The sequence below is a fragment of the Bartonella tamiae Th239 genome, assembly GCF_000278275.1.
Taxonomy (GTDB): domain Bacteria; phylum Pseudomonadota; class Alphaproteobacteria; order Rhizobiales; family Rhizobiaceae; genus Bartonella; species Bartonella tamiae.
Window position 1 is genome coordinate 1,251,891 of the sequence record NZ_JH725147.1, and the last position, 57,072, is coordinate 1,308,962.

Genomic DNA, 57,072 nt, shown 5'->3' on the forward strand with positions numbered 1-57,072 from the left:
GGCAATTGGAACGGGAAAAACATCGACTGTGGATGATGTGACGAAAGTTCACGCATTTATACGCAAAACATTAAACCAACGATTTGGCTCTAAAGGACAAGCGATGCAGCTTCTTTACGGTGGTTCAGTCAAACCATCAAACGCGCATGAACTATTAGCAGTTCAAAATGTTGATGGGGCGCTTGTTGGGGGTGCGAGCCTAAAAGCAACTGATTTTCTTGCAATATGTGAGGCGTATCGTAAATTATAGAGAAGAAATTTCAATTGCCTCTTGGATTATGCATTATTTGCGTGTAAATAGCCCCAAACATTGGAGTTAGAATAAAGACCATGCAGACAGTATTGATTGTCATCCATCTTTTAATTGTGATCGCTCTTATCGGCGTTGTGTTGATACAACGTTCTGAAGGAGGAGGTCTGGGTATTGGTGGCGGTTCTGGCTTTATGACAGCTAGAGGCACCAAAAATATTTTAACGCGATTAACAGCGATTTTGGCGATATGTTTTTTTATTACGTCAATCACTTTGGTTGTTTTGGGAAGTATGTCAAATTCTGCTTCAGATATTTTGAACCGTATACCGCAATCTGACGGACAAACTCAGACAGAGGGAACACAGCCTTCAATTTTAGAACAATTGGGTGGTTCATCAAGTGGTGAAGGACAAAATGGTTCTCAAGACCAAAATAATCAAGAGCAACCACAAAATCCAGTTCCACAGCAATCTGATAATCCCATACCTGGAAATTAATAGTGAAAACAATTTGAGTCATTTCAATTGAAAAGTAGTGTTTAAAAAAAGGGCTATTACGCCCTTTTACTTTTTGTATTTATAAAAGAGTCTTTTTTTTGGTTATTGTGCATTTTTTTCTGGTAGAATCATTTATAATCGCTTAAGCACATAAGCCCATGGCACGATATGTTTTTATTACTGGTGGCGTGGTTTCTTCTCTTGGAAAAGGCATTGCTGCAGCTGCATTGGCAGCATTATTGCAAGCTCGCGGATATCGCGTTCGTATCCGTAAGCTCGATCCTTATTTGAATGTTGATCCAGGAACGATGTCTCCTTATCAACATGGTGAGGTTTTTGTCACTGATGATGGCGCCGAAACAGATCTTGATTTGGGTCATTATGAACGTTTCACTGGACGCTCAGCTAATAAACAAGACAATATCACGACAGGTCGTATATATCGCAATATCATTGAAAGAGAACGGCGTGGTGATTATTTAGGAGCGACAGTTCAAGTCATTCCACATGTTACTGATGAAATTAAAAATTTTATCACAGAAGACAATGACAATTATGATTTTGTGTTATGTGAAATTGGCGGAACGGTGGGTGATATTGAAGCAATGCCGTTTTTGGAAGCAATACGTCAACTGCATAATGAATTACCAAGACAAAGCGTGGTTTATATTCATTTAACATTAATGCCATATATTGCAGCTGCTGGTGAACTTAAGACAAAACCCACGCAACATTCGGTAAAAGAATTGCAATCTATTGGTATTGCCCCCGATATTTTGCTTGTACGTGCTGATCGTCCGATACCAGAATCTGAACGTAAAAAGCTTTCGCTTTTTTGTAATGTGCGACCAACAGCCGTTATTCAGGCGCTTGATGTTGATGCCATTTACGATGTACCAATGGCCTATCATTATGAAGGATTAGATGGTGAAGTATTAGCCGCATTTGGTATTGATCCAGCACCTAAGCCTCAAATGGGGCGGTGGAAGGAAATTACTCATCGCATTCATAATCCTGAAGGGGAAGTGACCATTGCTATCGTTGGCAAATATACAGGTTTAAAAGACGCGTATAAGTCTTTGATTGAAGCAATCATGCATGGTGGTATTGCGCATAAAGTTAAAGTGAATCTTGAATGGATCGAATCAGAATTGTTTGAAAAGGAAGATCCTACACCTTATCTCGAAAAGCTTCATGGTATTTTAGTGCCTGGTGCCTTTGGTGAACGTGGCGCAGAAGGAAAAATTCTTGCAACACGGTTTGCTCGAGAGCGAAAAGTTCCTTTTTTTGGTATTTGCTTTGGTATGCAGCTTGCTTGCATTGAAGCGGCTCGTAATTTATGCGGTATTGATGCTGCTTCTTCAAGCGAATTTGGTCACACCTCTGCTCCAATCGTTGGTCTTATGACTGAATGGCTTAAAGGCAACGATCTAGAAAAGCGCGAAGCTGCGGGCAATCTTGGTGGTACAATGCGATTAGGGTCTTATCAATCAATATTAAAAGAAGGAAGCCATATTGCAAAAATATACGGTACGACCGATATTTTTGAACGGCATCGTCATCGTTATGAAGTCAATATTGATTATAAAGACCAATTAGAGCAAGCAGGTTTGATTTTTTCTGGTATGTCCCCAGATGGTGTTTTGCCAGAAACAGTGGAATATGAAGACCATCCTTGGTTTATTGGTGTTCAATATCATCCAGAGTTGAAATCACGCCCTTTTGATCCTCATCCACTTTTTGCTTCTTTTATTGCAGCTGCTATTGAACAGAGCCGTTTGGTTTAGCTAAAGCTATAGGGATATTGTTTTGATGTGTATGCATCAGACATTTAAACACGTGCTTGATTGATATTTTTGATTTTGAAACAAACAGTTATGATCTGTAATTTCTTTCAATGACCTTTTTTGTCATAAGTTTTTTTGAGAGACTTTTGAGACATATTTGAGATTATTCTTTTAAGATGTTTTTTTCTATGACATAAAGATTATTAAAATTTTTTAGGAAATAAAATGTCACATACGCATCATTCAATTTCTGTTGGAAATGTTACTTTTTGTAATACTGCTCCATTTTCTTTAATTGCAGGCCCTTGCCAAATGGAAAGTCGAGACCACGCTTTTGATGTGGCAGGTCGTGTCAAAGAAATAACAGACCAGTTGAGTATCGGTCTCGTTTATAAATCAAGTTTTGATAAAGCAAATCGTACGTCTTTGAATGGAAAACGTGGAATTGGTCTTGAAAAAGCCATGGATGTTTTTGCCGATCTTAAAAAAGAGTTTGGTTTTCCTGTTTTGACAGATATTCACACAGAAGAACAATGTGAGATTGTTTCAAATATTGTCGATGTCTTACAAATACCTGCATTTTTATGCCGCCAGACCGATTTGCTTGTGGCGGCAGCAAAAACAGGCCGTGTTATTAATATTAAAAAAGGACAATTTCTTGCCCCTTGGGATATGAAAAACGTTTTGGATAAAGTGATAGAAAGCGGAAATCCAAATGTTATGGCATGTGAACGCGGTGTTTCTTTTGGATATAATACGCTTGTTTCTGATATGCGTGCATTGCCAATTATGGCAGCATTTGGTGCGCCCGTCATTTTTGATGCGACACATTCTGTCCAACAGCCAGGAGGACAGGGCGGTTCGTCAGGCGGACAAAGAGAATTTGTCGAAACACTTGCGCGTGCCGCAGTATCTGTTGGTGTAGCAGGGGTGTTTGTTGAAACCCATCAAGATCCTGACAATGCCCCATCAGATGGGCCAAATATGATAAAGCTTGATGATTTACCAAATTTATTGGAAAATCTTAAAGCATTTGATCAATTGGCAAAGAATATGAAATAAAAAGATTAAGCCGGCTTTGTCCGGCTTAATCTTTGTTGGGATCAAGACAAATATAAAGAATAGATTATAAAATTGGAAGGAAACGTAAAATGACTGCTATTTTAGATATTGTCGGACGTGAAGTTTTAGATAGTCGGGGTAATCCGACAGTTGAAGTTGATGTTGTTTTGGAAGATGGCGCTTTTGGGCGCGCTATGGTGCCATCTGGAGCATCAACAGGCGCACATGAAGCAGTCGAATTGCGTGATGGTGGAACACGTTACCAAGGAAAAGGTGTTGAAAAAGCCGTAGCATCAGTAAATGGTGAAATTCTTGAAGAATTAGGCGGTCGCGATGCGGAAGATCAAATGGCTATTGATCAGGCAATGATTGCTCTTGATGGAACACCGAACAAGGCGCGTCTGGGAGCCAATGCCATTCTAGGTGTTTCATTAGCGGTTGCTCGGGCTGCTTCTGAATCTGCAGGTTTGCCTCTTTATCGATATGTTGGCGGTACGCAAGCACATCTTCTTCCATCGCCGATGATGAATATTATCAACGGTGGTGTTCATGCTGATAATCCGATTGATTTTCAGGAATTCATGATTTTACCTGTTGGTGCGCCAACATTAAAAGAAGCTGTTCGTTACGGTGCAGAAATTTTTCATACTTTAAAAAGTCGATTAAAAAAAGCAGGTCTTAATACCAATGTAGGCGATGAAGGTGGCTTTGCACCAAATTTAAAAAGCGCAGAAAATGCGCTCGATTTTATTATGGAATCTGTCACTGAAGCTGGTTTTAAGCCGGGGCAAGATATTGCTCTTGGTTTAGATTGTGCAGCAAGTGAATTTTATAAAAATGGCGCCTACGTTTATGATGGCGAAGGAAAAACGCGTAATGCCGAGCAACAAGCAGATTATTTGGCGCAATTGTCAAAAAACTATCCAATTTTGAGTATTGAAGATGGTATGGCTGAAGATGATTGGGATGGTTGGAAAATTTTGACAGATAAAATCGGAAAAACATGCCAATTGGTTGGTGATGATTTGTTTGTGACTAATTCATCGCGGTTGCGTGATGGTATTAAAATGGGTGTTGCCAATTCTATATTAATTAAAGTCAACCAAATTGGTACGTTAAGTGAAACGCTCGATGCTGTAGAAACCGCGCATAAGGCAGGTTATACGGCAATTATGTCGCACCGTTCAGGAGAAACGGAAGATTCAACAATTGCAGATTTGGCGGTCGCAACCAATTGTGGTCAGATCAAAACGGGTTCGCTTGCACGCTCTGATCGCTTGGCAAAATATAATCAACTGATTCGTATTGAAGAAGAATTGGGACCTCAAGCACGATATGCTGGTTTATCTGCCTTTCGCATTCAAGGTTAAATTGTTTTTTCATTAAGATTACTTTAGAAGGTTAATTTTATAATTATTAGGAGTATCGTATGAGGGGTATTATCATCAGCTATAATGGAGATAATGGAATTATCTCTGGACAGGATGGAAATCGTTATATTTTCAATCAAAGTGATTGGATTGGAAAACAAAGACCAACTGAGGGTATGAATATTGACTTTGTTGGAAATGATGGAAAGGCAGGTAGTATTCTACCGCTGGAAACTAGCAAAAAACGTTCTAAATTAATTTTAGCAATTGTTTGTTGGTTTTTTGGTTTGTTCGGTGTTCACCGTTTTATGGTTGGTAAAATTGGAACGGGTATATTAATGCTTGTGTTAACTTGCACAGTGATAGGTATGATAATTACTGGTATATGGGTCTTGATTGATTTTATTGTTATTTTGATGGGTAACTTTACGGATAAGCAAGGTAATAGAATCGACGGTGAATCACTTTAATTCAAATATATTGAATATTATTAAAATTATTTTGCATGAAAAAAAACTGGTGAGTTGAAATGCTCGCCAGTTTTTTTAGTTAAGCCTTTATTTAAGATGACTTCCCAATTTAATAAATTAAAAAACGTAATTTTCATATCCGTTCTAATTAATGTCATTCTTATGTTTTGTTAGACTCTTAGTCGATGAATTTTAACCAATTAAGATTTAAAGTAATAAGCTATTAATGAAATTGGTGCATTGTCCAAGTGATTCGGTGAAAGAAAATCATGTGGACCAAACATAAACGTAGATCAATTAAAGGACGTTTTATACTGCCTCTTATGGCGGTTGGCGTATTTTCTTATTTTGGTTACCATATTTATCATGGTGAATATGGGCTTTATTCGCGGGTTAAACTGGAAAGCCATATTGATGATTTGAATGGTGAATTGAAAACCCTTGTTACTGCACGTGAAGCTTTTGAAAAAAAAATATCCTTACTCAGAGATGGGCACATTGAGCGTGATATGTTGGATGAATATGTACGCAAAAATTTGAATCTTTCTACCCCAAATGAGTTGGTTATCATCACAAAACCAAGTGATCAATAAATTAACCAAAATCAAGTTAATTAAATTTAATCCAAAAAAAACAATAAGATAGTAATTTAAAAGCTGCCAATATAAGGCTTGTATCTTTGTTGTGAAAAGATTATTTTAAGGTCATCTTTGATTTAGGGAGTTTGATATGGCAGCACGGGCTAAAAAAACTTCTGCGAAAAATACGCAGATAGCATTATCCAATATCGCCAAGCCACCGAAACCTGCAGATTTTACCAAACAAGAAGAGTTGGAAGTCTATCGTGAGATGCTGTTAATTCGGCGTTTTGAAGAAAAGGCAGGTCAACTTTATGGTATGGGTTTTATTGGTGGCTTTTGTCATCTTTATATTGGTCAAGAAGCTGTTGTAAGTGGTACACTTATGGCTTCAAAAGAAGGTGATCAAATTATTACATCGTATCGTGACCATGGACACATGCTGGCCGCTGGTATGAGTCCAAAAGGTGTGATGGCAGAGTTGACGGGACGCCGTGGTGGCTTTTCAAAAGGTAAAGGCGGTTCAATGCATATGTTCTCCAAAGAGAAAAATTTCTATGGTGGTCATGGCATTGTTGGCGCACAGGTGCCCATTGGTACAGGTTTGGCTTTTTCAAACCAATATTTAGGCAAAGATAATGTCACTCTTGTTTATTTTGGTGACGGTGCGGCCAATCAAGGACAGGTGTATGAAAGCTTTAATATGGCTTCACTTTGGAAATTACCTGTTATTTATATTATTGAAAATAATCAATATGCCATGGGAACATCAGTCTCACGCGCATCAGCAGAAACTGATTTTTCTCGTCGTGGATTATCATTTGAAATTCCCGGTATTATTGTTGATGGCATGGATGTGCGCGCAGTGAAGGCGGCCTCTGATGAGGCGATTGCTTGGGCGCGTGCTGGAAAAGGCCCCATCATTCTTGATATGCAAACGTATCGTTATCGTGGTCATTCCATGTCTGATCCCGCAAAATACAGAAGCAAGGAAGAAGTTCAAAAGATACGTGCGGACCATGATCCGATTGATCAGGTCAAAACGCGCCTTATTGATAAAGCTTGGGCAAGTGAAGATGAGTTGAAAGCAATCGATAAAGATGTTCGGGCAATTGTCGCGGATGCAGCAGAATTTGCGCAGACGGATCCAGAGCCAGATGTTTCTGAGCTTTATACCGATATTTTAGTATAAGAGAGGAAAGCGACTATGTCCGTAGATATTTTAATGCCTGCGCTTTCGCCGACAATGGAAGAAGGCAAACTGTCCAAATGGGTTAAAAAAGAAGGCGATAAAGTTGCCTCAGGCGATGTTTTGGCGGAAATCGAAACCGATAAGGCCACGATGGAAGTTGAAGCTGTAGACCAGGGAACTTTAGGTAAAATATTAATCCCTGAAGGCAGTGAAGCCGTTAAAGTCAATACACCGATTGCGATTTTATTGGAAGAAGGTGAAACGCTTGATGATCTTAATAAAGCGGTCAATCCTTCAAAAACCGCAGCTGAAAAAGAGTCAGAAAAAAAGCCAGCGCCTGAATCGGCAGCGCCAACTGTTGCGGCTCCTCCACCAGCAATTGTTGCTTCTGATCCTGATATACCGGAAGGTACAGAAATGGTGATGACCACTGTGCGTGATGCACTTAATCAAGCACTCGCAGAAGAAATGCGCCGTGATGAAAATGTTTTCTTGATGGGAGAAGAAGTCGCTGAGTATCAAGGTGCGTATAAAATTAGTCAGGGGCTTTTAGAAGAGTTTGGCGCTCGACGTGTTGTTGATACACCAATAACAGAGCATGGCTTTACAGGACTTGGTGTGGGTGCAGCATTTGGTGGACTGCGACCAATTGTTGAATTTATGACATTTAATTTTGCTATGCAGGCAATTGACCAAATTATTAATTCGGCTGCAAAAACGCGTTATATGTCAGGTGGTCAGATGTCTGCACCAATGGTCTTTAGAGGACCAAACGGAGCCGCTGCACGTGTTGGTGCGCAACACTCTCAATGTTATGCAGCATGGTACAGCCATGTTCCTGGTTTGAAAGTTGTTATGCCTTATACTGCAGCCGATGCGAAAGGACTTTTAAAAGCGGCAATTCGTGATGATAATCCCGTTATCTTTCTAGAAAATGAATTGCTTTATGGGCATCAGTTTGAAGTACCAAAATTGGATGATTTCGTATTGCCTATCGGTAAAGCGCGTATTCATAAAGTGGGAAATGATGTCACGCTTGTTGCCTTTGGTATGGGAATGAATTATGCTGTCCAAGCTCTTCCTGAGCTTGAAAAGCTCGGTATTGATGCTGAACTTATTGATTTAAGAACAATTCGTCCAATGGATTTGCCAACAGTCCTTGAATCCGTCAAAAAAACAGGTCGCTTGGTGACAGTTGAAGAAGGGTTTCCTCAATCTTCTGTTGGAACCGAAATTGCAACACGAGTTATGCAACAAGCGTTTGATTATTTAGATGCTCCAATATTAACGATTGCTGGTAAAGACGTTCCAATGCCTTATGCAGCCAATCTTGAAAAATTAGCATTGCCAAATGTTACTGAAGTTGTCGATGCAGTAAAATCAGTTACCTATAAGGCCTAAAGGAGAGGGCATCATGCCGATTAAAATTACCATGCCCGCGCTTTCACCTACAATGGAAGAGGGTAATCTTGCGAAATGGAATGTGAAAGAAGGCGATAAGGTTTCTTCAGGTGATGTGATTGCAGAAATCGAAACCGATAAGGCGACGATGGAAGTTGAATCAATTGATGAGGGGACAGTGGCTAAAATCATTGTTCCTGAAGGAACACAAGGCGTAAAAGTCAATGCTTTGATTGCTATTCTTGCTGAAGAGGGTGAAGACACACAAGAAGCGGTAAAAAAGGCTGAGTCCTCTTCATCTGCTCAACCAACCGAACAACACATAAACGCAGAAACAGAAAATAATGAGCAAAAAACTGTAGAAAGTGTTATGGATAAAAAAGCGGAGACTGCTTCAACGAATGAACGTGCTTTTTCACTGAATCAATTCGAAACCCCCAAAAAATCTGGAGATGGAACAAAACGGGTTTTTGCTTCGCCTTTAGCGCGTCGTTTAGCAAGTCAAAACAGTCTTGATTTAAATACACTTTCTGGTACGGGGCCCCATGGCCGTATTATTAAGCGCGATGTTGATAAAGCGCTCGCAAATGGTTCAACGCAAAAATCGGTTTCCACAGCCGATCAAAACATATCTAATGTTTCAAGTTCAAATGATGAGCAAATTTTAAAACTCTTTCATCAAGATGAATATGAAATTGTGCCACATGATGGTATGCGAAAAACGATTGCCAAACGTTTGGTAGAATCCAAACAAACTGTTCCGCATTTTTACGTAACGATTGATTGTGAACTTGATTCTTTGCTGAAAATGCGTTCGGAACTCAATAACGCGGCACCAATGCAAACGAATGAGCATGGCGAAAAGCCATCTTACCGTTTATCGGTCAACGATTTCATCATAAAAGCGACGGCAATGGCGTTAAAAGCTATTCCTGATGCAAATGTTTCTTGGATGGATAGCGGTATGATAAGGCACAAATATGCTGATGTTGGCGTTGCTGTTTCCATACCAAATGGTCTTATTACACCAATTGTACGACATGCAGATGAAAAGTCACTATCAACCATATCAAATGAAATGAAAGATTTAGCTAAACGTGCTCGCGATCGTAAGTTGAAACCTGATGAATACCAAGGCGGAACGACAGCGGTCTCGAATATGGGCATGTTTGGTGTTAAAGATTTTGCAGCGATTATCAATCCACCACATGCAACAATTTTTGCAATTGGTGCTGGCGAAGAACGCGCCATAGTCAAAAATGGTGCTGTGACAATTGCAACAATGATGTCGGTTACAATTTCAACTGATCATCGAGCTGTTGACGGTGCTTTAGCCGCAGAACTTGCACAAGCGTTCAAAAAATTGATCGAAAATCCGCTGAGTATGTTGGTGTGATATGACCAAAACAATTCTGGCTTATGGAGATTCACTTACATGGGGCGTTAATCCGCTAGGACCTTCGCGTCATGAAAGTGTGAACCGTTGGCCAGTCGTGTTACAAACGCATCTGTCTGAAAAAGTGACTATTATTGCTGAAGGATTACGCGGTCGCACAACAGTCTTTAATGACTATAGTGTTGGCGAAGATCGTCAAGGTGCGCGTATTTTGCCAACACTATTAGCAACACATCAGCCAGTTGACCTTGTTATTATTTTGTTGGGTACCAATGATTTGAAATCATATTTGGGTGGCTCTGCAGCTTCTGCGGCTCAAGGAATGAGACGATTAATTGAAATTGTTCGCACATATCCTTATCTTAATCCAACGCCGCTACCAGAAATTATCATTGTTTCACCACCTCATCTGGTTGAAACGGCTGATCAAAATACAAATCAGCGTTTTATCAATGGGATAAGTGAATCAAAAAAATTAGCTATGTTTTATTCTGATCTATGTGATGAATTGGAGTGTAGTTTTTTTGATGCCGCATCTGTGGCTTATGCCTCGTCAGTTGATGGCATTCATCTTGATGAAACAAATTCTAAAGCTATTGGTAAAGGTCTTGCGCCTATCGTGCGCATGGTTTTGGGTCTTTAGCAATATTATTTCCTAATGGAGGAAAAATTGGTAAACTCTTACGACATTATTGTTATCGGTTCTGGTCCTGGTGGTTATGTAACAGCGATCCGAGCCGCACAACTTGGATTTAAAACAGCAATTGTTGAACGTGAACATCTTGGTGGAATATGCCTTAATTGGGGCTGTATACCAACAAAAGCACTTTTGCGTTCAGCTGAGATCAAACATTTTACTGAACACGCTAAAGATTATGGTTTGAAGTTGAATGGTCGTATTGAAGCCGATGTCAAAGATGTTGTTCAGCGCTCTCGTAGTGTTTCAGCGCGTTTGAATGCAGGTGTCGGCTTTTTGATGAAGAAAAATAAAATTGATATTATTTGGGGTGAAGCAAAATTAACAAAAGCGGCTCAAAATGGTCAAGCTGCTGAATTAAGTGTTTCAAAAACATCAAAACCAGCAAAGCAGCCACAAAATCCAGTTCCGAAAGGTGTGTTAGGTGAGGGACAATATAAAGCCAAGCATATTATCGTTGCAACGGGTGCGCGTCCACGCATTCTTCCTGGAATTGAGCCTGATGGTCAAAAAATTTGGACATATTTTGAAGCTATGGTCCCTCAAACAATGCCGAAATCACTCGTGGTTATGGGATCAGGAGCAATTGGTATAGAATTTGCCTCATTTTATAGGGATATGGGGGCTGAGGTTACAGTTGTTGAAATGATGCCACATATCATGCCAGTGGAGGATATTGAAATTTCAACATTTGCACGCAAACAATTGGAAAAAAAAGGTATTCGCATTTTAACAAATGCTAAAGTTGCGAAAGTTGAAAAAGCAACGGATAGTGTAAGCGTTCATGTTGATATTGATGGAAAAAATGAAAAAATTACAGCACAAAAGTTAATTTCTGCAGTTGGCGTTCAAGGTAATATTGAAAATCTAGGACTTGAAGCATTGGGAGTTCAAACGGTTAAAGGTTGTATCACGATCGATGAATGGAGCCGTACTAATGTTGAAGGAATTTATGCTATTGGTGATGTTGCCGGTCCTCCTATGTTGGCACATAAAGCGGAAGAAGAAGGGGTCATTTGCGTTGAACATATTGCAGGGCTTAAAACTGTGCATCCTCTTGATAAAGGCAAAATTCCAGGCTGCACTTATTGCACACCACAAGTTGCTTCAGTAGGCTTAACAGAAGAAAAAGCAAAAGCTGGGGGGTATGATATTCGTGTTGGTCGTTATTCTTTTGCAGCCAATGGTAAAGCTATTGCTCTTGGGGAAGATCAAGGAATAGTGAAAACTATTTTTGATAAAAAAACAGGGCAATTGCTTGGCGCACATATGGTTGGAGCCGAGGTAACAGAGCTTATTCAAGGTTTTGTTATTGCGATGAATTTAGAAACAACAGAAGAAGATTTGATGCATACAGTTTTCCCACATCCAACGCTTTCAGAAATGATGAAGGAAAGTGTCCTTGATGCTTATGATCAAGTGCTCAATGCATAAGCTTTTTTACAAAGCATGATTTAAATTTTGGCAGTTTAAGCTCCATATAAAGTGGCATAGCGTTTTTGAGGTCTGAAATGGTTACCGTTGTCGATACACTTACAAATAGGCGTCCAAGGCATCCAGAAAAGGCACATCGCCCTGACTCTGTGGTTTTAAAAAAACCCGACTGGATTAGGGTTAAAGCGCCGAATTCACGAACTTATGCCGAAACGCGGGATATTGTTCGCACAAATAAATTGGTGACTGTTTGTGAAGAAGCCGGTTGCCCAAATGTAGGTGAATGTTGGGATCAGCGTCATGCAAGTTTTATGATTTTAGGTGAAATTTGCACACGTGCTTGTGCATTTTGTAATGTTACAACAGGTATTCCATTGCCAATTGATAAAGATGAACCTGAACGTGTAGCTGACGCAGTTGCTCAGATGGGTTTAAAACATGTTGTAATAACCTCTGTTGATCGTGATGATATGCCTGATGGTGGCGCACAACATTTTGCTGATGTCATCCATGCCATTCGTCGTAAATCCCCATTAACCACGGTTGAAATTTTGACACCTGATTTTCGTCATAAGGAAGGAGCGATTGAAACGGTCGTTGCTGCGAAACCTGATGTTTTTAATCACAATCTGGAAACAGTTCCTTCAAAATATTTGAAAGTCCGCCCGGGTGCACGGTATTTTCACTCAATACGCCTGCTGCAACAAGTTAAAGAATTGGATCCAACAATTTTTACCAAGTCAGGAATTATGGTGGGGCTTGGTGAAGAAAGAAATGAAATTTTGCAATTGATGGATGATTTGCGTAGTGCCGACGTTGATTTTATGACGATTGGTCAATATTTACAGCCGACGCGTAAACATCATCCAGTTATTCGTTTTGTGCCGCCAGATGAGTTTGAGTCACTTGCAACTATTGGTAAAACAAAAGGTTTTTTACATATGGCCTCTAGTCCTTTGACACGCTCTTCGCACCATGCGGGGGATGATTTTGCTGCATTGCAAAAGGCTCGTGCAGAAAAAGTCGCAAAAAAAGGTCGCTGATGCCAACATTTACAACGCATCGTTTGGTGCATCATAGCCCTAAGCAAATGTTTGATCTTGTGGCGGATGTAGAAAGTTATCCTGAATTTTTGCCTATGTGTGATGCGTTGATTGTACGTTCACGTAAAGAAGATGGTCAAAAAACACTTTTGATTGCTGATATGACAGTCGGCTATAAAATGATACGAGAAAGTTTCACAACGCAAGTTTTTTTAAATTCTGAAGATTTATCTATTCATGTCAAATATATTGATGGACCATTTCGTTATTTAGAAAATCGTTGGCTTTTCCATGCTAAGGATAACGATCATTCGTCTAACATAGAATTTTTTATCGATTATGAATTTAAAAATCGTATGCTTGGATTAGTTATGGGATCAATGTTTGATATTGCTTTTAGAAAGTTTTCAGAAGCTTTTGAAAAGCGCGCTGATAACATTTATGGAACGATTAGGGAATAAAAAATAATCTTCACAAATATTTAAATATGCATTTATTCTTTAAAATTGATATTCGTCATCTTAAAGTGTAATTTTAATAATATGAAATTAAAAATATTTTACAATCTATTGATAATTTATTTTCTTAAAAAAATAGAGCATATATAAGTTTTATTCGCAAATAAAATCGAGGGCTCGCTCAACTGTCTTTTGACGAATTTTTGCTCGTTCAAGCGTTCCAAAATTTTCTTCTTTATGTCGTGTTCTATGGTTTTTACGCGCCACAGCAAAATGAACAAGTCCAACAGGTTTTCGTGTTTTATCACTTTTAGGCCCAGCAATGCCGGTGACTGCTATTGTAATATCAGCTGTTGAGTGACGAAGCCCCCCTTCTGCCATTGCGATTGCAACTTCGCGAGAAACAGCACCATGTGTTTCAATTAAAATAGGCGAAACTGCAACCAAACGGCTTTTTGCTTCATTAGAATAAGTTATAAAGCCACAGTCGACAACATCAGAAGATCCACTAATATCAGTGAGACTTGCAATAATAAGCCCTGCTGTGCAAGATTCTACAGTCACAAGTCGCATATTTTCATTTCGACAAAAGGCCAGAACTTTCATTGCTTTTTCTTCTGCAATCATAGACATGAAGGTACTTCCCCCGGATAAATAACATTGGCCGTCGCAATAGCTGCGATACCTTCTTTACGACCAATAAATCCTATTTTTTCATTGGTTGTTGCTTTGATTGAAATGCGATCAGCAGATATTCCCAACATCGCCATTAGTGCATTTGTCATCGCTTCACGATGCGGACCGATTTTTGGTTCTTCTGCTATGAGCGTAATATCTATATTAATAATGCGACCATGTGCATGTTTTATCAGATTGACTGCATGTCGAACGAAAACATTAGATGCGACATTTTTCCATTTTTGCTCTGATGGTGGAAAATGGGTTCCAATATCACCGGCGCCTCGAGTTGCCAAAAGAGCATCGGTTAAGGCATGTAGACCGACATCAGCATCGGAATGCCCTTTTAATTGTCGATCATAAGGAATTTTCACGCCACATAATGTGACAGATTCCCCTGACTCAAATGCATGAACATCGTAACCATTTCCTGTTCGAATATCTGGAAAATTTGATGATGTTTCATATGGCAGCACTTTTTCATTCCTTACGCGTTGTTTGGCTCGTATCAAATCTTCTGGCCATGTGATTTTAAAATTATCGCTGTCACCTTGCATGATTTTCACACTAAGACCAGCCCATTCTGCAATTGCTGAGTCATCAGTAAAAGTTAAAAGATTTTCAGTAAAGGCTTTTTCATGTGCTTGTAAAATTGCTTGATAAGGAAACGCTTGTGGTGTTTGTGCGTAAAAAAGATGGTGACGAGAAATCGTTTCGCAAACATAGTTATTTTTGTCACTACGCTTTAATGTATCAGAAACAGGAAGAGCAGGTAAAACACCTCTATCAAAGCTTAATTGATCAATAATATCGTGTAATAAATGATCGTTAATAAAAGGGCGTACGCCATCATGAATAAAAACATAATTTGGATTATGGTCTTTTAAAGCACGCAAGCCATTTAAAGTGGAAACTTGCCGGGTTGCATCTCCATAAACAATTTTTATACGATCAGAAAAATCTTCAAGTTTTTCGTAACATATCTGTTTATCATCGCGATGAATGACAAGAATAATCGTTGAAAAAAGCTTAGATTTTACAAAAGAGCGTAGTGTATGAAAAATTATAGCATGCTTATCAAGCATACGATATTGCTTTGGACCGTCATGGGGCGTGCCGATACGTTCCCCACGTCCTGCCGCTAATATGATGGCTGCAACAGATATAATCGATCCTCGTTTTAATTAACTCGCCAATTGACGAGTGTCTTCATCAACATCTATGCCTAATTGGCGACGTAAATTAGGGCGTTGTAAATCAGCAATTGATGTTGCTGATAAAACATTAAAAAACGCTTTTAGTGCTTTACTTAGTGTGGCATTAAGCCCGCAGGCATCTACCAATGGGCATTCTATCGCATCATTTTCAAAACATTCTGCCATGGCAAAATTATCTTCCGTAATTTTGACGACATCTGCCACAGAAATATCTTCAGCTGGTTTAGCTAGTTTTACACCGCCGTTACGACCACGAACAGTATGCATTAAACCCGCTTCAACAAGTGGATGAAGAATTTTAAACAAAAATAACTCTGATACAGAATAGGCTTTAGCAATTTCAGGTACACGACTAAGTTCACCCGAATTGGCTGCACAGTACATTAACATACGAATAGCGTAATTTGTCTGTTTTGTTAGCCGCATGATTGCCTCTCTTCAATTACTTCGATATTAGAGTTAGTTTAGAACTATTCTGAAATTTGTGGAAGTCTTTTTTTATTTTTTTTGCAGTCATTTAAAAATGACACTGACACAGCATTATGACTTTTTCATGTGATACTCTTCATATACAGATTTCCTTTGTATCATATGCAGTAAAAAAGTAGAAAGTATTATAAATTGCGTCTTATTTGTTCTCTTTTTCTCACATCAATTGTAACATAATTCATAGTGCTTATCATCTTTTGATGAAACGATTTTCATGGGATGTGATAAAAAATTTCAAAGACTTGTTTATAATAGAACTATATCGACAATTCACAGATTTTGTGTTGTATTTTCGCCACAATGTGTTGCCAGTTTACAACGAAATGGACATTGTGGGTTTTATGAAGAATCAACAAAAATACATTCAAGATGAGACTGCGAAGAAAAAAACGGGTGTTTTAACGCTTCGGACATTTCTGGGTGCATTAATTATTGCAATGGCATTACTCACTGCAATTGTAACATTTATTATTTTGCTTGGGTATACATCGGTTGTTCCTAGCACTTATGTGACAATTGTTTTAACGTGTATTAATAGCGTTTGGGTTATTGGCCTTATAGCTGTTACTTTTTATGAAATGAGGCCAATTGTTCGCGCGTGGCGTACGGGACGAGCTGCTTCTCGTTTGCATGTGCGTATTGTTTCTCTTTTTGCTATTGTCGCTACTTTACCAGCTGTTGTGGTGGCGATTATTGCTGGTGTTACCCTTAATCAAGGGCTGGATCGTTGGTTTGATACAACGACAAGGCAAATAGTCAATTCATCGATTGATTTGGCAAATGGATATGCTGATGAAACATTGCAAAATTTAAAAAATTCATCTTATGCAATGGCTTTTGCTTTGGATAATCGACAGTTGTTAACGCTTAATCCAACAGAATATCGACTGCAATTAACACGACATGCCGCTGGTAGAGATTTAAGAGGGGCTTTTTTACTTAGCCCAAATGGAACGATTTATTTGTCAAGTTATCTCGGCGGTGAAGATAAACTCCCAATACCACCTGCAGAATTGATCGCGCAAGCCACGAGCGGCAGTCCATTTACATTTCAGCCCGGTCAACATGATTATTTTGGCGTTATTTTAAAGCTGAATGATATTCCAAATACCTTTCTTTATCTCGTGCGTGATGTTGATGAGCGTGTTTTATCTGCTTTACGTCTCACAGAAGCCAATACAGAACGTTATCGTGATCTTAATGAAAATCGTGTTCCTACTCAAATCGCGTTTTCAGTCTTGTATTTATGTTTGTTTTTAAGTCTTTTACTATCAGCAATTTGGACAGGGATCGCTGTAGCAGATCGTTTGGTGCGTCCGATCAGGCTTCTGATTGGTGCGGCTGATGATGTCGCATCAGGCAATATGGATGTTGTGGTGCCTGTACGTGCTCGCGACGGGGATGTTGGGCAGCTTGGCAAAACGTTTAATTATATGGTCAGCGAATTAAAAAATCAGCGAAATGAATTGATCTCAGCCCGCGATCAGATTGATGAAAGACGTCGCTTTTCAGAAGCCGTTCTTGCTGGTGTAACAGCAGGTGTAGCTGGCATTGACCAAAATGGTGATATTACGGTTATTAATCGCTCTTTTGAAACAATGATAAATATGAGTGTTCAAGATGTTTTGGGAAAAAGTATTTCATCGCTGAGTGTTGATATTGGCCAGGTGTTTGAAGTGGCACGTTCGACAGGTCGACGCAATTATAGTGAACAAGTAACATTTTCTGATCAAGGACGATCGCGTGTTTATAATGTACAAGTCACAATGGAGGGTGATGATGGACAAGGTCAATCATGGGTTATGACGATTGATGATATTACTGATCTCGTTGAAGCGCAAAGGTCATCAGCTTGGGCTGATGTGGCCAGACGCATTGCTCATGAAATTAAAAACCCTTTGACCCCTATACAATTATCGGCAGAAAGAATACGCCGCCGTTACGGTAAAGTTATTACGCAAGATAAAGAAATTTTTGATCAATGTACGGATACAATCATTCGCCAAGTTGGTGATATTGGTCGCATGGTTGATGAATTTTCTTCCTTCGCACGTATGCCCAAGCCTGAAATGCTAAAATTAGATATTCGTGAACCGTTGCGAGAAGCATGTTTTCTTGTTGAAGTTTCACGTCATGACATTAAATTTGAACGTGATCTTGGCGAACATCCGCTTATAGGGGAGTTTGATAGCCGACTTATCGGTCAGGCCTTTGGTAATGTTATTAAAAATGCCAGTGAAGCCATTGATGCTGTCAGTAATGATCGAAAAGAAAAAGGCTATATCTGTGTGCGTTCTTATGATGAATACCAACACTTGATTGTGGAAGTGATGGATAATGGTAAAGGCTTACCTAAGGAACAACGTGAAAAATTATTAGAACCTTATATGACGACGCGTGAAAAGGGGACAGGACTGGGGTTAGCAATTGTGAGAAAAATAGTTGAAGAACATGGTGGTTATATGGAGCTGCATGATGCACCCGTGTCTTTTTATGGTGGTTGTGGCGCAATGATCCGTATGGTTTTTCCTGCAATAAAGTCGTCAAATATTATGAATGACGAATGAAACGACAACAATAGGATAGGTGAATGATATGTCTTCCGATATTTTAATTGTCGATGATGAAGCCGATATTCGTGAATTGGTTGGTGGAATTTTGGAGGACGAAGGTCATGAAACTCGACTTGCCGCGAGCTCTGATGAAGCGCTGTTGCAAATTGAAAATCGTGTCCCGCGTCTTGTTTTTTTGGATATATGGTTGCAAGGCAGTCGGTTAGATGGTTTAGCTTTGCTTGATGAAATAAAAAGTCGTTATCCGCAGCTGCCAATCGTGATGATTTCTGGACATGGTAATATTGAAACTGCTGTGTCTGCGATTAAACGAGGCGCATATGATTTTATTGAAAAACCTTTTAAAGCTGACCGTTTGGTATTGGTAGCAGAAAGAGCACTTGAAAATTCTAAACTTAAGCGGGAAGTTTCTGAATTGCGTAAGCAATCTGTGCAAACACCAGAATTATTGGGATCATCTATCGTGATGAATCAATTGCGCCAAACGATAGAAAGGGTTGCCCCGACCAATAGTCGTATCATGATTACCGGTCCATCAGGTGCTGGAAAAGAGATGACAGCGCGTGCCATTCACATAGCATCAACTCGTTCTAAAGGACCTTTTATTGTGATCAATGCTGCTGCAATCACACCAGAACGTATGGAAATTGAACTTTTTGGCACGGAAATGGATGGCAAAGAGAGAAAAGTTGGAGCGTTGGAAGAAGCGCATGGTGGTATTTTATATATTGATGAAGTGGCAGATATGCCGCGTGAAACTCAAAATAAAATTTTGCGCGTTTTAACAGATCAAACTTTTGAACGTGTGGGAGGAAGTAAAAGAGTAAAAGTTGATGTACGTGTAATTTCTTCAACAGCGCAAAATTTGGAAGGTTTGATTGCAGAAGGTCGTTTTCGCGAAGATCTGTTTCACCGCTTGTCTGTTGTACCTCTTTCAGTGCCTCCTTTGTCACGTCATCGTGAAGATATTCCTGAACTTGTACGCTATTTTATTCAACAAATATCTCAGCAAGCAGGTATTAAGCCGCGTGAGATTGCTGATGATGCTATGGCTGTTTTACAAGCGCATAATTGGCCAGGTAATGTTCGCCAATTAAGAAATAATATTGAACGTTTGCTGATTTTAGCCCGTGGTTCTGAGAGTGACGGTCCAATTACAACAGAATTATTACCTGCCGAAGTTGGTGATACATTGCCACGTGCGCCCACAGATTCCGATCAACATATTATGGCGCTACCTTTACGCGAAGCGCGAGAATTATTTGAAAAAGAATATCTTATTGCTCAAATAGATCGCTTTGGCGGCAATGTATCACGTACCGCAGAATTTGTTGGTATGGAACGATCGGCTCTTCATCGTAAACTTAAATCTTTAGGAGTTTCGTGATTTATGAAGGTCATTATCAGCGGTGCAGGTCAAGTAGGGTATGGAATAGCTGAACGTTTGGCACGTGAAAAGCATGACGTCACAGTCATAGATCTTGAACAAAAACTGATAGAAAATATACAAAACACACTCGATGTGCGTGGACTTGTAGGACATGGCGCACAACCAGAAATTTTGCGTGCGGCTGGAGCCGATGAAGCGGATATGCTTGTGGCTGTAACACTTTATGATGAAGTCAATATGGTCGCATGTCAGGTTGCGCACTCTCTTTTCAATATTCCAGTAAAAATGGCACGTATTCGTGATCAATCTTATCTTGACCCAAAATATCAAAACCTTTTTGCGCGTGAAAATATACCAATTGACGTGATCATCTCTCCAGAAATTGAAGTCGCTAAGATGATTTTACGGCGCATTGCCTTGCCAGGAGCTATTGATGTTCTTTATTTAGGAAATGATGATATTGTAGCATTGGCAGTAGAATGTATGGAAAATTGCCCTGTTATCAATACACCTCTTAGACAATTGTCAGAACTTTTTCCCGATTTGCAAACAACAGTTGTGGGGATTAAAAGAGGCGAAGATCTTTTGATTGCACATGGTGATACGACATTAGACGTGGGTGATGTCACATATCTCATTGCAGGACGCGGTCAGGTTCGTCGTGCATTAGGACTTTTTGGACATGATGAGCAAGAAGCCAATAGAATTATTATTGCAGGCGGAGGCCATATTGGGCTTTATGTTGCAAAAGCTATGGAAAAGCGTTCTTATAAAACGCGGCTACGTCTTATCGAAAGTGATAAAGAACGCGCTTCAATAATTAGTGATCAACTTATAAAAACCCCCGTTTTAAACGGCAGTGCGTTAGATGCATCTATTTTGCATGAAGCAGGCATTGAGCGTGCTGATTTAATGGTAAGTGTTACCAATCAAGACCAAGTTAATATATTAAGCGCAATCATGGCAAAGCGTTTAGGGTGTTTTTCCAATATGGCTTTGATTAATAATCCTGCTTATCAAGAGTTTAATCGTGCTGTTGGGGTTGATACTCATATAAATCCACGTAATGTTACGATTTCGAAAGTTTTACAACAAATGCGTCGTGGTCGTATTCGCTCAGTTTATTCTGTTTTAAATGGCGAAGCTGAGATTATTGAGGCAGAAGCTATGCAAACATCGTCATTGGTTGGAAAACCTTTGTCACAGCTTAATCTTCCTGATGGATTACGTATTGGTGCGATATATCGCAATGGGGCGATTGTGCAACCATTGTCAAATACGCGTATTTTGTCAGGTGATCGCGTTGTAATTTTTGCGCTTGCAGATACAGTAAAAGATGTGGAACAGTTATTTCGAGTAAGTTTGGATTATTTTTGAGGGGTTGAATGGATATTTGTACTTTCTGGTATGGAGATCGGTTGCGTTCGGTTGATTGGTATTGTCTTTCCTCGATGGTTAAAACAGGGCAAAAAGTGAAACTTTATAGCCATGGATCTATTGAAAATGTGCCTAAAGGTGTTGAACTTATAGATGCTGAACCTATATTACCCTTAGAAATTTTATATAGGCTTGATCCTGAATTTCCAAATTTTAAGCCCAATCGAACAATTGTTCAATTTTCTGATTTTTTTCGTGTCATGTTGATGAAACATCAGGCTGGTGTGTGGTTGGATACGGATGTCTATTTGGTGAAACAATTTCATCCTCAAGAAGACGAGGTTTGGCTTGCACGAGAAAATCGTCAGCGTGTTGGCGTATCAGCGCTTTATTTTCCAAAAGATAATCCAATTATAAAAGAATTTGAAGATTATTTAAAAAGTGATGAGATGGTGCCCAACTGGCTTGGTTTTCGTCGGCGTGTGTGGCTGCCTTTTTTACTCAGATGGAAAAAACTTCCCGTTGTGCCGGGGCGTTTGGGAATAACTGTATTTGGAAATGATGGCATATCACGATTAGCAAAGCGGCATGGTTTTTTCCAGAAAGCAAAGGAAAAAAAGACGTTTTATTATTGGACAGGACGTGATGCTGAGCGCATATTTGATCCATCTTACGGTTTGGAACCATTGAATGATTCTCAATTTATCGGATTTCATGTTCATAAAAAAGCCAAAACAGAACAGGTTGCTCAAGAGGGGAGTTTTTACTTCTGGGCGAAAAAGCAAATTGACCATATGAGTGAATAATTAATAATATTTGCATAAAAATTTCGTGTTGAGCAAAACAAAATAAGTTTCGTGCCTTAAAATAATACAAACCATTTATAAAAATGAATTATTTTCATAAATTTGAAAGGTGTTTATTGGCATAAAATGTTTGAGACTTGCGAAAGATAGGATTGATATCCTATTTATTAGATTGCCATTTGGCTAAGATTATCGATTCGAACAATTATGGAAGTGAAAAATGAGTGATCCAATGAAAACGGCCTTAAGTCTTGTGCCCATGGTTGTCGAACAGACCAATCGCGGGGAACGCGCATATGATATTTTTTCGCGTCTTCTAAAAGAACGTATTATTTTTATCAACGGTCCTGTTGAAGACAATATGGCGATGCTTGTTTGTGCGCAGCTTTTATTTTTGGAAGCTGAAAATCCAACAAAGGAAATTAGTCTTTATATTAATTCACCAGGTGGCGTTGTGACGTCTGGTATGGCAATTTATGACACAATGCAATTCATTCGCCCTGCGGTTTCTACGCTTTGCATGGGGCAGGCAGCATCTATGGGGTCTTTGCTATTGACTGCTGGTGCAAAAGGTCATCGTTTTGCTTTACCTAATGCACGTATTATGGTGCATCAACCTTCAGGTGGTTTTCAAGGTCAGGCATCAGATATTGAGCGCCATGCACAAGACATTATTAAAATGAAACGCCGTCTGAATGAAATTTATGTTCAACATACAGGTCAAAAATATGAAACGATTGAAGCAACGCTGGATCGTGATCATTTTATGACTGCTGAAGAATCAAAAGCTTTTGGTCTTATTGATGATGTTGTGCAATATCGTACTGAAGCTGAAGGTGATAAAAAGGACTAGTTTTTAAAAAACAAAAGGGCTTATTTAAAATTGCTTTTGTTCTGTGAAAGAATACTTATTGGATCGTTTGGTCATCGACTTTAAAAATGTCACGCAAAACAAGAAAAATGAACAAATTTATTGATGTGTAGATGCTTTTGTGTATGTTTTTAAGATTGGGTAAAGTTGGAAATAACTTCTAGGAAAGTTATACGTCGCGTATATGCGGATGAAAGGAAGTGGAAATGAGCAAGATTGGGAGTAATGGTGGCGATTCAAAAAACACGCTTTATTGCTCATTTTGCGGCAAAAGCCAACATGAGGTGCGTAAACTTATTGCAGGGCCAACGGTTTTTATCTGTGATGAATGCGTTGAGCTTTGCATGGATATCATTCGGGAAGAAAATAAATCATCAAATGTAAAAGCGCGTGATGGCGTTCCCACTCCGCAAGAAATTATAACAGTCTTGGATGATTATGTGGTTGGACAAACACATGCAAAGCGGGTGCTTTCAGTGGCAGTTCATAATCACTATAAACGTTTGGCGCATCAGTCGAGCAGTGATGATATTGAATTATCAAAGTCGAATATTTTGCTAGTTGGTCCAACGGGTTGCGGTAAAACATATTTGGCACAAACTTTGGCACGAATTATTGATGTTCCTTTCACTATGGCCGATGCAACAACTTTGACTGAAGCTGGTTATGTCGGTGAAGATGTCGAAAATATCATTTTGAAACTTCTTCAATCTGCAGATTATAATGTTGAGCGTGCTCAACGCGGCATCGTTTATATTGATGAGGTTGATAAAATTTCTCGTAAATCTGACAATCCTTCTATTACACGCGATGTATCGGGTGAAGGTGTTCAACAAGCTTTGTTGAAAATTATGGAAGGAACGGTTGCATCGGTGCCACCTCAAGGGGGGCGTAAACATCCGCAGCAGGAATTTTTGCAAGTCGATACGACAAATATATTGTTTATATGTGGTGGTGCCTTTGCTGGACTTGAGCGGATTATTTCAGCTCGAGGTGAAAAAACATCTATCGGTTTTGGTGCGACTGTTAAAGCTGTTGATGAGCGCCGTATTGGTGAAATTTTTCATGATTTGGAACCAGAGGATCTTTTAAAATTTGGTCTTATCCCTGAATTTGTTGGACGTTTACCTGTTATAGCAACTCTAGAAGATCTGGATATTGATGCTTTAGTGCGTATTTTGTCGCAACCTAAAAATGCTTTAGTGAAACAATATCAACGTTTGTTTGAAATGGAAAATGTCACATTAACGTTTCACGATGATGCGTTGCGCGCTATTGCCAATAAGGCCATTGAACGTAAAACAGGTGCGCGGGGTTTACGTTCGATAATGGAGAAAATTCTGCTTGATACAATGTTTGAACTTCCTACTTTAGAAGGGGTGCAAGAAGTCGTTATTTCTAGCGATGTTGTCAATGAAAAAGCTCGCCCTTTATATATTTATTCCGAAAGGTCGGAAGAAAAAGAAAATGCTTCTGCATAAAACTATTGTTTAAAGAGTAAATAAAAATTTGCTCTTTAAATAATGATAAATAGCATTCTCTTGATTTATTCATTTACAATAACCACTTAATCCTTTTGTACGCGATCACTTGCTAAATCATGGGGGTGTTCGTGTGGCAATTGAGCCATAGGCTCCAGAAAGGAAATATAATGCAACATGATAATGAGAAGACAATAGGCGGGAATAATGGGCTTTATGCTGTCTTGCCGCTTCGTGATATTGTTGTCTTTCCGCATATAATTGTACCACTTTTTGTTGGTCGTGAAAAATCCATACGTGCACTTGAAGAGGCAATGGTACAAGATAAGCAAATTTTACTTGCTACTCAAAAAAATGCTTCAGATGATGATCCTAAAGCTCATGACATTTATGAGATTGGAACATTGGCAAATGTTTTACAATTGCTAAAATTGCCTGATGGTACTGTGAAAGTATTGGTTGAGGGAGCGAAACGCGCCAAAATAACTGCCTTTACTGAGAATGAAAATTATCATCAAGCAAATATAGAAATACTTGATGAACCAGAAGATGATGCTGTTGAAGTAGAAGCTTTGTCACGTGCTGTTGCATCTGGATTTGAAAATTATGTTAAATTAAATAAAAAAATTGCTCCAGAAATTGCCGCTACAGTGAAGCAAATTGATGAACCGTCAAGGCTTGCTGATACAGTGGCCTATCATTTGTCGATCAAACTTTCTGAAAAGCAAGAAATATTAAGTTTGTTGTCTATTCGTGAGCGTTTTGAAAAAGCTCTTTCCTTCATGGAAGGTGAAATTTCTGTTTTGCAAGTGGAAAAACGCATTCGTTCGCGGGTTAAACGGCAAATGGAAAAAACACAAAGAGAATATTATTTGAATGAGCAAATGAAAGCTATTCAAAAAGAACTTGGAGAAGGTGAAGATGGCAAGAATGAGCTTTCGGAGCTAGAAGAGCGCGTAAAAAAGACAAAGCTTTCAAAAGAGGCAACAGAAAAAGCCGAAGCGGAGTTGAAAAAACTTCGTAATATGCCTCCTATGTCTGCTGAAGCAACAGTTGTTCGTAATTACCTTGATTGGTTGTTGACCATACCATGGGGAAAGAAATCGAAAATCAAAAATGATCTTCATTATGCTGAAACTGTTATGGATGATGATCATTTTGGACTCGATAAAGTTAAAGAACGTATTATTGAATATTTGGCAGTTCAAAGTCGTGCATCAAAAATCAAAGGTCCAATCATTTGTCTTGTTGGTCCTCCCGGCGTAGGTAAAACGTCTCTTGCACGTTCAATTGCAAAAGCAACAGGTCGTGAATATGTTCGTATGTCACTTGGTGGTGTTCGTGATGAAGCTGAAATTCGGGGACATCGTCGGACATATATTGGATCGATGCCAGGTAAAATTATTCAATCTATGAAGAAAGCGAAAAAAAGTAATCCACTTTTTCTTCTTGATGAGATTGACAAAATGGGACAAGATTTTAGAGGAGATCCAGCTTCTGCTTTGCTTGAAGTGTTGGATCCTGAACAAAATAATAGTTTTGTCGATCATTATCTTGAAGTTGGTTATGATTTGTCGGATGTCATGTTCGTGACGACTGCAAATACATTGAATATTCCAGGTCCTTTGATGGATCGTATGGAAATTATTCGCATTGCTGGCTATACAGCTGATGAAAAAATGGAAATTGTAAAACGTCATTTATTGCCTAAAGCAGTGAAAGAGCATTCTCTGTCAAAAAGTGAATTTAGTGTCAGTGATGGTGCTATAATGTCAATCATTCAACATTATACACGTGAAGCTGGTGTGCGTAGTCTTGAGCGCGAATTGATGAAATTAGCGCGTAAAGCTGTAACGCATATTTTGAAAACAGGTGAAAAAACTGTTTCTGTCGATGAAAATAATATTGAAGATTTTCTTGGTGTGAAACGTTTCCGCTATGGTGAAATTGAAGGTGAGGATCAGGTCGGGGTTGTTACTGGACTTGCTTGGACTGAAGTGGGTGGTGAACTCTTGACTATTGAAGGTGTCATGATGCCAGGAAAAGGTAAAATGACGGTAACAGGAAATCTGCGTGATGTCATGAAAGAGTCCATTTCAGCAGCAGCCTCTTATGTGCGTTCACGTGCGGTAGATTTTGGCATTGAGCCGCCTCTTTTTGAAAAGCGTGATATTCACGTGCACGTTCCCGAAGGTGCAACACCAAAAGATGGTCCTTCAGCAGGAACAGCAATGGTTACGGCTATTGTTTCTGTTTTGACCGGTATACCCGTTCATAAAGACATTGCCATGACAGGTGAGATCACATTACGTGGTCGCGTCCTACCAATTGGTGGTTTGAAGGAAAAACTTTTGGCTGCATTGAGAGGAGGCATTAAAAAAGTGCTGATCCCTGAGGAAAATGCGAAGGATTTAGTTGATATTCCAGATAATGTGAAAAATAATTTGGAAATTGTGCCTGTGCGTTATGCAAGTGAAGTTTTAGAACATGCTTTGTTGAGCCATCCAGAAGCTATCGAATGGGTTGAACCGTCTTCTTCTGTGGCAACAACAAATGTTGGAGAAGATGAAAATTTGGGTTCAATAGCACATTGAATCACTTTCATAATTTAATTTAATCAGCTAAAAAAGGCGGCAAAAGCCGCCTTTTTTTATAAGGTTTGTTTTTTTATAGAAAAAAAAGGGCAATTTGTGGTGAATAACTCTGTTTTTCGCTAGAAAATCGACGTTTCCAAGCATTTTAAGACTTCTGTTTGCCATAGTTTTCAATAAACTCACGCTCAACCGGTTAAGTTGTGTTGTCCGGTAACACAGAGAAAGGAAATATCCAATGAATAAAAACGAATTGGTCGGCTCCGTAGCTGAAAAAGCTGGAATCTCTAAAACACAAGCTGCAGCTGCAGTTGACGCCTTTATTGCTTCTGTATCTGAGGCTTTGAAAAGCGGTGGAGATGTTCGTCTTCCTGGTTTTGGTTCTTTTGAAGTTTCACATCGTGCTGCAACAAAAGGTCGTAACCCTTCTACAGGTGCTGAAATTAACATTCCAGCACGTAATGTACCAAAATTTTCAGCCGGTAAAGGTCTGAAAGAAGCTGTAAACAATAAATAATAACTTATGAAAGTCTGGTTATATAACCAGACTTTCATTTAAATTTTATTGATTTTCTTTTTAAAAATATGTGCTTTTAAAATGAATATGTTTTTTAAAAGTCTCTATATCAAGTTTTGCACATTACATGTACTTCTTGTTTCATCATTATCTTTGAAGATGAAACAATATATATTTAAAATATTTTAATAAACAATATTGGCTTTAATTCAAACATTCTGTAATTAAGTTTACAGTTAACTCATCAAAATGACTGATAACTTTGGTCGGGTGAAATGTTTGCACAGGTTGATCTGTATAACCAAAATCAACCGCTATAACAGGTATATCTGCACCTTGAGCTGCCAAAATATCTGCACGGCTATCTCCAATCATAATTGCGCTGTTTAAGTCACCTTGTGCGAATTCAATTGTTTTAAGAATGTGTCGTGGATCAGGTTTTCGAAAAGAAAAGCTGTCACCTCCCGTAATGATGGAAAAGCGACCTATTTGTTCCATGCCATTGAGAAGATGACGCGCTAGTTTTTCATGTTTATTTGTACAGACAGCTAGCTCAAAGCCCGCGTCTTTTAAACGATCAAGGCATGCATCAACACCATCGAAAAACTTAGTTTTTCCTGGCATCGTGTTCTCATAATGTTGTAGAAAATTCTGCAAAAGCTTATCTATGCGATCTTCAGTGATCGCAATGTTTTGAAAGGTGAGGGCGCGTTCTATCATAATGCGTCCGCCCATACCGACAAGACGCCTTATATCTTGAGGATCATATTGTGTTAAACCTTCCTTTTGTAGACAAAAATTTAAACTGTCGAGAAGATCTGGCGCTGAATCAACGAGTGTCCCGTCAAGATCGAAGACAATAATAGGGGAAAGGTTCATTTTATATTCCCGTCGCTTAACCATTGGTGACAATCATTTAAAGCGCGTTCTGCAAGAGCTTTCTTTTTGGCTATTGTTTTTTCTTTTCCACGGAGTCGTTGACCTGGAATTTTTTTTATTTCAACAGGCGGGAAAAGACCAAAATTAATGTTCATGGGTTGAAAAGATCGTTTTCCTGTTTCTTCAGCGCTCAGATGCCCGCCTGTAATATAATTTAAAAGGGCGCCAAACGCGGTTGTTTGAGGAGGTAATCGTGTGTCTATATTTTTATATTGATCTGCAGTAAAACGCCCAGCAAGAAGTCCGATAGCAGCGGATTCAACATATCCTTCACATCCGGTAATTTGGCCTGCAAAACGAAAACGAGGTATATTTTTTAATTGTAATGTTTCATTTAATAATTGGGGAGAATTCAAATAAGTGTTTCTATGCAACCCACCTAGTCGTGCAAATTCAGCATTTTCTAATCCAGGGATTGTTCTAAAAACGTTTACTTGTTCACTATATTTTAATTTTGTTTGAAAACCGACCATATTATAAAGTGTGCCAAGTGCATTATCCTGACGCAATTGTACGACCGCATAAGGTTTCACATCGCGGTTATGCGAATTTGTTAAGCCCATTGGCTTCATCGGGCCATGCCGCAATGTTTCCATGCCGCGTTCTGCCATCACCTCAATAGGAAGACAACCGTCGAAATAAGGTGTTTTTTCAAACTCTTTAAACTCAGTCTTATCGCCATCGATTAAAGCTTGAACAAAACGATCATATTGATCTTTATCAAGTGGACAATTTATATAGTCTTTACCTGTGCCACCAGGCCCAATTTTGTCATAACGAGATTGAAACCAACATATATCCATATTAATACTATCTGTATGAATGATGGGGGCAATCGCATCAAAAAAAGCCAATGAATCGCGTCCGCTAATTGTTGTAATTGCTTGCGCTAATGTGGGTGATGTTAAGGGGCCAGTTGCGATAATGATCTGTCCCCAATCTTCAGGTGGTAGATCAAAAATTTCATCTCTTTTTATTGTTATGAGAGGATGGTTTTCAAGCGCTTGCGTTACCGCATGTGCGAATCCATCACGATCAACGGCAAGAGCGCCGCCAGCAGGAACTTGATGAGCATCAGCTGAGGCCATAATAATTGAATTTGCAAGACGCATTTCAGCATGCAAAACACCAACCGCATTGCTTGAAGCATCATCAGACCGAAACGAGTTGGAGCAAACAAGCTCACCAAGATATTGGGTTTTGTGCGCATCAGTTGCGGTCATTGGGCGCATTTCATGCACAATAACGGGTATATGGGCTTGTGCCAATTGCCATGCAGCTTCACTGCCTGCAAGTCCTCCGCCAATTATATGGATGGGATGTGAAGTAAGTGATGTCATTTTTTATCTTTATGCTTAATTATAGTGGAATAAACAGACCTTCACCTTACGGTGAAAATTTGGTTTAGACAAACTGTTGATAAAAAGGTTTGATTCGTTAAAAAAGAACAATTTATCACAATTGTATGTGATGGCGTTAAGCATATCAATTTGTTTTACGTTCTCTATGATTGGTTTAATTAAAAAAATTGCAAAGAACAAGGCGAATGACAATACAAAAAAAGAATCACTTATTCTTTAAAAATGGCATTGGACGAGCTATACATTTTTATATTTTTATTTTGCTTTGACGATTTATAAGCAAAAAATAGGCTTTTTAAATTTTAACTTATCTTTAAAATCTTCACTGTAGTTTAAAAAAAGCATATATTAAGGGTGTTTTTGTGCCAAAAGAAAAAAATTATACAAATCGTATATTGAAATGTTTTTTTCCTTTGATTGATGGAAATTGAATGGTATAGAAACGCCGCTTGTATAGGTTTGCTCTTACACTTTATAAAAGTTTTAGGCGGATGTGGCGAAATTGGTAGACGCACCAGATTTAGGTTCTGGCGGGAGACCGTGGGGGTTCGAGTCCCTCCATCCGCACCACAGCAAAAGTATTCTATGCAATGTGTTTTTTGCGGGATTTTGCATTGAGCGAAGTTCCGCTTCATCTGTATGTGCATTAGGTTATAATGCATTAAATACAGGGATTGTTATTCGGTAAAGTACGTCCTTTGCCCCAAAGAAAATGAAGGTTGTTCGATGCAGGTTACAGAGACGCTGAATGAAGGTTTGAAGCGCGAAATTAAAGTCGTTGTTCCAGCAAAGGATCTGGAAGCCAAATTGGTTGAACGTCTTGATGATGCGAAAGATAAAGTCAAACTGAATGGTTTTCGTCCAGGTAAAGTTCCTGCAGGCCATTTGCGTAAAATGTATGGTAAGTCTTTCATGGCTGAAATTATTAATGAAATCATTAATGATTCGCCTCGTTCCGTTTTGGCTGAACGTAATGAGCGTTCAGCCACTCAACCGCAAATTGATATGAGCGAAGATGAAGCATTAGCTGAGCAGGTGCTTGGTGGTAAAGCTGATTTTGAATTTACTTTAAAATATGAAGTTCTTCCTAAATTTGATATTAAAGATGTATCTGGAATTTCTGTGACACGTGAAGTTGTTGATGTAGAAGAATCGGAAATTGATCAGCAAATTGAACGTATTCTTGAATCAAGTCGTAGCTATTCAACAAAACAGGGAAAAGCTGATAATGGTGATCGCGTAACGATTGATTATCTTGGAAAAGTTGATGGAATCGCATTTGATGGTGGTGCGGCAAATGATGCACAATTGGTTCTAGGTTCTAATCAGTTTATTCCAGGTTTTGAAGAGCAGTTGGTCGGTGTCGAAGCAGGCGATAAAACAACTATCAATGTCAAATTTCCTGATAATTACGGGGCTGAACATTTGGCAGGAAAAGATGCGACCTTCGATATTGAGGTGAAAGATGTAGCGAAAGCTGATGCTATAACAATCGATGATGAGGCTGCAAAAAAGCTTGGACTTGAATCGCTTGAAAAATTGCGTGAAGTTGTTCGTCAACAAGTCGAAAGCCAGTATGGTTCATTGACGCGTCAAAAAGTAAAACGTCAAATCTTAGATGCTTTGGATGGTGACTATACTTTTGAAACACCTGAAAGATTGGTTGACGTTGAATTTAATAATATTTGGGCGCAAATTGGTAGTGAGCTTGAACAGGCAGGACGCACTTTTGAAGATGAAGATACAACAGAAGAAGAAGCGCGTGATGAATATCGTAAACTTGCTGAACGCCGCGTACGTTTAGGGCTTGTGCTTTCACAAATTGGTGAAAAAGCAGGTATTGAAGTGACAGAAGATGAATTGCAACGTGCAGTTTTTGATCAAGTGCGCCAATATCCAGGTCAGGAAAAAGAAATTATGGAATTTTTCCGTAAAACGCCAGATGCGGTCGCTAATTTACGTGCACCTATTTTTGAAGAAAAGGTCGTTGATCATTTGCTTGGCCAAGTAAATGTTACTGATAAAAAAGTAACGGCTGAAGAGTTGGCAAAAGAAAGCGAAGAGGATAGTTCTTCCTTAAAATCAAGCTCTAAAAAGAAAAAAACGGCAAGCAAATCTTCAACTAAAAAAAAGACGATTGAAAAATCAGACAGTGAAGAAAAATCATAATAAGTACACTAAAATTTAATGCTTTTATGTTTACATTTAAATTGTTTCTTAAAAAAAGCCCGGTTTTTTCCGGGCTTTTTTGTTTGTTTTTTCACTCTTTGCTTGCACTTGTCTTTTGTTTAGATTAGCCAAGAGTCAACGTTAATAGTGATAATGGATGAGCAATGACGATCATCGATAACCGTATAGCTGAATCGAAACGTTTTATACCGGGGGCAACAGGCGACTGGGAAGTCATTATTGGTTTAGAGGTGCATGCACAAGTAACATCTCAGTCGAAATTATTTTCGGGTGCATCAACACAATTTGGAGCAGAACCGAATAATAATGTCTCTCTCATTGATGCAGCAATGCCAGGCATGTTACCCGTTATCAATATGGAATGTGTTAGACAAGCTGTTAAAACAGGTCTCGGATTAAATGCGCAAATAAATTTAACATCGGTTTTTGATCGTAAAAATTATTTTTATCCAGATCTACCGCAGGGATATCAAATATCCCAATTTAAATATCCAATCGTTGGTGAAGGTAAGATTACCATTTCCGTTGGCCCAGATAAAAAAGGTCAGTTTGAAGATGTAGAGATAGGGATTGAGCGTTTGCATCTTGAGCAAGATGCTGGAAAATCAATGCACGATCAACATCCATCAATGTCATTTGTTGATCTTAATCGATCAGGTGTGGCGCTTATGGAAATTGTGTCTAAACCCGATCTTCGATCTTCAGATGAAGCAAAAGCTTATCTTAATAAACTTAGAACAATTATGCGCTATTTGGGAACATGCGACGGCAATATGGATGAAGGCTCCATGCGTGCAGATGTTAATGTTTCTGTGCGTCGTCCTGGGGAGACCTTTGGAACACGCTGCGAAATAAAAAATGTCAATTCTATTCGTTTCGTTGGTCAAGCAATTGAGTATGAGGCACGTCGTCAGATCGCCGTTTTAGAAGATGGTGGACAGATTGATCAAGAAACGCGTTTGTTTGATGCGGCAAAAGGTGAAACGCGATCGATGCGTTCTAAAGAAGAAGCACATGATTATCGTTATTTTCCAGATCCAGATTTATTGCCTTTAGAGTTTGACCAAGCTTTTGTTGATACTTTGATTGCAGATCTACCAGAATTGCCTGATCAAATTAAAAATCGCTTCATTAAGGATATGGGCCTTACAACTTATGACGCGTCTATCCTCATTACAGAAAAAGCTATCGCTGATTATTTTGAAAAGGTTGCCCATAATCGAGATGGAAAGCTTGCATCGAATTGGGTGATCAATGATCTTTTAGGAGCGTTAAATAAAGCAGGTTTAGATATTCGCCAATCACCAATATCTGCAGATCAACTTGGCAGCATTATTGATCTTATTAAAGAGGGAACTATTTCAGGTAAGATCGCTAAAGATTTATTTGAGATTGTCTGGAATGAAGGAGGCGATCCTGCAAAACTGGTTGAAGAACGCGGAATGAAACAGGTGACGGATACTGCAGCAATAGAAAGAGCTGTCGATGAAGTTATTCAGTTAAACCCTGATAAGGTGACTTTGGCAAAGGAAAAACCATCTTTAGCAGGATGGTTTGTTGGGCAAGTCATGAAAACAACTGGCGGAAAAGCAAATCCGCAAACAGTAAATGAACTGGTAAAATCGAAACTTGGGATTGAATAAACGATGTGGATACGCACGGCATCTAAAGACGATATTGATGCAATTTGTAATCTAATACGCGAAACTTTACACGCTTCATATGATGCTCTTATTGGAAAAGATATGGTTGAACAAAGATTGCGTGAAAATTATACAACTGAACTTATAAACAAATGTCTTACGCGTCCATTTTGTGAATATGTCGTTGCAGATGATGGTGAGGAAATCCATGGTGTAGCTTATGCTGTGCAAGGTGCAATTAAGGGGGATTCAGATATTGCAATGCTATTTCAGCTTTGTGTAAAACCTGAAAGTCAAAAACAAGGTCTTGGACAGCGTTTATTAATAGAGATCGAAGAAGCATTTCCATCAGCACGAAAATTACGTGTTCATCTCCATCAAAATAATAATAATGCAAAAGATTTTTTTATCGCACAAGGATATAAAGAGCTTAACAAACTCGCTCAAAACAAACCTGAAAATGATCTCGTTATGGAAAAGACTTTGTTTTGATGAATATAAGAAGTGTTTTTATAATAAGATTTATTGCTTGCCTTTGCCTTTTGGTAACGGCATAACTAAAAAGCATTTATCACTTAGTTCTTATGAACTAAGAAGAGGAGCAAAAAAATGGCTGGCTTTTTCAAGCAAACATTTACCTGGTGGAATGGTAACACGATAAACACAAGGTTTTTTACGTGGCGCAAGGGAAAACGCGTGGGTGAAGACCAATTTGGCAATATTTATTATGAGGGTAAACTTCATAAAGATGGATATCCTCGCCGTTGGGTTATTTATAAAAATTATTCTGAAGCATCGATGATTCCACCGGGTTGGCATGGATGGATTCACCATAGAACGGATACACCACCACCTGAAGACTTTTATGCAAAACGTGAATGGGAAAAACCACATCTTCCAAATTTAACAGGAACTGATGAAGCGTATAAGCCTAAAGGGGCAATCGCTAATCATGGTGAAAGACCTCGTGTTAGTGGCGATTATGACGCTTGGACACCTGAATAATAATAAGTTAATGCCAACTATAAAATGATGATGAGTGAGATCTCTATCTTGCCACATTTCATCTTTAGGTTTTTTTTGTTTAACGCACTCTATTACTTTATAAAGTTCAAAATCAGTATGATAACTTTTACAAAACCGCTTAATATTACTAAATTCTTATTTTTGTCAGCGGTTTCATTTTATGCTTTATATGCTCCCTATTCTTATGGGCAGACTGTCAGTCGGATCAGTAATCCTATCGCTGTTTTTTCGGGATTGGATAAAATCACGGGCCGTATTACAAGTTTTGATGTTTATATTGGTGAAACTTATCAATTTGGTGCATTACAAGTAACACCGCGTGTTTGCTATTCAAGTTCGGAAGATGAAGCCACTCGTACAGATGGTTTTGTTGAAGTCAATGAAATCACTTTGGATAAAAAAATTCAACGGATTTTTACAGGCTGGATGTTTGCAGACAGTCCAGGATTAAATGCTGTTGAACATCCGATTTATGATGTGTGGTTGAAAAATTGCAAACAAACTTCTGATATTCCAGCTCCTCAATAAAATTTTTATTTTTAAAAAAATTTAACAGGACTTTTCGGATTAGAAAAAAGTGAGAGAGATCTGTTCGACAATTTTTATAAATCGTCGAACAGCAAAGCCTTTTATGCAGTCATTAAGCGATGCAAATCAGGTGGTGTTGCTTCGTCTTTTAAGAGTTCTATAGCTGCATCTAATGAAAGAGATGTTTGATCTTGGCTGCCGAGACGTCGCATATTAACTGAGTTTTCTTCAGCTTCTCTTTTTCCGCAGACCAATATAATAGGTATTTTTTGAAGTGAATGTTCACGAACCTTATAGTTGATTTTTTCGTTACGCGCATCAATAGTGGCGACTAATCCTACAGCTTTAAGACGTTTTGCAACTGTTTTGGCGTAATCTTCAGCTTCTGCTGTGATTGTTGCAATAACAACTTGTTGTGGGGCAAACCACAGCGGCATATGACCAGAAAAGTTTTCAATCAAAATTCCTAGAAAACGTTCCATCGAACCGCAGATGGCGCGATGAATCATAACTGGTTGCTGTTTTTCAGAGTCTTTATCAATGTAAAAAGCGCCAAAACGTTCGGGAAGATTAAAATCAACTTGTGTCGTTCCGCATTGCCATTCACGACCAATGGCATCTTTCAGTGTATATTCAAATTTTGGACCATAAAATGCACCTTCACCTGGAAGTATGTCGGTTTTAATACGCCCATTTGATTGTGATTCAATTGTTTTTAAAACGTCAGCCATAACAGTTTCTGCTCGATCCCATAATGCATCTGACCCTACGCGTTTTTCAGGACGTGTCGATAATTTAACTGTAATATGATCAAAGCCAAAATCGGCATAAGTGCTTAAAATAAGATCATTAATGCGTAAACATTCATCTGCTAATTGTTCATCAGTACAAAAAATATGCGCATCATCTTGCGTAAATCCGCGCACACGCATTAAACCATGCAAAGAACCTGAAGGCTCATAGCGATGGACAGCACCAAATTCAGCCATTTTAATGGGAAGATCACGATAAGATTTGAGTCCATGTTTAAAAATTTGAACATGCCCTGGGCAATTCATCGGTTTTAAAGCATAAACCCGTTCATCATTCGTTTCATCACCAGCTGGTGTGACTTTAAACATATTGTCTTTATACCAACCCCAGTGACCTGAAATTTCCCAAAGCGATTTATCCAAAACTTGCGGTGCATTCACTTCAGAATAACCATGATCATCAAGACGGCGACGCATATAGCTGACCAAGTTTTGAAACATTTTCCAGCCTTTTGCGTGCCAAAACACCACGCCTGGTCCTTCTTCTTGAAAATGAAAAAGATCCATTTCCCTTCCAAGACGTCTATGGTCACGTTTTTCTGCTTCTTCAAGCATATGCAAATAAGCTTTTAAATCACTTTCATGAGCAAATGCAGTGCCATAAATACGTGTCAGCATTGGATTGTTAGAATCACCACGCCAATAGGCTCCAGCAACTTTCATAAGTTTAAATGCAGTTCCAATTTGTCCTGTGGATTGCATGTGGGGTCCACGACATAAATCAAACCAGTCACCTTGATAATAAATTTTGACATCTTGATCTTCAGGAATAGCATCAACCAATTCAACTTTATAAAGCTCTCCTTTTTCAGCAAATATTTTTTTTGCTTCTTCGCGCGACCATATCTCTTTTGTAAAAGGTTTATTGCGTTGAATAATTTCACTCATTTTTTTTTCAATTACAGCAAGATCATCAAGTGTAAAGGGTTGGTTTCGCGCAAAATCATAGTAAAATCCGTTTTCAATGACGGGACCAATCGTGACTTGTGTTCCAGGAAAAAGCTCTTGTACAGCTTCTGCAAGAACATGTGCGCAATCATGACGAATAAGTTCAACAGCACGTGGATCATCGCGTGTGATTATTTCAACATGACCAGATTGGCTTATCGGATCCGATAAATCTTGGACCACTCCATCAATATTTAAAGCAAGAGCTTTTTTAGCAAGCGATTTTGAGATTGATTCGGCCAGTTCTAAACCTGTGATATGCGCAGGGTAATCACGCTTTGAACCATCGGGAAAAGAAAGAGAGAGAGTTGAAGGCATGAAAAGCTCCTTTTATCCAGTCCCGCCAACTAATGCGGGTGGGTGTTTCATTTGCCTTTATGTTTTAAAAAAAAGGCGACATTTTGCGTTCTTTTAAATTCATTTTAAATAAAATAAAAGTATTAATCTCTTTTTTTTATTGCTATTTTCCAATATCGCCATGGAGTGTACCAATGCATGGTTTTGGCAAGTTTTTCGGGTAATGGATCATAACCATGCGTACCAAACGGACCACAGCGTAATATACGAAATAAACCAATCCAAAATCCACTCCAAAGGCCAAAGCGCGCTATGGCCTCGTAAGTATATTCAGAACAGGTTGGTAAATGACGACAATGATTGCCAATAAAGCTTGAAAGAGTGAGTTGATAAAACCTGACTAAACTTGTACCAATAATGCGCCCCGGTGTTTTTTTCCAAGGTCCCAAATAATTTCTATTTGGTTTTAGACGTTTTGCGATCATTTATGCGACATTTCAATTTGTGAGAGACAATCAACCACTGCGTCAAAGGTCAGCATTGTTGAAGCATGACGTGCTTTATAATCTTTAATGGGTTGTAAGCACGCAAATTCAGAAAATGTACCACTAGGTGGCGTTCCATTCTCAGTCAACATAAGCCAAATGGTATCGCGTAAATTCTTAAGCTCATTTGTTGATAATCCAATAATATGCTTAGCCATAAGGGCTGATGAGGCTTGACCTAAAGCACATGCACGCACTTCATGAGAAAAATCACTCACTTTACCCTGTGAGATATTCAAATCAACTGTAACTGTAGAGCCGCATAAACGTGAAGATTTCGTTGAGGTTGCATCAGGGTTAACTAGGCGTCCGACTTTTTCAATACACGCCGCATATTCAAGAATTTTTTTGTTATAAATCTCATCAATCATAAATTCAGTCCGAAACGTGAATAGTTTTTTGAAACATGTTTGATTCTCAACTACTATGTTTATATAAGTAAGGTGAATTCAAGCACCAAGAGTGTTTGATATAAAATTGGAGTTTTCAATGCAGCCTGTTGTGACAAATGCAGCAATTTTATCAGATGATAGTGATAGGAACAAACCAACACGCGAAGAAGCTGAAGAAGCTGTCCGTGTTTTATTACGTTGGGCAGGTGAAAATCCTGATCGAGAAGGTTTGAAAGATACGCCCAAACGTGTGACAAAAGCTTATGACGAACTTTTTGCAGGATATCGGCAATCAGCAAAAGATATTTTGGGCACTGTTTTTGAAGAGGTTTCTGGCTATAATGATCCAGTACTGATCCGCGATATTCCATTTTATTCACATTGTGAGCATCATATGGTGCCAATCATTGGTAAAGCACATGTTGCATACCTTCCAAATGGACAAGTTGTTGGACTATCAAAAATTCCACGTGTCGTCGATGTTTTTGCTAGACGTTTGCAGACCCAAGAAACAATTACTGCACAAATTGCTGATGCTTTAATGAATTATCTTAAACCACGTGGGGTTGCTGTTTTGATTGAAGCGGAACACATGTGTATGGCAATGCGAGGGGTTCAAAAACAAGGTTCAACAACTTTAACGGCAACTTTTCGTGGTGTTTATGAAACTGAGTTCCATTTACAAGCGGACTTCATGACAATGTTGCGCGGTTTTAAGTAATATTTTTTCTGAAATTGAGTGAGAGAGTGATGAAGGTGCATTATGAATAATAATATCAAGTGCGAAGAGGGGGCAGTTTTTTCCCCTCGCTTTGATGCAAATGGTCTTATTGTTGCTGTTGTAAGTGATGCAGATACTCTTGAAGTTCTTATGGTTGCCTATATGAATGAACAGGCTTTGAACCAAACACTTAAAACGGGTATTGCACATTATTGGTCACGTTCACGAAATACCCTTTGGAAAAAAGGTGAAACATCTGGAAATTTTCAAGATATTGAAGAGATACGTGTTGATTGTGATCAAGATGCACTTTGGCTAAAAGTTAAAGTTCGAGGATCAGGTCCTACTTGCCATACAGGACGTAAAAGTTGTTTTTATCGGCGTATGGATCAACAAAAAAAACTTTTTTTTAAAAGCTGAAGGATGCACAAAATATTTTAAAAGTACAATTATAGCGTTTTTGAATGTATTATGCTTATCCATAAAATTGAAATAGCGTCTTGAATAAAAAAACGTAAAAAAAGGCGAAAAAGACTTGTTTCGTCAGCATTGATTTGTTACATGCCGCAAGCTGATTATTTCAGCTTCTACCACGTGCGGTCGTGGCGGAATTGGTAGACGCGCAGCGTTGAGGTCGCTGTGGGGCAACCCGTGGAAGTTCGAGTCTTCTCGACCGCACCATTTATTTTGTAATTCTTTGTTTTATATTTGCCTTGTTTTTTATTTATATAGATCAAAACAAAAATCTTCCTATAATATGTTCGAGGTGATCAGTACATATTGTAATCATATCAAAAAATTATTTACGGATAGAGTTTAGTGCAAGGCACTTTCACATATATAGGATTTTGACGAATTTTAAAAATGAGTCGAATTCACTATAATCGCTTATATTTAATAGTTGCGTTAGTTTTTAAATGGATTGGTTCCTTGCATTTTGAACAATCATCTTCCTTGCTGGATTTTATAGATCATCATCAAATTTCCATTTATATCTTAACCATGATTATAGGAGGAGTAAGCGCTTTCGTGTTGCCTCGTGAGCTTTTGGGGGCTTATTCTGTTAGCGGGGCGCTTGCTTTGTTACTTTTGGTCACTTTTATACAAGTGCCAATAAAATTAGTAGTTGAAGGACTTAAAAGCGGAAAGTTTATTGGCGCATTGCTTTTTGGAAATTTTTTTCTTGTTCCACTTTTACTTTTTGTTGCCGTTATAATTATTTTTCATTACAATTTACTAACAACAAGTCATGATGAAACAAATTTTCCAAATGAGGTTTTATTATTTCCTGTGGTTTGCATTTTGCTTGCGCCTTGTGTTGACTATGTCGTGATTTTTTGCCGTATGGCAAAAGGGGATGCTGCGCGATTAACCTCTACATTACCGATTTTACTCATTATTCAATTAATTATTTTATTGTTTTTTTTCGCTTTTAATCGCTCTCATTTAAAATTTGTGCAGCTTACAGGAACATCGTTTTCCTCTATATTTATTGAATTCTTTTCAATTGTTTGTGTGCCTCTATTAATAGCATGGGATTTGCAAGCGCTTTCTTACAGAAATGCATCATATAAAAAATCGGTTATTTTTCTTAAAAATGCAGCTGTTCCAGTGACTGCTTTGACGCTTTTGATAGTTTCTTTTTTTGCTGTTGGGACTATTGCGCATGAATTTTCTCTCATAAATCTATCTCATCAAAGCATTATGAAAGATACTGATTTAATAATAGGTTCTTTAAATGTTGAAAGTAATTTCTTTCATTATCCGCTTATGACTTTTTTTTCACAACTCATATGTCTTGTTATTTTATATAGTATTTATGCAAGTGTTGCGCCATTTCTTGGCGTATTAAGTGCTAAATTATTTAAACTTAACCATGCGCAAACAATTGCCGTTATATTTAGTGTATCCACTCGTAATTCTTTGGTTTTATTACCAATATTGCTTCTTTTACATATACCTTCGCAGGCTGGAATGTTGACAGCTTTTATTTTGACACAAACATGTGTCGAATTGGTCGCACAAATGGTTTATGTTAAATATTTACCAAAATTGATTAAAAGTTAATGACATAATAGGAAATGGCGTCATAATGAACGATGATGACTATAATGATTTGCTTGAGAGAAAAGCACCGCTTTTTAATATTCCAGTCATTGTTATAGCGATAACATTGTGCTGTTTTTTTGTTTATTTTATCCCCGAATATTTTCTCTTTGTAGAAAATTATAAAGAATTTTTATATAGCTATGCCTTTATTCCATATCGTTTTATTCATGACGTATGGGGGTCGTGGTATAGTTTGTTGAGTTATTCTGTCATGCATGGCAGCCTTACTCATTTAGTGGTGAATATGTTGTGGTTGATTGTTTTTGGATCACCTTTAGCAAATCGCCTAGGAACACTCCGTTTTCTTCTTTTTTGGTGTATTTCTAGTGCGTTTTCAGTAGGATTTTACGTCATTTTCTATATTCATAGCATGATACCTTTGGTTGGAGCCTCAGGTGTTGTTTCTGCTATGACAGGAGCTGCAGGACGTTACGGTTTTCGCCGTGTTGAAAAACCCGGCTATGAAAATCGTCCTGAATTTGCAGGGCCAATATTAACAATTAAAAACGCATTATCATCTCGTACTGTTTTAACTTTTATTGGCGTTTGGCTTTTAATAAATGTCGTTATAGGTCTTGGCGGTCTTTCATTTCAAAAAGATGCAAATAATATTGCTTGGGAAGCACATATTGGTGGATTGATTTTTGGTTTCTTTTTTATTGGTGTGTTTGATCAACGAAAAGACGAAAAATATTGAGAGTGTGTTAGCGTTTTAAATGACGATCAGCGAGATAAAAGGATATTGCTGCAGCATTTGAAACATTGAGTGACTTGATTTGTCCTGGCATATCAAGTCTTGCAAGGGCATTGACAGTTTCACGTGTTTTTTGCCTCAAACCTTTACCCTCAGCACCTAAAACAAGGGCTATTTTGTCTCCATTTAGTGTTTTTTCGAGATCGTATTCTCCTTGCGAATCGAGTCCAATGGTTAAAAAACCTAAATCATGAAGCTCAATTAATGTTTCTGAAAGATTTCTAACACTTATATGATCAATGAGTTCTAATGCTCCAGAGGCTGATTTTGCCAATACACCACTTTCTTTGGCAGAATGATGATGTGTCGTAATAAGAGCGCTTGCATTAAAAGCCACGGCTGAGCGCATAACGGCACCAACATTATGCGGATCTGTGACTTGGTCAAGAAGAATTAGTAAGGGCGCATTAGCTAATTGGGAAAGACGTCGTGTTTTTAAAGGCAAAGTTTCAAGAACGATTCCTTGATGCACGGCTTCATTACCAACCAATATATCAAGCTCTTTAGGTGAAGTAAGAACAAAAGGACAAGGGAGAGATGATTCGGCAATGTCTAAACGACTCAAAGCGTTTTGCGTGGCAAAAAGACGAATAAGATTTCTTTTAGGGTTTGAGAGTGCAGCACGCACTGTATGGAGTCCATAAAGACGCAACTCGCTATTATCGTAAGGTTTTGGTTCGATTCTTTTGGTTGGTTTTTTTGCAGGGTTTTTGCCAAGGCTTGCGCGATGCTGTCGCCTTAGACGTGCATAATGAGAATCTTTTGGTGTTTTTGTATTCATTATTTAACCCAGTCAAAAATTAGAGTGAAAAGTTCTCTATCACAGCTAATTATTTTTACGAAATTTAAAAGATGAGAATTTAATCTGTTGACAGCGGCGACGCTAATCGTCATAACGCGCATCGCAAGCAAATTAAGTGTTCATTATTTATTTTGATTGCATATGCCTTATCGCGTAACTCCGCAAGGTCTAATGGAGGGATGCCCGAGTGGTTAAAGGGGACGGACTGTAAATCCGTTGCGTATGCTACGTTGGTTCAAATCCAACTCCCTCCACCATTATTGGATACGGAGACGATGGGCGGGTATAGCTCAATGGTAGAGCAGCAGCCTTCCAAGCTGAATATGCGGGTTCGATTCCCGCTACCCGCTCCAAAATGTCGTGTTAAGGAAACCAGAAATGGTGTTGGTTAAGACAAGAATGGTGAAAATTATTTTCGTCATAAAGTAAGCGAATTTTTCGTTTATAGATATATGTCAGTCTTTCTTATAAAGACTGGTTATTTCGGTTTAAAGCCTTTTGTAGGCGTAAAGATAAGAGATCAACAGCGATGGCAAAGAGCAAATTTGAACGTAATAAGCCGCATGTTAATATCGGCACGATTGGTCACGTTGACCATGGCAAGACGTCGTTGACGGCAGCGATTACGAAATACTTTGGAGAATTCAAGGCTTATGATCAGATTGATGCTGCGCCTGAAGAGCGTTCACGCGGCATAACGATTTCGACGGCTCATGTTGAATATGAGACGGAAAATCGTCACTATGCGCACGTTGATTGCCCGGGTCATGCTGATTACGTTAAGAACATGATCACAGGTGCGGCACAAATGGATGGTGCGATATTGGTTGTGTCGGCGGCTGATGGTCCGATGCCTCAGACACGTGAGCATATTCTTTTGGCGCGTCAGGTTGGTGTTCCAGCGATTGTTGTTTTTTTAAACAAGGTTGATCAGGTTGATGATGAAGAGCTTTTAGAGCTTGTTGAGTTGGAAGTTCGTGAACTTTTATCAAAATATGATTTTCCTGGTGATGAGATACCGATTGTTAAAGGATCAGCGTTGGCAGCGCTTGATGATAGCAATAAAACGATTGGCGAGGATGCTGTACGTTTATTGATGAGCGAAGTTGATTCTTATATACCAACGCCATCACGTCCGGTTGATCAGCCATTTTTGATGCCGATTGAAGATGTATTTTCTATTTCGGGTCGTGGTACTGTTGTTACAGGTCGTGTTGAGCGCGGAATTGTTAAAGTTGGTGAAGAAATTGAGATTGTAGGTATACGTCCAACTTCAAAAACGACAGTAACGGGCGTTGAAATGTTCCGTAAGCTTCTAGATCAAGGTGAAGCTGGTGATAATATTGGTGCTCTTTTGCGTGGTATTGATCGTGAAGGGATTGAGCGTGGTCAAGTTTTAGCGAAGCCTGGAACAGTGACGCCGCATACAAAGTTTAAGGCAGAAGCTTACATTCTTACAAAAGATGAAGGTGGACGTCATACACCTTTTTTCACCAATTATCGTCCACAGTTTTACTTTCGTACAACAGATGTGACAGGAATTGTTACATTGTTGGATGGAACAGAAATGGTAATGCCTGGTGACAATGTTACTGTTGATGTTGCTTTGATTGTTCCAATTGCGATGGAAGAAAAATTACGTTTTGCTATTCGTGAAGGTGGCCGTACAGTCGGTGCTGGTATCGTATCGCAAATCATCGAATAAAATGTTTTTGAAAAGCGCTATTTTTTAAAAATCGTAGTGCTTTTTGGAGGGGTATAGCTCAGTTGGTAGAGCGGCGGTCTCCAAAACCGCAGGTCGCGGGTTCGAAGCCTGCTGCCCCTGCCATTTTTCTTGTCAAACAAAAGATAGTATTAAATTTTATTGTTTGGAAAAAGTGTTTATTTTTTTTATGGGGTCTTGTTTTTTTTGTTGTAAAGCTTTATTAAGACCTATTATAATGAACGCGACGAGGTGATGGTTGCCTTTCGCGTTTTTATTGTGTTTGACGTTTGTGTGTTTTGCACATTTTTTGAAATTCTAAATTTAGGGCAATTCTGGTGGCTAAAACCAATCCTATTACTTTTTTAAAGCAGGTTCGAGCAGAAACAGCTAAAGTGACGTGGCCAACGCGTCGTGAAACGACTGTGTCAACAATTATGGTTGTTTTGATGGCATCTTTAGCTGCGGCTTTCTTCTTTGTGGCAGATCAGATTTTAAGTTTTGGTGTTTGGGAGATGATTGATCTTCTGAAGGGTCTTTTTAGTTAATTACAAGGAAAGAATCGTAGTGGCAGCGCGTTGGTATATTGTTCAGGCTTACTCGAACTTCGAAAAAAAGGTTGCTGAAGCGATCGAAAAAGAAGCGCAACAAAAGGGCTTGAGTCATCTTTTTGAAAAAATCCTTGTGCCTACTGAAAAAGTTGTGGAGGTTCGTCGTGGTCGAAAAGTTGACTCTGAACGTAAGTTTTTTCCTGGTTATGTTTTGGTTCGTGCAGATTTAACGGATGATGTTTATCATTTGATTAAAAATACACCAAAGGTTACTGGTTTTCTTGGTTCTGATTCTAAGCCTGTTGCAATATCAGATAGTGAAGCCCAGCAAATTTTGATGCAGGTTCAGGAGGGTGTTGATCGTCCTAAATCTTCAATTTCATTTGAAGTGGGTGAGCAGGTTCGTGTTGCTGATGGTCCATTTGCGTCGTTTAATGGTGTTGTTCAAGAGGTCGAAGAAGAGCGTTCGAGATTAAAGGTGGAGGTTTCTATTTTTGGTCGCGCAACGCCTGTTGATTTGGAATTTGGTCAAGTTGAAAAACTTTGACCTTTTTGAGGTTTTTCCTCATTTATTGGTGGAAGAAATTGTGTGGCTTAGCCGGTTGCACCATTTTGTACCACCATACTGCGGTCGATTTTCGACTTATTCAAGCGCTCTTTGTGGGCATAGTTTAAAGGCAGAATATTATGGCTAAAAAAATTGCAGGCCAATTAAAGTTGCAGGTACCAGCAGGTGCGGCTAATCCGTCGCCTCCTATTGGTCCAGCTCTTGGTCAACGTGGTATTAATATTATGGAATTTTGTAAAGCATTTAATGCTGCTTCTCAAGAGATGGAGAAGAATGCACCAATTCCTGTTGTTATTACGTACTATCAGGATAAGTCTTTTACTTTTACAATGAAGACACCTCCAGTCACTTTCTTTTTGAAGAAAGAGGCAAATTTAAAGTCAGGTTCAAAAGAGCCTGGTAAAGTTTTGGCTGGAACGATTTCTCGCGACAAGGTGCGTGCGATTGCAGAGGCTAAAATGAAAGACTTTAATGCGAATGATATAGAAGCCGCAATGCGTATGGTTGAGGGTTCTGCTCGTTCTATGGGTTTGGAAGTGGTAGGCTGATATCATGGCGAAAATTACAAAAAGATTAAAAAAAATTCGTGAAGGCTTTGATGTTGATAAGCTTTACGCGCTTGGTGAAGCGGTTGATCTTGTGAAAACTCGTGCGGTAGCTAAATTTGATGAAACAATTGAAGTTTCAATGAATTTGGGTGTTGATCCACGTCATGCTGATCAAATGGTTCGTGGTGTTGTTAATCTTCCAAATGGTACGGGTCGCACGGTTCGTGTTGCTGTGTTTGCACGTGGTGATAAGGCTGAAGAAGCTAAGGCTGCTGGTGCAGATATAGTTGGTGCAGAAGATTTATTTGAAACTGTCAATAATGGTACGATTGAGTTTGATCGTTGTATTGCAACACCTGATATGATGCCTTTGGTCGGACGTCTTGGTAAGGTTTTAGGGCCACGCTCATTAATGCCTAATCCAAAAGTTGGAACGGTTACTCCAGATGTTGCCAGTGCTGTCAAAGCATCAAAAGGCGGCGCAGTCGAGTTCCGTGTTGAAAAAGCTGGTATTGTGCATGCTGGTATTGGTAAAGCTTCATTCGGTTCTCAACAAATTGCTGAAAATATAAAAGCTTTTGCTGATGCTGTTATTAAAGCTAAACCGCAAGGAGCAAAAGGTGAATATTTAAAACGCGTGGCTGTCTCATCAACAATGGGAGTCGGCGTTAAAGTTGATCCTGCAACGGTTCGTCCTGAGCAGTAATGTAATGACCGGTTTTAACCGGTTGAGTCATCCAGATGTTTCGGCATCTGGGTCATACCAGAAGAAATTCTGGAATGTCCTGTCCGAGATTGTGGGCGATACGAAAGTGTCTTAATTCATGTGGGCCTGCATGAGACTGGGGTAATGACCCTAATATCGTAAAGATAAAGGGTTTGAACCAGCGTTGCCTTTGATCGTTTTGCGAAAAAAGGGGACAGGATCCTCGTGGATGATAATTTTATCATTGAAGGCAACTCGACAGTAAATACTTTTTGAGTTTTACTGTTAAATGGAGAGAGATAGTGGATAGAGCGGAAAAACGCGAATTTGTCACTTGGCTTAACGGGACTTTTAAGGAGTCTGGTTCGGTTGTTGTGGCTCATTATTCTGGTCTGTCAGTTTCACAGATGAACGATCTTCGTTCAAAAATGGGTGAAGCTGGTGGTACCATTAAAGTCGCAAAAAACCGTCTTGCCAAAATCGCTCTTAAGGGCACAGAGTCAGAGGGAATGTCAGATTTGTTTGTTGGTCAAACATTGATTGCTTATTCTCCTGATCCTATGACGGCGCCAAAAGTCGCTGTTGAATTTTCCAAGGCTCATGACAAACTTGTTATTCTTGGTGGTGCAATGGGTGCAACCAGTCTCAGTGTTGATGCTGTGAAGTCACTTGCTTCTCTGCCATCACTTGATGAGTTGCGTGCTAAATTGGTTGGCATGATTTCTACGCCAGCTACTCGTATCGCACAAGTTGTCAATGCACCTGCTGGTCAGGTGGCACGAGTTTTTGGTGCTTATGCCCAGAAGGGCGAAGCGGCGTAAGGCTGTTTCGTAGTTCGATTTTCAAGATTAGTTTTAGTTTTGTTGATCGATAAACTGTTAAACAAATGTTCAAACCTTTTATTTTGAAGGAATATTAAAATGGCTGATCTCGCAAAGATCGTAGAAGACCTTTCAAATCTTACAGTTTTAGAAGCTGCTGAGCTTTCAAAGCTTTTGGAAGAAAAATGGGGTGTTTCGGCTGCAGCACCTGTGGTTGTCGATGCTGCTGGAGGTGCTGCTGCGCCTGCTGCTGAAGAAAAAACTGAATTTGATGTTGTGCTTGTTGATGGTGGTGCTCAAAAAATTAACGTCATTAAAGAAGTGCGCGGCATTACAGGTCTTGGTCTTAAAGAAGCAAAAGACTTGGTTGAAAGTGCACCAAAACCAGTTAAAGAAGGTGTTGCCAAAGACGAAGCCGAAAAGCTTAAAACTCAGCTTGAAGCAGCTGGTGCTAAAGTTGAGCTTAAATAACAGTGTTTCGGTGGGTTAATCCAACCCACCGAATACATCCATTTCGGATGTAATGCTTAGATTGAACCCTTTTTCTGACAGTTGGGTGGCTGTCAGAAAACGGGTTTAAACCGTTCAAAGACTTAATCATAAAATTAACGACTGGATGGTTGGTTTTTAAGTTTTTGAGAAAATAAGATGCTCCGGATGCATAGGAGTATCACTATGATCAGATATTAAGTAAAAATCTTAATTTCTGGTGATGTAAAAAACTAAAAATGGATTATATATAGTCCATATGAACTGGTCTGCATAGGCAGGCTGATGATGTAAGGCGATTAGGGTTTAGTCCGCCCTAATGTGCAAAGATCGAGGAGCGACGATGGCTCAGACCCTTTCATTCAATGGTCGCAAGCGCGTACGCAAGTTTTTCGGAAAGATCCCTGAAGTGGCACAGATGCCGAACCTTATTGAGGTTCAAAAAGCGTCTTATGACCAATTTCTTATGGTTGAAGAACCAAAAGGCGGGCGTGGTGATGAAGGCTTGCAAGCTGTATTTAAATCGGTATTTCCGATTACAGATTTTTCGGGCGCTTCGATGCTCGAATTTGTTCGTTATGAATTCGATTCCCCTAAATTTGATGTTGAAGAATGTCGTCAACGTGATTTAACTTATGCAGCACCACTTAAGGTGACGTTGCGTCTTATCGTATTTGATATTGATGAAGATACGGGCTCAAAAGACATTAAAGATATAAAAGAACAAGATGTCTATATGGGTGATATGCCTTTAATGACAGATAATGGTACTTTTATTGTTAATGGTACTGAGCGTGTTATTGTTTCGCAAATGCATCGCTCTCCTGGTGTCTTTTTTGATCATGATAAAGGAAAATCACATTCTTCAGGTAAATTATTATTTGCAGCGCGTGTTATACCTTATCGTGGTTCATGGCTTGATATTGAGTTTGATGCTAAAGATATTGTTTATGCACGTATAGATAGACGTCGTAAAATTCCTGTTACGAGCTTGTTAATGGCTTTGGGGATGGATGGGCAGGATATTTTATCAACTTTTTATCAAACAGTCACGTTTGAGCGCGCAGGAGATGGGTGGCGTATACCGTATTCTGTTGATCGTTTCAAAGGTATGAAACTTATTTCTGATCTTATTGATGCAGATAGTGGTGAAGTTGTCGCTGAAGCTGGTAAAAAATTAACGGCTCGTGCAGCAAAGGTTTTGGCTGAAAAAGGATTGAAAGCCATTAAAGCTAATGAAGATGATTTGTTTGGTTCATATTTAGCAGAAGATATTGTTAATTATGAAACAGGTGAAATTTATCTTGAAGCTGGTGACGAAATTGATGAAAAAACATTAAACATCCTTCTTGATACAGGTGTTGATCACATCAATGTTTTGGATATTGATCACGTCAATATTGGTGGATACATTCGCAACACTTTAGCTGCAGATAAAAATCAAAGTCGTCAAGATGCTTTGTTTGATATTTATCGCGTTATGCGACCAGGGGAACCTCCCACAATCGATACTGCAGAAGCGATGTTCAATTCTTTATTTTTTGATCCAGAGCGCTACGATCTTTCTGCTGTTGGTCGTGTAAAGATGAATATGCGTATGGATCTTGATTGCCCTGATACTGTTCGTATTTTACGCAAAGAAGACATTTTGGCCGTTGTTAAAATGTTGGTTGAATTGCGTGACGGACGCGGCGAAATTGATGATATTGACAATCTAGGCAATAGACGTGTTCGTTCCGTTGGCGAGTTGATGGAAAATCAGTATCGTGTCGGTTTGTTGCGTATGGAACGCGCCATTAAGGAGCGTATGTCTTCCATTGAGATTGATACGGTTATGCCGCAGGATCTGATAAATGCAAAACCTGCAGCCGCAGCTGTGCGCGAATTTTTCGGTTCATCACAGCTTTCACAATTTATGGATCAAACCAATCCTTTGTCTGAAATTACGCATAAACGTCGTCTTTCTGCACTTGGGCCTGGTGGTTTAACTCGTGAGCGTGCAGGTTTTGAAGTGCGTGACGTGCATCCAACCCATTATGGACGGATTTGCCCGATTGAAACCCCAGAAGGTCCGAATATTGGTCTTATCAATTCTTTGGCCACATTCGCTCGTGTGAATAAATACGGCTTTATCGAAAGTCCTTATCGGAAGATAGTGGATGGTAAAGTTACGACTGATGTTGTTTATTTATCGGCTATGGAAGAATCAAAGCATTATGTTGCACAAGCCAATTCATCTTTAGATGCTGAAGCGCGTTTTACTGAGGAATTTGTTGTTTGTCGTCATGCGGGTGAAGTTTTGATGGCGCCACGTGATCATGTTGATCTTATGGATGTTTCACCTAAACAGCTTGTATCTGTAGCTGCGGCTCTGATTCCATTTTTGGAAAATGACGATGCGAACCGCGCTTTGATGGGGTCGAATATGCAACGTCAGGCGGTTCCTTTAGTGCGTGCTGAAGCACCATTTGTCGGGACAGGAATGGAATCTGTTGTTGCGCGTGATTCAGGTGCTGCTATCGGTGCTAGACGTGCTGGTATTGTTGATCAAGTGGATGCAACACGTATCGTTATTCACGCTACAGAAGATCTGGATCCAACAAAATCAGGTGTTGATATTTATCGTTTGCAGAAATTCCAACGATCAAATCAATCAACATGCATCAATCAGCGTCCTTTGGTGCGTGTTGGTGATCGTATTGAAAAAGGCGATATTATTGCTGACGGTCCTTCAACTGATTTAGGTGATTTGGCACTTGGTCGTAACGTTCTTGTCGCGTTTATGCCGTGGAATGGTTACAATTACGAAGATTCTATTTTGCTATCAGAGCGTATTGTTGCTGATGACGTATTTACGTCAATTCATATTGAAGAATTTGAAGTAGCAGCACGTGATACAAAATTGGGACCTGAAGAAATTACACGAGATATCCCTAATGTTTCAGAAGAGGCTTTAAAAAATCTCGACGAAGCAGGAATTGTCTATATTGGTGCAGAAGTTCAACCAGGAGATATTTTGGTTGGTAAAATTACACCAAAGGGTGAAAGCCCTATGACACCTGAGGAAAAACTTTTGCGTGCAATTTTTGGCGAAAAAGCTTCAGATGTGCGCGATACTTCTATGCGTATGCCGCCAGGAACATTCGGAACAATTGTTGAAGTTCGTGTTTTTAATCGTCACGGTATTGAAAAAGACGAACGTGCTATGGCGATTGAACGTGAAGAGATTGAACGTCTTGCAAAAGATCGTGATGATGAACAGTCTATTCTCGATCGCAATGTATATTCGCGTTTGACTGATATTCTTAAAGGGAAAACAGCTTCTGAAGGTCCAAAAGGATTCAAAAAAGGCACTACTCTTGATGAAAATGTGTTTGCTGAGTATCCACGTTCACAATGGTGGCTGTTTGCTGTTGGTGATGAAAAACTTCAAGGTGAGATTGAAGCATTACGCAAACAATACGACGAATCCAAAGACGCATTACAACGCCGCTTTATGGACAAGGTTGAAAAAGTCCAACGTGGTGACGAGATGCCTCCTGGTGTCATGAAAATGGTCAAGGTCTTTGTCGCTGTTAAACGTAAAATTCAGCCAGGTGATAAAATGGCTGGACGTCATGGTAACAAAGGTGTTGTATCGCGCATTCTTCCTGTCGAGGATATGCCATTCTTAGAAGATGGAACACATGCTGATATTGTTTTGAATCCACTCGGTGTTCCAAGTCGTATGAATGTTGGACAAATTTTAGAAACACATCTTGGTTGGGCGTGTTCTGGAATGGGAAAACAGATTGGCGAATTGCTTGATGCCTATAAACGTTCAGGTGATATTAACCCATTGCGTCAGCGTATTGAGGATGTCATTCCTGATAATGATCGTAATGAAGCAGTGCGTCATTACGATGATGAAAGTGTTGTTCGTTTGGCGACACAAATGGAACGTGGTGTGTCTATTGCAACTCCCGTTTTTGATGGTGCTCATGAAGCTGATATTGACGATATGTTGAAAGAAGCGGGTATGGCAACTTCAGGTCAGGTTACGCTTTATGATGGACGTACAGGTGAGCCTTTTGATCGGCAGGTGACTGTGGGCTATATTTATATGCTTAAGCTCCATCACTTGGTTGACGATAAGATTCATGCGCGTTCCATTGGACCTTATTCACTTGTGACACAACAGCCATTGGGCGGTAAAGCTCAATTTGGTGGTCAACGTTTCGGTGAAATGGAGGTTTGGGCTTTAGAAGCTTATGGTGCTGCTTATACATTGCAAGAAATGCTTACCGTTAAATCGGATGATGTGGCAGGTCGTACCAAAGTTTATGAAGCCATTGTGCGTGGTGATGATACATTTGAAGCAGGTATTCCAGAAAGCTTTAATGTTCTTGTTAAAGAAATGCGTTCACTTGGACTAAATGTTGAATTGGACGACACACGGGAATTGCTTGCTCAGCAACCATTGCCTGATGCGGCCGAGTAAATATTTGTGATGCGCCTTAATTGGCGCATCATTAACTGCTTTAATAGCTCTCAAATAAGTTTCTATTCAGATGATTTTACCAAAAGGGTAAAATATCGCAACGAATTCAAAATGAATTCCTTGAAGGAGAACAGCATGAACCAAGAGGTCATGAATCTTTTCAATCCTCAGTCGCCTGCGCAAACATTCGATTCAATTCGTATTTCAATTGCGAGCCCAGAAAAAATATTATCATGGTCTTATGGCGAAATTAAAAAGCCAGAAACAATTAACTATCGTACGTTTAAGCCCGAACGTGATGGTCTTTTTTGTGCCCGTATTTTTGGGCCTATTAAAGATTATGAATGTCTTTGTGGCAAATATAAACGCATGAAATATAAAGGCATTATTTGTGAAAAATGCGGCGTTGAAGTGACGCTTTCACGTGTTCGTCGTGAACGTATGGGACATATAGAATTGGCTGCGCCAGTTGCCCATATTTGGTTTTTAAAGTCACTTCCAAGCCGAATTGCAACACTTTTAGATATGACGCTTAAAGATATTGAGCGTGTATTATATTTTGAAAATTATATTGTTACAGAACCAGGTCTTACCTCTTTAAAAATCAATCAACTTCTTTCTGAAGAAGACTATATGATTGCTGTTGATGAATTTGGTGAAGACCAGTTTACGGCGTTGATTGGTGCTGAAGCAATTTATGAACTTTTGGCTGCAATGGATCTGGAAAAAATTGCTGGTGATTTGCGCGCTGAATTGGCTGAGACAACATCGGAATTAAAAACGAAAAAGCTCATGAAACGGCTTAAAATTGTTGAAAATTTCATGGAGTCTGGAAATCGTCCTGAATGGATGATTATGAAAGTCATTCCAGTTATACCGCCAGATTTACGTCCTTTGGTGCCACTTGATGGTGGTCGATTTGCGACATCTGATCTGAACGATCTTTATCGTCGTGTGATTAATCGTAATAACCGTTTGAAGAGGCTGATTGAACTTCGTGCTCCTGGAATTATTGTTCGCAACGAAAAGCGTATGTTGCAAGAAGCAGTTGACGCTTTATTTGATAATGGCCGTCGCGGTCGTGTGATTACAGGTGCCAATAAGCGTCCGCTCAAATCATTATCGGATATGCTTAAGGGTAAACAAGGGCGTTTTCGTCAAAACCTTTTGGGAAAACGTGTTGACTATTCAGGCCGTTCAGTCATTGTTACGGGACCAGAATTAAAATTGCATCAATGTGGATTACCCAAAAAAATGGCTTTGGAACTTTTTAAGCCATTTATTTATGCGCGTTTGGATGCAAAGGGATATTCATCAACGGTTAAACAAGCTAAAAAACTGGTTGAAAAAGAACGTCCAGAGGTTTGGGATATTCTTGATGAAGTTATTCGTGAACATCCTGTCCTATTGAACCGTGCACCAACATTGCATCGTTTGGGTATTCAAGCGTTTGAACCTATTTTGATTGAAGGTAAAGCCATTCAACTCCATCCATTGGTTTGTACAGCGTTCAATGCGGATTTTGATGGCGATCAAATGGCTGTGCATGTTCCGCTTTCTTTGGAAGCGCAATTGGAAACACGCGTGTTAATGATGTCCACTAATAATATTCTTCATCCTGCAAATGGTGCTCCGATTATTGTACCTTCTCAGGATATGGTCTTGGGGCTTTATTATTTATCGATTGTTTCCGATAAAGAGCCAGGTGAGGGAATGGTTTTTGCTGATCTTGGTGAGTTACATCATGCATTAGACAATAAAGTTGTGACCTTACACAGTAAAATTAAAGGACGTTTTAAAACCATTGATGCAGAAGGCAACGAAGTTTCAAAAATTTATGATACAACGCCAGGTCGTTTGATTATTGGTGAGCTTCTGCCTAAAAATCCAAATGTATCTTTTGATATTATTAATCAGGAAATGACGAAAAAGAATATTTCCAAAATGATTGATCATGTTTATCGTCATTGCGGTCAAAAGGATACAGTGATTTTTTGCGATCGTATCATGCAACTTGGATTTGCTCATGCTTGCCGTGCGGGTATTTCCTTTGGTAAAGATGATATGGTTATTCCAGATAGTAAGGCACGTCTTGTTCAGGAAACTGAAGCTTTAGCTAAAGAGTATGAACAACAATATAACGATGGATTGATCACGCAAGGTGAGAAATACAATAAGGTTGTTGATGCATGGGGCAAATGCACGGATCGTGTTGCAGATGAAATGATGAAACGCATTCAAGCTGTTGAGTTTGATCCTGAAACGGGTCGTCAAAAACAGATGAATTCGATTTATATGATGTCGCATTCAGGTGCGCGTGGTTCTGCAAACCAGATGAAACAATTGGCTGGTATGCGTGGACTTATGGCTAAACCATCAGGCGAAATTATTGAAACACCAATTATTTCGAACTTTAAAGAAGGGTTGACTGTTAACGAATACTTCAACTCAACGCACGGTGCACGTAAAGGTCTTGCAGATACAGCATTGAAAACTGCAAATTCGGGCTATTTGACACGTCGCTTGGTGGATGTTGCACAAGATGCAATCATTTCATCTGTTGATTGCGGTACTGAAAAAGGTCTTACAATGCAGCCCATCGTCGATGCGGGGCAGGTTGTTGCTTCTATTGGGCAGCGTATTCTTGGTAGAACAGCTCTTCTTGATATTCTTCATCCAATTTCAGGCGACGTGATCGTTGAAGGTGGCAGAATGATTGAAGAAGCAGATGTTGCGATTATTGAAGAGGCTGGCATACAGTCTGTTCAAATTCGTTCTGCATTGACATGCGAAACACGTGTCGGTGTGTGTGCAAAATGTTACGGACGCGATCTTGCACGCGGTACACCAGTTAATCAAGGTGAAGCTGTTGGCGTTATTGCGGCTCAATCAATTGGTGAACCAGGTACACAATTGACAATGCGTACGTTCCACTTAGGTGGTACAGCTCAGGTTGTAGATTCTTCTTATCTTGAAGCTTCTTATGAGGGAACTGTTGAATTGCGTAATCGTAATGTCGTTCGTAATTCTGAAGGTTATCTTGTTGTCATGGGACGCAATATGGCTGTTCTTATCAAAGATGAAAATGGTAAAGAACGTGCCTCACACCGTGTGACGTATGGTGCGCGTATCTTTGTTGATGATAAAGATGTTGTCAAACGTGGACAACGTATTGCTGAATGGGATCCATATACACGTCCAATTGTCACAGAAGTTGATGGATATGTTGGGTTTGAGGATATGATTGATGGTTTGTCTGTTACGGAAACAGCAGATGAATCTACCGGTATCACAAAGCGTCAAGTTATCGATTGGCGTGCCAATCCACGTGGGGCTGATCTTAAGCCTGCTATGATTATCTATTCAGACAAGAAAAATAGCAAAATTGCTAAATTGGCAAAAGGTGGTGAAGCGCGTTATATGATGTCGGTTGAGACCATTTTATCGGTTGAGCCGGGCGCCCATGTTAAAGCAGGTGATGTTATTGCACGTCTACCTATGGAAAGTGCAAAAACAAAAGACATCACAGGTGGTTTGCCACGTGTTGCGGAATTATTTGAAGCAAGACGTCCGAAAGATCATGCCGTTATCGCTGAGATTGATGGAACTGTTCGTTTTGGAAGAGATTATAAAAACAAACGTCGTATTATGATTGAGCCAAATGATGAAACAATGGAACCTGTTGAATATCTCATTCCAAAAGGAAAACCTTTCCATCTACAAGATGGGGATCAAATCGAAAAAGGTGACTATATTCTTGATGGAAATCCTGCACCTCATGATATTTTGGCAATTAAAGGTGTGGAAGCTTTAGCCTCTTATCTGGTGAATGAAATTCAAGAAGTTTATCGTCTACAAGGCGTTTTGATCAATGATAAGCATATCGAGGTTATTGTTCGCCAAATGCTTCAAAAGGTTGAAATCACTGAATCAGGTGATTCAGGTTATATTCCTGGTGATAATGTGGATCGTATTGAATTGGATGAAATCAACGATCGTTTGGTCGAAGAAGGCAAAAAACCAGCAACTGGAACACCTATACTTTTGGGTATTACCAAAGCGTCACTTCAAACGCCATCCTTTATTTCGGCAGCATCATTCCAAGAAACAACACGTGTTCTTACGGAAGCTGCAGTCGCTGGTAAGATGGATACCTTGCAAGGCTTGAAAGAAAACGTGATTGTTGGACGTCTTATTCCTGCAGGTACAGGTGGCACAATTGCTCAAATCCGTCGTATTGCAACCGCTCGTGATGATCTTATTGTCGATGAGCGCCGTAAGGCAAGTGGAGGTGATACTGCGAATGCAATGCTAGAAGATATGACAAATTCTGCGGCTGAGTAAATTGCATTTAAAATTGAAAAAAAAAGCCCCGATTTTCGGGGCTTTTTTATTGACATATTGACTGTTAGATTTAAGCTATCCGAGCTATCCGAGCTATCCGAGCTATCCGAGCTATCCGAGCTATCCGAGCTATCCGAGCTATCCGAGCTATCCGAGCTATCCGAGCTA

General features: G+C 39.3%; 49 protein-coding genes and 5 tRNA genes (1 of these 54 cut by a window edge). 45 read left to right on the forward strand and 9 right to left on the reverse strand.

The window, feature by feature from the left end:
• The 14 genes from tpiA to ME5_RS05685 all read left to right on the forward strand — a co-directional run.
• A protein-coding gene (gene tpiA, locus ME5_RS05620; protein ID WP_008039212.1) for a triose-phosphate isomerase crosses the window boundary here: on the forward strand, positions 1 to 250 show its end. The gene continues 515 nt to the left of window position 1, outside the view; only the last 250 of its 765 coding nucleotides appear in the window; its start codon lies off the left edge, out of view; the stop codon is at positions 248 to 250.
• Positions 251 to 330: 80 nt separating this feature from the next.
• The gene (gene secG, locus ME5_RS05625) at positions 331 to 750 is read left to right on the forward strand and encodes a preprotein translocase subunit SecG (RefSeq protein ID WP_008039213.1); all 420 of its coding nucleotides are present in this window, start codon (positions 331 to 333) and stop codon (positions 748 to 750) included.
• 158 nt (positions 751 to 908) lie between these two features.
• Positions 909 to 2,537, forward strand: a complete 1,629-nt coding sequence (locus ME5_RS05630) for a CTP synthase (protein ID WP_008039226.1) — start codon at positions 909 to 911, stop codon at positions 2,535 to 2,537.
• Positions 2,538 to 2,762: 225 nt separating this feature from the next.
• Entirely contained in the window at positions 2,763 to 3,599 is an 837-nt protein-coding gene (kdsA, locus tag ME5_RS05635) for a 3-deoxy-8-phosphooctulonate synthase (protein WP_008039227.1), read from the forward strand.
• Between the two features lie 89 nt (positions 3,600 to 3,688).
• A complete protein-coding gene (gene eno, locus ME5_RS05640; protein ID WP_008039228.1) occupies positions 3,689 to 4,969 on the forward strand; it encodes a phosphopyruvate hydratase in 1,281 nt (426 codons plus the stop codon).
• 59 nt (positions 4,970 to 5,028) lie between these two features.
• Positions 5,029 to 5,439 (forward strand): TM2 domain-containing protein, encoded by a 411-nt coding sequence (locus ME5_RS05645; protein ID WP_008039229.1) that lies wholly within the window; start codon positions 5,029 to 5,031, stop codon positions 5,437 to 5,439.
• Between the two features lie 269 nt (positions 5,440 to 5,708).
• Positions 5,709 to 6,032, forward strand: coding sequence for an FtsB family cell division protein (locus ME5_RS05650; protein ID WP_008039230.1), 324 nt, complete (start codon positions 5,709 to 5,711; stop codon positions 6,030 to 6,032).
• Between the two features lie 136 nt (positions 6,033 to 6,168).
• Positions 6,169 to 7,209, forward strand: coding sequence for a pyruvate dehydrogenase (acetyl-transferring) E1 component subunit alpha (gene pdhA, locus ME5_RS05655; RefSeq protein WP_008039231.1), 1,041 nt, complete (start codon positions 6,169 to 6,171; stop codon positions 7,207 to 7,209).
• A 15-nt stretch (positions 7,210 to 7,224) separates the two neighbouring features.
• Positions 7,225 to 8,610: a pyruvate dehydrogenase complex E1 component subunit beta gene (locus ME5_RS05660; RefSeq protein WP_008039232.1), complete on the forward strand. Its 1,386-nt coding sequence runs from the start codon at positions 7,225 to 7,227 to the stop codon at positions 8,608 to 8,610.
• Between the two features lie 13 nt (positions 8,611 to 8,623).
• A complete protein-coding gene (locus ME5_RS05665; protein WP_008039233.1) occupies positions 8,624 to 10,006 on the forward strand; it encodes a pyruvate dehydrogenase complex dihydrolipoamide acetyltransferase in 1,383 nt (460 codons plus the stop codon).
• Position 10,007: 1 nt separating this feature from the next.
• Positions 10,008 to 10,649, forward strand: coding sequence for an SGNH/GDSL hydrolase family protein (locus ME5_RS05670; protein WP_008039234.1), 642 nt, complete (start codon positions 10,008 to 10,010; stop codon positions 10,647 to 10,649).
• Between the two features lie 15 nt (positions 10,650 to 10,664).
• Positions 10,665 to 12,137, forward strand: a complete 1,473-nt coding sequence (lpdA, locus tag ME5_RS05675) for a dihydrolipoyl dehydrogenase (RefSeq protein WP_425338863.1) — start codon at positions 10,665 to 10,667, stop codon at positions 12,135 to 12,137.
• Positions 12,138 to 12,214: 77 nt separating this feature from the next.
• Positions 12,215 to 13,180, forward strand: coding sequence for a lipoyl synthase (gene lipA / locus ME5_RS05680; RefSeq protein ID WP_008039240.1), 966 nt, complete (start codon positions 12,215 to 12,217; stop codon positions 13,178 to 13,180).
• Complete coding sequence (locus tag ME5_RS05685; protein ID WP_008039241.1) at positions 13,180 to 13,641, forward strand: type II toxin-antitoxin system RatA family toxin; 462 nt, start codon at positions 13,180 to 13,182, stop codon at positions 13,639 to 13,641. The genes lipA and ME5_RS05685 overlap by 1 nt, the downstream gene beginning before the upstream one ends.
• 150 nt (positions 13,642 to 13,791) lie before the next feature.
• Here the strand turns inward: ME5_RS05685 and ME5_RS05690 are convergent, their stop codons facing one another.
• The 3 genes from ME5_RS05690 to rirA are packed head-to-tail and all read right to left on the reverse strand — an operon-like array spanning position 13,792 to position 15,959.
• Positions 13,792 to 14,271 (reverse strand): CinA family protein, encoded by a 480-nt coding sequence (locus tag ME5_RS05690; RefSeq protein WP_008039242.1) that lies wholly within the window; start codon positions 14,269 to 14,271, stop codon positions 13,792 to 13,794.
• Positions 14,262 to 15,485, reverse strand: a complete 1,224-nt coding sequence (locus ME5_RS05695) for a bifunctional 2-C-methyl-D-erythritol 4-phosphate cytidylyltransferase/2-C-methyl-D-erythritol 2,4-cyclodiphosphate synthase (RefSeq protein ID WP_245256549.1) — start codon at positions 15,483 to 15,485, stop codon at positions 14,262 to 14,264. Before ME5_RS05695 ends, ME5_RS05690 begins: the two co-directional genes overlap by 10 nt.
• 15 nt (positions 15,486 to 15,500) lie before the next feature.
• On the reverse strand, positions 15,501 to 15,959 hold the full coding sequence (gene rirA / locus ME5_RS05700; protein WP_008039244.1) for an iron-responsive transcriptional regulator RirA: 459 nt from the start codon (positions 15,957 to 15,959) through the stop codon (positions 15,501 to 15,503).
• Positions 15,960 to 16,222: 263 nt separating this feature from the next.
• Between rirA and ME5_RS05705 the strand changes: the two genes are divergently transcribed.
• From ME5_RS05705 to ME5_RS05740, 8 genes are all read left to right on the forward strand, one after another.
• Positions 16,223 to 18,589, forward strand: coding sequence for a sensor histidine kinase NtrY-like (locus ME5_RS05705; protein ID WP_008039245.1), 2,367 nt, complete (start codon positions 16,223 to 16,225; stop codon positions 18,587 to 18,589).
• A gap of 28 nt (positions 18,590 to 18,617) precedes the next feature.
• Positions 18,618 to 19,982 carry a nitrogen assimilation response regulator NtrX gene (gene ntrX, locus ME5_RS05710; protein WP_008039246.1) on the forward strand — a complete coding sequence of 455 codons (1,365 nt, stop codon included), beginning with the start codon at positions 18,618 to 18,620 and terminating at the stop codon, positions 19,980 to 19,982.
• A gap of 3 nt (positions 19,983 to 19,985) precedes the next feature.
• Entirely contained in the window at positions 19,986 to 21,362 is a 1,377-nt protein-coding gene (gene trkA / locus ME5_RS05715) for a Trk system potassium transporter TrkA (RefSeq protein WP_008039247.1), read from the forward strand.
• 8 nt (positions 21,363 to 21,370) lie between these two features.
• Complete coding sequence (locus tag ME5_RS05720; protein ID WP_008039248.1) at positions 21,371 to 22,168, forward strand: glycosyltransferase; 798 nt, start codon at positions 21,371 to 21,373, stop codon at positions 22,166 to 22,168.
• Positions 22,169 to 22,388: 220 nt separating this feature from the next.
• On the forward strand, positions 22,389 to 23,021 hold the full coding sequence (gene clpP / locus ME5_RS05725) for an ATP-dependent Clp endopeptidase proteolytic subunit ClpP (RefSeq protein ID WP_008039249.1): 633 nt from the start codon (positions 22,389 to 22,391) through the stop codon (positions 23,019 to 23,021).
• Between the two features lie 224 nt (positions 23,022 to 23,245).
• Positions 23,246 to 24,520 (forward strand): ATP-dependent Clp protease ATP-binding subunit ClpX, encoded by a 1,275-nt coding sequence (gene clpX, locus ME5_RS05730; protein WP_008039250.1) that lies wholly within the window; start codon positions 23,246 to 23,248, stop codon positions 24,518 to 24,520.
• A gap of 170 nt (positions 24,521 to 24,690) precedes the next feature.
• Positions 24,691 to 27,114, forward strand: a complete 2,424-nt coding sequence (gene lon / locus ME5_RS05735) for an endopeptidase La (RefSeq protein WP_008039251.1) — start codon at positions 24,691 to 24,693, stop codon at positions 27,112 to 27,114.
• Between the two features lie 235 nt (positions 27,115 to 27,349).
• Positions 27,350 to 27,628: an HU family DNA-binding protein gene (locus ME5_RS05740; RefSeq protein ID WP_008039252.1), complete on the forward strand. Its 279-nt coding sequence runs from the start codon at positions 27,350 to 27,352 to the stop codon at positions 27,626 to 27,628.
• A 204-nt stretch (positions 27,629 to 27,832) separates the two neighbouring features.
• On the opposite strand, the gene ME5_RS05745 is transcribed toward ME5_RS05740, so the two are convergent.
• Both ME5_RS05745 and trmFO read right to left on the reverse strand, forming a co-directional pair.
• Positions 27,833 to 28,507, reverse strand: coding sequence for an HAD family hydrolase (locus tag ME5_RS05745; protein WP_008039253.1), 675 nt, complete (start codon positions 28,505 to 28,507; stop codon positions 27,833 to 27,835).
• Entirely contained in the window at positions 28,504 to 29,907 is a 1,404-nt protein-coding gene (trmFO, locus tag ME5_RS05750; RefSeq protein WP_008039254.1) for a methylenetetrahydrofolate--tRNA-(uracil(54)-C(5))-methyltransferase (FADH(2)-oxidizing) TrmFO, read from the reverse strand. Before trmFO ends, ME5_RS05745 begins: the two co-directional genes overlap by 4 nt.
• Before the next feature lie 508 nt (positions 29,908 to 30,415).
• On the opposite strand from trmFO, the gene ME5_RS05755 reads away from it, so the two are divergent.
• The 6 genes from ME5_RS05755 to ME5_RS05780 all read left to right on the forward strand — a co-directional run bounded on the left by ME5_RS05755 (position 30,416) and on the right by ME5_RS05780 (position 35,315).
• Positions 30,416 to 30,498 (forward strand) — tRNA-Leu (locus ME5_RS05755).
• Positions 30,499 to 30,654: 156 nt separating this feature from the next.
• Positions 30,655 to 32,097, forward strand: a complete 1,443-nt coding sequence (tig, locus tag ME5_RS05760) for a trigger factor (protein WP_008039255.1) — start codon at positions 30,655 to 30,657, stop codon at positions 32,095 to 32,097.
• A gap of 164 nt (positions 32,098 to 32,261) precedes the next feature.
• Positions 32,262 to 33,761 carry an Asp-tRNA(Asn)/Glu-tRNA(Gln) amidotransferase subunit GatB gene (gene gatB / locus ME5_RS05765; protein ID WP_008039260.1) on the forward strand — a complete coding sequence of 500 codons (1,500 nt, stop codon included), beginning with the start codon at positions 32,262 to 32,264 and terminating at the stop codon, positions 33,759 to 33,761.
• Positions 33,762 to 33,764: 3 nt separating this feature from the next.
• Positions 33,765 to 34,253 carry a GNAT family N-acetyltransferase gene (locus ME5_RS05770; RefSeq protein ID WP_008039261.1) on the forward strand — a complete coding sequence of 163 codons (489 nt, stop codon included), beginning with the start codon at positions 33,765 to 33,767 and terminating at the stop codon, positions 34,251 to 34,253.
• 117 nt (positions 34,254 to 34,370) lie between these two features.
• The gene (locus tag ME5_RS05775) at positions 34,371 to 34,766 is read left to right on the forward strand and encodes an NADH:ubiquinone oxidoreductase subunit NDUFA12 (RefSeq protein ID WP_008039263.1); all 396 of its coding nucleotides are present in this window, start codon (positions 34,371 to 34,373) and stop codon (positions 34,764 to 34,766) included.
• Between the two features lie 117 nt (positions 34,767 to 34,883).
• Positions 34,884 to 35,315, forward strand: coding sequence for a DUF2155 domain-containing protein (locus ME5_RS05780; RefSeq protein WP_008039265.1), 432 nt, complete (start codon positions 34,884 to 34,886; stop codon positions 35,313 to 35,315).
• Between the two features lie 101 nt (positions 35,316 to 35,416).
• Here the strand turns inward: ME5_RS05780 and thrS are convergent, their stop codons facing one another.
• From thrS to ME5_RS05795, 3 genes are all read right to left on the reverse strand, one after another.
• Positions 35,417 to 37,393 carry a threonine--tRNA ligase gene (gene thrS / locus ME5_RS05785; protein ID WP_008039266.1) on the reverse strand — a complete coding sequence of 659 codons (1,977 nt, stop codon included), beginning with the start codon at positions 37,391 to 37,393 and terminating at the stop codon, positions 35,417 to 35,419.
• A gap of 122 nt (positions 37,394 to 37,515) precedes the next feature.
• Positions 37,516 to 37,857 (reverse strand): membrane protein insertion efficiency factor YidD, encoded by a 342-nt coding sequence (gene yidD, locus ME5_RS05790; protein WP_008039269.1) that lies wholly within the window; start codon positions 37,855 to 37,857, stop codon positions 37,516 to 37,518.
• Positions 37,854 to 38,288 carry an iron-sulfur cluster assembly scaffold protein gene (locus ME5_RS05795; protein WP_008039271.1) on the reverse strand — a complete coding sequence of 145 codons (435 nt, stop codon included), beginning with the start codon at positions 38,286 to 38,288 and terminating at the stop codon, positions 37,854 to 37,856. Before ME5_RS05795 ends, yidD begins: the two co-directional genes overlap by 4 nt.
• A 118-nt stretch (positions 38,289 to 38,406) precedes the next feature.
• On the opposite strand from ME5_RS05795, the gene folE reads away from it, so the two are divergent.
• The 5 genes from folE to ME5_RS05820 all read left to right on the forward strand — a co-directional run bounded on the left by folE (position 38,407) and on the right by ME5_RS05820 (position 41,836).
• Entirely contained in the window at positions 38,407 to 39,030 is a 624-nt protein-coding gene (folE, locus tag ME5_RS05800) for a GTP cyclohydrolase I FolE (RefSeq protein ID WP_008039273.1), read from the forward strand.
• Positions 39,031 to 39,072: 42 nt separating this feature from the next.
• The gene (gene hisI, locus ME5_RS05805; protein WP_008039274.1) at positions 39,073 to 39,450 is read left to right on the forward strand and encodes a phosphoribosyl-AMP cyclohydrolase; all 378 of its coding nucleotides are present in this window, start codon (positions 39,073 to 39,075) and stop codon (positions 39,448 to 39,450) included.
• A gap of 176 nt (positions 39,451 to 39,626) precedes the next feature.
• Positions 39,627 to 39,711 (forward strand) — tRNA-Leu (locus ME5_RS05810).
• A gap of 249 nt (positions 39,712 to 39,960) precedes the next feature.
• Positions 39,961 to 41,097 (forward strand): hypothetical protein, encoded by a 1,137-nt coding sequence (locus ME5_RS05815; RefSeq protein ID WP_245256498.1) that lies wholly within the window; start codon positions 39,961 to 39,963, stop codon positions 41,095 to 41,097.
• A gap of 25 nt (positions 41,098 to 41,122) precedes the next feature.
• Positions 41,123 to 41,836 carry a rhomboid family intramembrane serine protease gene (locus tag ME5_RS05820; RefSeq protein WP_008039282.1) on the forward strand — a complete coding sequence of 238 codons (714 nt, stop codon included), beginning with the start codon at positions 41,123 to 41,125 and terminating at the stop codon, positions 41,834 to 41,836.
• A gap of 7 nt (positions 41,837 to 41,843) precedes the next feature.
• Here ME5_RS05820 and ME5_RS05825 read toward each other — a convergent pair whose 3' ends face one another.
• Positions 41,844 to 42,674, reverse strand: coding sequence for a TrmH family RNA methyltransferase (locus ME5_RS05825; RefSeq protein WP_008039283.1), 831 nt, complete (start codon positions 42,672 to 42,674; stop codon positions 41,844 to 41,846).
• A 194-nt stretch (positions 42,675 to 42,868) separates the two neighbouring features.
• Here ME5_RS05825 and ME5_RS05830 point away from each other — a divergent pair.
• From ME5_RS05830 to rpoC, 12 genes are all read left to right on the forward strand, one after another.
• Positions 42,869 to 42,952 (forward strand) — tRNA-Tyr (locus tag ME5_RS05830).
• A gap of 22 nt (positions 42,953 to 42,974) precedes the next feature.
• A tRNA-Gly gene (locus tag ME5_RS05835) sits at positions 42,975 to 43,048 on the forward strand.
• Positions 43,049 to 43,224: 176 nt separating this feature from the next.
• Complete coding sequence (gene tuf, locus ME5_RS05840) at positions 43,225 to 44,400, forward strand: elongation factor Tu (protein WP_008039284.1); 1,176 nt, start codon at positions 43,225 to 43,227, stop codon at positions 44,398 to 44,400.
• Between the two features lie 47 nt (positions 44,401 to 44,447).
• Positions 44,448 to 44,523: transfer RNA gene (locus ME5_RS05845), tRNA-Trp, on the forward strand.
• Between the two features lie 209 nt (positions 44,524 to 44,732).
• Positions 44,733 to 44,945, forward strand: coding sequence for a preprotein translocase subunit SecE (gene secE, locus ME5_RS05850; protein WP_196793550.1), 213 nt, complete (start codon positions 44,733 to 44,735; stop codon positions 44,943 to 44,945).
• Between the two features lie 19 nt (positions 44,946 to 44,964).
• A complete protein-coding gene (nusG, locus tag ME5_RS05855; RefSeq protein ID WP_008039287.1) occupies positions 44,965 to 45,495 on the forward strand; it encodes a transcription termination/antitermination protein NusG in 531 nt (176 codons plus the stop codon).
• A gap of 140 nt (positions 45,496 to 45,635) precedes the next feature.
• Complete coding sequence (rplK, locus tag ME5_RS05860; protein WP_008039288.1) at positions 45,636 to 46,064, forward strand: 50S ribosomal protein L11; 429 nt, start codon at positions 45,636 to 45,638, stop codon at positions 46,062 to 46,064.
• A gap of 4 nt (positions 46,065 to 46,068) precedes the next feature.
• Positions 46,069 to 46,770: a 50S ribosomal protein L1 gene (gene rplA / locus ME5_RS05865; protein ID WP_008039289.1), complete on the forward strand. Its 702-nt coding sequence runs from the start codon at positions 46,069 to 46,071 to the stop codon at positions 46,768 to 46,770.
• 302 nt (positions 46,771 to 47,072) lie between these two features.
• Positions 47,073 to 47,591: a 50S ribosomal protein L10 gene (gene rplJ, locus ME5_RS05870; RefSeq protein WP_008039291.1), complete on the forward strand. Its 519-nt coding sequence runs from the start codon at positions 47,073 to 47,075 to the stop codon at positions 47,589 to 47,591.
• 99 nt (positions 47,592 to 47,690) lie between these two features.
• Entirely contained in the window at positions 47,691 to 48,062 is a 372-nt protein-coding gene (gene rplL / locus ME5_RS05875; protein WP_008039299.1) for a 50S ribosomal protein L7/L12, read from the forward strand.
• A 361-nt stretch (positions 48,063 to 48,423) separates the two neighbouring features.
• The gene (rpoB, locus tag ME5_RS05880; protein ID WP_008039301.1) at positions 48,424 to 52,560 is read left to right on the forward strand and encodes a DNA-directed RNA polymerase subunit beta; all 4,137 of its coding nucleotides are present in this window, start codon (positions 48,424 to 48,426) and stop codon (positions 52,558 to 52,560) included.
• A 135-nt stretch (positions 52,561 to 52,695) separates the two neighbouring features.
• Positions 52,696 to 56,904: a DNA-directed RNA polymerase subunit beta' gene (gene rpoC, locus ME5_RS05885; protein WP_008039302.1), complete on the forward strand. Its 4,209-nt coding sequence runs from the start codon at positions 52,696 to 52,698 to the stop codon at positions 56,902 to 56,904.
• Positions 56,905 to 57,072: the final 168 nt, after the last annotated feature.

Coding starts and splice junctions, on each gene's coding strand:
- secG (WP_008039213.1), top strand. CDS start 331: ATGCAGACAGTATTGATTGTCATCCATCTTTTAATTGTGATCGCTCTT.
- ME5_RS05630 (WP_008039226.1), top strand. CDS start 909: ATGGCACGATATGTTTTTATTACTGGTGGCGTGGTTTCTTCTCTTGGA.
- kdsA (WP_008039227.1), top strand. CDS start 2,763: ATGTCACATACGCATCATTCAATTTCTGTTGGAAATGTTACTTTTTGT.
- eno (WP_008039228.1), top strand. CDS start 3,689: ATGACTGCTATTTTAGATATTGTCGGACGTGAAGTTTTAGATAGTCGG.
- ME5_RS05645 (WP_008039229.1), top strand. CDS start 5,029: ATGAGGGGTATTATCATCAGCTATAATGGAGATAATGGAATTATCTCT.
- ME5_RS05650 (WP_008039230.1), top strand. CDS start 5,709: ATGTGGACCAAACATAAACGTAGATCAATTAAAGGACGTTTTATACTG.
- pdhA (WP_008039231.1), top strand. CDS start 6,169: ATGGCAGCACGGGCTAAAAAAACTTCTGCGAAAAATACGCAGATAGCA.
- ME5_RS05660 (WP_008039232.1), top strand. CDS start 7,225: ATGTCCGTAGATATTTTAATGCCTGCGCTTTCGCCGACAATGGAAGAA.
- ME5_RS05665 (WP_008039233.1), top strand. CDS start 8,624: ATGCCGATTAAAATTACCATGCCCGCGCTTTCACCTACAATGGAAGAG.
- ME5_RS05670 (WP_008039234.1), top strand. CDS start 10,008: ATGACCAAAACAATTCTGGCTTATGGAGATTCACTTACATGGGGCGTT.
- lpdA (WP_425338863.1), top strand. CDS start 10,665: ATGGAGGAAAAATTGGTAAACTCTTACGACATTATTGTTATCGGTTCT.
- lipA (WP_008039240.1), top strand. CDS start 12,215: ATGGTTACCGTTGTCGATACACTTACAAATAGGCGTCCAAGGCATCCA.
- ME5_RS05685 (WP_008039241.1), top strand. CDS start 13,180: ATGCCAACATTTACAACGCATCGTTTGGTGCATCATAGCCCTAAGCAA.
- ME5_RS05690 (WP_008039242.1), bottom strand. CDS start 14,271: ATGTCTATGATTGCAGAAGAAAAAGCAATGAAAGTTCTGGCCTTTTGT.
- rirA (WP_008039244.1), bottom strand. CDS start 15,959: ATGCGGCTAACAAAACAGACAAATTACGCTATTCGTATGTTAATGTAC.
- ME5_RS05705 (WP_008039245.1), top strand. CDS start 16,223: ATGAAACGATTTTCATGGGATGTGATAAAAAATTTCAAAGACTTGTTT.
- ntrX (WP_008039246.1), top strand. CDS start 18,618: ATGTCTTCCGATATTTTAATTGTCGATGATGAAGCCGATATTCGTGAA.
- trkA (WP_008039247.1), top strand. CDS start 19,986: ATGAAGGTCATTATCAGCGGTGCAGGTCAAGTAGGGTATGGAATAGCT.
- ME5_RS05720 (WP_008039248.1), top strand. CDS start 21,371: ATGGATATTTGTACTTTCTGGTATGGAGATCGGTTGCGTTCGGTTGAT.
- clpP (WP_008039249.1), top strand. CDS start 22,389: ATGAGTGATCCAATGAAAACGGCCTTAAGTCTTGTGCCCATGGTTGTC.
- clpX (WP_008039250.1), top strand. CDS start 23,246: ATGAGCAAGATTGGGAGTAATGGTGGCGATTCAAAAAACACGCTTTAT.
- lon (WP_008039251.1), top strand. CDS start 24,691: ATGCAACATGATAATGAGAAGACAATAGGCGGGAATAATGGGCTTTAT.
- ME5_RS05740 (WP_008039252.1), top strand. CDS start 27,350: ATGAATAAAAACGAATTGGTCGGCTCCGTAGCTGAAAAAGCTGGAATC.
- ME5_RS05745 (WP_008039253.1), bottom strand. CDS start 28,507: ATGAACCTTTCCCCTATTATTGTCTTCGATCTTGACGGGACACTCGTT.
- trmFO (WP_008039254.1), bottom strand. CDS start 29,907: ATGACATCACTTACTTCACATCCCATCCATATAATTGGCGGAGGACTT.
- tig (WP_008039255.1), top strand. CDS start 30,655: ATGCAGGTTACAGAGACGCTGAATGAAGGTTTGAAGCGCGAAATTAAA.
- gatB (WP_008039260.1), top strand. CDS start 32,262: ATGACGATCATCGATAACCGTATAGCTGAATCGAAACGTTTTATACCG.
- ME5_RS05770 (WP_008039261.1), top strand. CDS start 33,765: ATGTGGATACGCACGGCATCTAAAGACGATATTGATGCAATTTGTAAT.
- ME5_RS05775 (WP_008039263.1), top strand. CDS start 34,371: ATGGCTGGCTTTTTCAAGCAAACATTTACCTGGTGGAATGGTAACACG.
- ME5_RS05780 (WP_008039265.1), top strand. CDS start 34,884: ATGATAACTTTTACAAAACCGCTTAATATTACTAAATTCTTATTTTTG.
- thrS (WP_008039266.1), bottom strand. CDS start 37,393: ATGCCTTCAACTCTCTCTCTTTCTTTTCCCGATGGTTCAAAGCGTGAT.
- yidD (WP_008039269.1), bottom strand. CDS start 37,857: ATGATCGCAAAACGTCTAAAACCAAATAGAAATTATTTGGGACCTTGG.
- ME5_RS05795 (WP_008039271.1), bottom strand. CDS start 38,288: ATGATTGATGAGATTTATAACAAAAAAATTCTTGAATATGCGGCGTGT.
- folE (WP_008039273.1), top strand. CDS start 38,407: ATGCAGCCTGTTGTGACAAATGCAGCAATTTTATCAGATGATAGTGAT.
- hisI (WP_008039274.1), top strand. CDS start 39,073: ATGAATAATAATATCAAGTGCGAAGAGGGGGCAGTTTTTTCCCCTCGC.
- ME5_RS05820 (WP_008039282.1), top strand. CDS start 41,123: ATGAACGATGATGACTATAATGATTTGCTTGAGAGAAAAGCACCGCTT.
- ME5_RS05825 (WP_008039283.1), bottom strand. CDS start 42,674: ATGAATACAAAAACACCAAAAGATTCTCATTATGCACGTCTAAGGCGA.
- tuf (WP_008039284.1), top strand. CDS start 43,225: ATGGCAAAGAGCAAATTTGAACGTAATAAGCCGCATGTTAATATCGGC.
- rplK (WP_008039288.1), top strand. CDS start 45,636: ATGGCTAAAAAAATTGCAGGCCAATTAAAGTTGCAGGTACCAGCAGGT.
- rplA (WP_008039289.1), top strand. CDS start 46,069: ATGGCGAAAATTACAAAAAGATTAAAAAAAATTCGTGAAGGCTTTGAT.
- rplL (WP_008039299.1), top strand. CDS start 47,691: ATGGCTGATCTCGCAAAGATCGTAGAAGACCTTTCAAATCTTACAGTT.
- rpoB (WP_008039301.1), top strand. CDS start 48,424: ATGGCTCAGACCCTTTCATTCAATGGTCGCAAGCGCGTACGCAAGTTT.
- rpoC (WP_008039302.1), top strand. CDS start 52,696: ATGAACCAAGAGGTCATGAATCTTTTCAATCCTCAGTCGCCTGCGCAA.